The sequence below is a fragment of the Lutimonas sp. genome, from assembly GCF_051011215.1.
Lineage (GTDB): Bacteria > Bacteroidota > Bacteroidia > Flavobacteriales > Flavobacteriaceae > Lutimonas.
In genome coordinates this window covers 1-53881 of sequence record NZ_JBPCUJ010000033.1, presented here as the reverse complement: position 1 = coordinate 53881, position 53881 = coordinate 1, and the positions used below count along the sequence as shown (strand labels likewise).

The following is a 53881-nucleotide window of genomic DNA, read 5'->3' as shown; positions in this document are numbered from 1 at the left end:
ACCTTGGTTTTCGAGAAAGATAAAATGCGCAAATGGTGGAAGCAAGGCTATAGCTATGCCAGTCAAAAGGAAAACTAAATTATTTTGAATTTCTCTATTGAATTTTTAAAATATATGTTTACATTTGTGCCTGATTTTATTAAAATGAGAACAATTACTTTACATCGTCATCATATTCATACTTGCACTCAAGCGAGCTAAATATGTTGTGATTAAAGTCAAAATATTTAAAACCCGTTTGAGCATTCAAGCGGGTTTTTTTATGACTCATTTTGGTGCTCAGACATAATTAACAAAAATGGAAAGATTAAAAATAGCGATTCAAAAATCAGGGAGATTAAATGAAGACTCTCTTAAAATTCTTAAAGAATGCGGTATCTCGGTCAGTAATGGATTGGATCAGTTGCGGGCAACTGTTTCAAATTTCCCGATGGAAATACTGTATTTGAGAAACAGCGATATTCCCCAGTATTTATTGGATGGAGTCGTTGATATTGCCATCATTGGAGAGAATTTACTCGTTGAAAAAGATCAGGGACAAATTGATGTTTTAGAAAGATTGTCTTTTTCAAAATGCCGTGTTTCATTGGCAGTGCCTAAAACGTTTGATTATAGTTCAATCAAGGACCTGAATGGAAAGAAAATTGCCACTTCCTATCCGAATACCCTGCAAATGTATCTGAAAGAGCAAGGTGTTACTGCTGAACTGCACCAAATCTCTGGCTCTGTTGAAATTGCACCAAGCATAGGCCTGGCCGATGCAATTTGCGATATCGTAAGCAGTGGAAGTACACTTTTTAAAAATAACTTAAAAGAAGTGGAAGTGATTGCGAAATCAGAGGCGGTATTAGCCGTTTCTCCTCAAATCAGTGAGGCAAACAAGGCAACACTGTCAAAATTAAGGTTTAGACTTCAATCAGTATTAAAAGCCCGAAATTATAACTATATTTTAATGAACGTACCGAACCAGACCATAGATCAGGTAATTGATATATTGCCGGGTATGAGAAGCCCTACAGTTCTTCCGTTAGCAGAAAAAGGATGGAGTTCAATACACACGGTTATTGAAAAGAATAAATTCTGGGAAATTATTGATGAGTTGAAAGTATTGGGAGCGGAAGGTATTTTAGTCGCACCGATTGAAAAAATGGTTATTTAATTGAAGGAGATGAATAAGTTTTTTGATCCAGACAAGGCCACATGGCCCACTTTGTTGAAAAGACCGACACAAAGCTATAGTCAGATAGAGCCTCTTGTGTCTCAGATTTTTGATGATGTTTTAGCCGAAGGAGATACGGCAATAAAGAGGTATGTGGAGAAATTTGACCAGGCAAGTCTTGACAATCTGCAAGTGTCACAAAATGAAATTGAAGACGCGAAGGATCGTATTTCGGAAGCATTAAAAAATGCGATTTCTTTAGCGAAAGAAAATATTGAGATTTTTCACAAATCTCAGCAGGTGGCAATTAATAAGACAGAAACATCAAACGGTGTTGTCTGTTGGCAGGAAAAGCGTGCCATAGAAAAAGTGGGATTGTATATTCCTGGTGGGACAGCACCACTGTTTTCCACAATTCTCATGCTTGCGGTACCTGCTACCATTGCGGGATGTGAAGAAATTGTACTATGTACTCCAAGCGATAAGCAAGGAAATGTGCATCCGGCAGTGTTGTATACCGCAGCCTTGTGTGGTGTGAAAAAAATATATAAAATCGGAGGTATACAGGCGATTGCTGCACTGACCTTTGGAACTGCCACAGTTCCAAAGGTGTATAAGATTTTCGGACCTGGAAACCAGTATGTGACAGTGGCAAAACAAATGGCCTTGAAATATGATGTTGGAATTGATTTGCCAGCGGGACCAAGTGAATTACTTGTGTATGCTGATGAAAGTGCCACGGCAAGTTTTATGGCAGCTGATTTACTTTCTCAGGCTGAGCATGGTGCAGATAGTCAGGTGATTTTGGTATCTGATTCAAAATCCAAGATGGAAGAAATTGAAACAGAGGTATACAAACAACTTTCAAAGTTACCTCGGAAAGCCATTGCCGAAAAGGCGATCGAAAATTCAAAACTGATCTATTGTTCTGATCAAAAAGAGGCAATCGCTTTGATCAATGCCTATGCCCCTGAACATTTGATCATAAGCACAAAGGACGCCCATACCATTATGAAGGAGATCAAAAATGCCGGTTCTGTATTTGTTGGGGATTATACACCTGAAAGCGCCGGTGATTATGCATCTGGGACAAATCATACCTTGCCAACGAACGGTTATGCAAAAAACTACAGCGGTGTGAACCTGGACGCTTTCCAAAAAACAGTGAGTTTTCAGGAAATTACTGATAAGGGATTGTTGTCGATTGGCAATGCCATCGAAATAATGGCAGAAGCAGAGGGATTGATGGCCCATAAAAATGCCGTGACTGTAAGACTTGAGAAAATAAATAAGAATTGATTCTATAAAATTGAAAAATGCGATGTCAACAGACGTGATAGATATATTGAAAATGGCCAGGCCTTCTGTTAGAAATCTAAAACCGTATGCCTCAGCCAAGGATGAGTTTAAAGACTTTGATAAGGAGTTGATCTTTCTCGATGCCAATGAGAATCCTTATGAAACAGGACTGAACCGTTATCCGGATCCACATCAGAAAGAATTAAAAGAAAGAATAGCAGTCTTAAAACAAGTTTCAAGTGATCATATATTACTGGGCAATGGTAGTGATGAAATTTTGGATATGATTTTCAGGGTGTTTTTTGAACCGGAAAAAGATAATATCATCATTAACACACCTACTTTTGGAATGTTTAAGGTCTTATCTGATATCAATGCCATTTCATGCAGGGCGGTGCAAATGACAACAGACTTTCAGCTTGATGTAGCATCCATCAAAAAGAATATAGATGCACATACCAAGGCCATCTTTATTTGTTCTCCCAATAACCCTACAGGAAATGCAATGAATGAAGCTTCGATACTTGAATTACTCAAGTTGCCGGTTCTGGTGATAATTGACGAAGCATATATAGATTTTTCAGATACTGATAGTTGGTCTTCCCGACTTAAAGAGTTTAAAAATTTAATAGTTAGCCAAACGTTTTCCAAGGCCTTCGGGTTGGCTGGTATAAGATTAGGAGCTTGTTTTGCGCATGCTGAAGTCATTGACTTGCTGAAAAAGGTAAAGATGCCCTATAATGTCAATGTCTTGACACAACGAACCGCATTGGAATCTTTGGCAGACGAAAAATTAATAGCACAGCAGGTATTTGAAATCAAGGAAAACAGGAAAAAACTGGTAAAGAGCTTATCTAAAATTGGATTTGTAAAACATATCTATCCTTCCGACAGCAATTTTTTACTGGTCAAAGTAGATAATGCGAACAGAAGATATGATGAATTAGTTACAAAAGAATTGGTTGTTCGTAACAGAACGAAGGAACCTTTATGCAATAATTGCCTCCGAATTACAGTAGGTACGGAAGAAGAAAATAAATATTTATTGAAGCGAATGGCACAGTTAGATGCTATCAAAAACAGTGACAAATGAAAAGAGTTTTATTTATAGACAGGGATGGCACGATGATTAAAGAGCCTGCTGATGAGCAAATAGATAGTTTTGAAAAACTGGTATTCTATCCCAAGGCCTTATATTATTTATCAAAAATTGCAGCTGAACTGGATTTTGAATTAGTGATGATTACCAATCAGGATGGCCTTGGCACAGAATCTTTTCCTGAAGACACCTTTTATCCGGTACATCATTTTATCCTGGACACTTTTGCCAATGAAGGGGTTGTTTTTGACAAGGAATTTATAGATCGAAGTTTTCCTGCTGATAATTCTCCTGACAGAAAACCGGCTACAGGGCTGTTGACGGCTTATTTTGAAGATGATTATGATCTTGCGAATAGTTATGTGATCGGAGACAGGATGACCGATATGGAATTGGCGAAGAATTTAAAGTCCAAAGGGATATATATTAATAATGAATCGAATCTTGGTGAAGGAGAAACAACGGCATCAGAGGATGCTATCAGCTCTTTTATTGTTCTTGAAACAGCCGATTGGAAGGATATATATGAATTTTTGGTATTGAGTGAAAGAACTGCAGAGATTGCCAGAAAAACAAAAGAAACCGATATATATATCAAACTCAATTTAGACGGAACCGGACAAAGTAATATTGATACCGGTTTGGCATTTTTTGATCATATGTTGGATCAAATTGCACGTCATGGAAATATGGACCTTGAGATAAAAGTTTCGGGGGATCTTGACGTTGATGAGCACCATACCATGGAAGATACAGCGATTGTTTTAGGTGAAGCCTTTGCGCAGGCCTTGGCTGATAAAAGAGGGATGGAACGTTATGGATTTACCTTGCCAATGGATGATTGTCTGGCACAGGTGGCCATCGATTTTGGAGGCAGGAACTGGCTGGTCTGGGATGCAGCTTTTAAAAGAGAAAAGATTGGAGATATGCCGACTGAGATGTTTTTCCACTTTTTTAAATCATTTACCGATGGGGCTAAAGCCAATTTGAATATTAAGGCAGAAGGTGAAAATGAACATCACAAAATTGAAGCCATTTTTAAAGCCTTTGCCAAGGCAATTAAAGTAGCAGTGAAAAGAGATGCAGAAAAAATGATTTTGCCCAGTACCAAAGGTTTGTTATAGATGAAAATAGTTATTATAGATTACGGAGCAGGCAATGTGAAATCGGTGCAGTTTGCGCTGGAGCGATTAGGTTATGAGGCTGTATGCAGCAATGATGAGGCTGAAATAAAATCGGCTGATAAGGTTATTTTTCCTGGTGTTGGAGAGGCTCAAAGTGCTATGAAAGAGATTAAGAGATATGGCTTGGATCTCGTTATTCCTGCCTTAACACAGCCTGTATTAGGGATCTGTTTAGGGATGCAGTTAATGTGTACTTTTTCTGAAGAAAATCAGACTGAATGTTTGGATATTTTTCCCATTCAGGTGAAAAAGTTTGAAGAAAACTTTAAAGTACCTCATATTGGATGGAATCAGATCAGAGCGCTTAAAACACATCTTTTTGATCAGGTACCTGAGGATTCTTATATGTATTATGTACACAGCTATTATATTCCTGATAATGAGTTTAGTATCGCCACTACAGTTTATGATGTGACTTATTCAGGAGCGATTAAAAAAGATAATTTTTATGCCTGTCAGTTTCACCCTGAAAAAAGTGGTGGTTTGGGAGAACAGATTTTAAAAAATTTTATAAACATATAAGAAGATGAGAATAATTCCAGCTATTGATATTATCGATGGAAAATGTGTCAGGCTCTCAAAAGGAGATTACGCCACAAAGAAAATCTATAATGAAGATCCGATAGAGGTTGCTAAATCTTTTGAAGGTGCGGGCATTCAATACTTGCACTTGGTAGATTTGGATGGCGCGAAAAGTAAGCAGATCATCAATTATAAAATTTTGGAACAAATTGCGACCAAAACCAATTTGAAAATTGATTTTGGCGGCGGATTAAAATCTGACAAAGATTTGAATATCGCTTTTGATTGTGGAGCAAGTCAGGTAACAGGTGGAAGTATCGCCGTAAAGGAACCCAAAGTCTTTACATCATGGTTAGAGGAATACGGTGCAGACAAAATTATATTAGGAGCCGATGCCCAGGATGAAAAAGTAGCTATTTCAGGTTGGTTGGAAGCTTCAGACAATGAAGTCATTCCGTTTATTAAGTCCTATCAGACAAAGGGAGTACGTTATGTAATTTGCACGGATATTTCAAAAGACGGTATGTTACAGGGGCCTTCCTTTGAGCTATACAGTAGAATATTAAAAGAAATCCCAGAAATCTCTTTGATAGCTTCAGGCGGTATCTCTCATTATGATGAACTGTCGCAGTTAGCTGAATTGGGATGTGAAGGAACCATTATTGGAAAAGCAATTTACGAGAACAGAATCAGTTTGAAACAATTGGAAAATTTTGTTCTTGAAAATTAAATGTATTAAAATGAGCTGAACGCAGCATTGATTATGGTAAGTAAAAGAATAATTCCTTGTTTAGATATCAAAGACGGACGAACCGTGAAAGGTATCAATTTTGTGGGATTACAGGATGCCGGTGATCCGGTGGAATTAGCCGACAGGTATTCACGAGAAGGTGCCGATGAACTGGTCTTTCTGGATATAACAGCTACTAAGGAGAAACGAAAAACCTTGGTCAAACTTGTGGAAGAGGTGGCGCGCAAGGTGAATATTCCATTTACAGTTGGAGGGGGTATTTCCAGTGTGGAAGATGTGAACATGTTGCTTAGAGCGGGCGCAGATAAAGTTTCCATTAATTCTTCTGCTGTAAAAAATCCAAAATTGATCAGCGATTTGGCAAATAAATTTGGCAGTCAGTGTATCGTATTGGCTGTGGATGCCAAACTGATTGATGGAATTTGGAAAGTATTTCTCGTAGGAGGAAGGGTGGAAACAGAATTAGAGCTGTTTGATTGGATCAAACAAGGAGTGGCACTTGGGGCAGGAGAAATTCTTTTTACCTCCATGGATCATGACGGAACAAAAAATGGCTTTGCCAATGAAACCTTAAAGCGAATTTCTGAAATAGTCAATGTGCCTGTTATCGCCAGTGGTGGAGCAGGGACCATGAGCCATTTTTGTGATACCTTTGAACATGGCAATGCCGATGCGGCCTTAGCCGCCAGTGTATTTCATTATAAGGAAATAGAAATAGAGGATTTAAAAAAAGAATTAAAGAATCAGGGAATAAACGTACGGTTATGACAATAAAATTTGATGAAACATCAGGGTTGGTACCTGCTATAATTCAAGACGCTCAAACTAAGAATGTCTTGATGTTGGGTTATATGAATCAAGAGGCCTTTGATAAAACCATGGCAACAAATAAAGTTACTTTTTACAGCAGAAGTAAAAAACGACTTTGGATGAAAGGAGAAGAGATTGGTAATTTTTTGGAATTGGTATCCATAAAAAATGACTGTGACAATGACAGTCTTTTGATTTCAGCAATACCACAAGGACCTACCTGCCATAAAGGTACGGCAACCTGCTGGGGAGAGGGGAATGAAACGAGTTTTGGTTTTCTGACGCAACTTGAGGCAGTTATTAAAAGTAGAAAGGAGAACCCTTCTGAGGCATCTTATGTTGCTTCTTTGTTCAAAAAAGGAATTAATAAGATAGCTCAGAAAGTAGGGGAAGAAGCAGTTGAGGTAGTGATCGAGGCTAAAGATGATGATGAGAAATTATTTTTAGATGAATCTGCAGATCTTTTGTTTCATTATTTAATTTTGTTGCAAGCCAAAGGGTATACACTGAAAGATATAGAACAGGTTTTGAAAGACCGACATAAATAAGCCTATGGACACACCTAAAAATACGGTTTCTTATTCCTATGAGATCAAAGTAGAAGAGGATCACATTGATAATTTACGACATGTGAACAATGTGGTATACCTGCAATGGGTGAACGATATTTCTGAGAAACACTGGAATGTATTGGCTATAAACGGTTTAAAAGAAAAGTATTTTTGGGTTGTATTGAGACATGAATTAGATTATCATAATGAAGCTTTCCTTGGTGATACGCTGCGCCTAACTACCTGGGTAGGAATTTCCAAAGGCGTAAAATCTGTTCGCTATGTTGAAATTTTTAAAGAGGACAAACTGTTATTGAAAGCAGCATCTACCTGGTGCTTAATTGATGCCAAAACCTTAAGACCAACCCGAATTAAGAATGACATTTTAGAAGTACTGGAGTTCGAATAGTCAATTAGGAGTCCTTTTTTGATTCGATTAATTCCTTTAGAATTGATTCAACGCCCAGTTCATCATTGCTTTTTGTTTGGAACCTCGCAGCTTTTTTTACATTATCATGAGCATTTGACATGGCATAACTAAAATAAGCCTGTTCCAGCATTTCCAGGTCATTATTAAAATCGCCAAAAACCATGGTCTCCTCCTTGGAGATTCCAAATTGATCCTGTAGAATTTTAACAGCCCTTCCTTTGTTTGCAATCGGATTTGAAATATCCACCCAATTCGCTCCTGAAATCTTAATTTGATATTGATCCTCTAAATGCCGGACCACCGGGTAGATATATGATTCGGAACTTTCAAAATGATAAATCGCCACTTTAAAAATGTCATCTGCCGGAATTTGAGAAAAATCCTCAACAATCGTAAATTGGGTATAATATTCCTTCAGTATATTCACAAACCTTTCTTCATTTTGAGCTATATAAGCAGCATTCTTTCCGCAAAGAACGGTATATAATCCATCTGCTTTATTGATTACCGGCAACAAAGACTGGACCTTTTCATTAGAAAGATAGACAGCATCAAGTTCGTTTTCTCCCTGCATGATATAACCACCATTTTCTGCAACAATTGTTATTTCTTCAGAAATGATATTCAATTTGTCCTTTATACTGCTGTATTGTCTTCCACTGGCAGCAACAAACTTCACTTCCAGTTTTTTAAGAAGCTGAAACAAGTCGAAAAAAGAACTGCTGACTTCGCTTTTTGAATTGAGCAGGGTGCCGTCCATGTCTGTGACCACCATTCTAACCTTAGAAAGATTCATAATCAATGTTAAAAATTAAGATGTAAAAATAATGTTCTCCCATCTTATAGCGTCATTAAATTACTATTTATTGTAAAAGTTGTTAAAGAGCATTTGAAATAATGGCCTGAATTAATATTCCTTCAAAAGGCCTGACAATCAAAATAAAGGATTACTTTTGCACTTTCAAAAAAACAGATATGCAATCAATTAGAAATATAGCAATTATCGCCCACGTTGACCACGGAAAAACTACCCTTGTTGACAAGATCATTGATCAGGCAAAAATCCTTGACGACAGAAAGGAACGTACAGACCTTTTGTTAGACAACAATGATTTGGAAAGGGAACGAGGAATTACCATTCTTTCAAAGAATGTATCGGTGAATTACAAAGGTGTTAAGATCAATGTAATTGATACACCTGGTCACGCCGATTTTGGTGGTGAAGTAGAACGTGTTTTAAAAATGGCAGATGGTGTTTTGCTTTTAGTTGATGCTTTTGAAGGACCTATGCCTCAAACAAGATTTGTATTAAGCAAGGCGCTTGAGTTAGGCTTAATGCCGATTGTTGTAGTTAACAAGGTTGACAAAGAGAATTGTACACCAGATTTAGTTCATGAAAAGGTATTTGATCTGATGTTTGCGCTTGATGCAACTGAAGAGCAATTAGAATTTAATACCATCTATGGTTCAGCGAAAAATGGTTGGATGAATACAGATTGGAAAGAACAAACCGATAATATCATTCCTTTGCTAGATGCAATTATTGAAAATATTCCTGAAGCACCTTATAGAGAAGGAACGCCGCAAATGCAGATCACTTCTTTGGACTTTTCGTCCTTTACAGGTAGAATTGCCATCGGTAGGGTTTTTAGGGGTGACCTCGAGGAAGGAAAAGATTATATGCTGTGTAAGGCAGACGGTTCATCAAAAAAAGTACGCATCAAAGAGTTGCATACATTTGAAGGATTAGGGAAAGCCAAGGTGACTAAAGTGAGAAGTGGAGATATATGTGCAGTGACTGGTATTGAAGGTTTCGAAATTGGTGATACAATTGCAGATTTTGAAAACCCGGAAGCCATGCCAAGAATTGAGGTAGATAAACCAACCATGAGCATGTTATTTACCATTAACAACTCTCCCTTCTTCGGAAAAGAAGGAAAGTTTGTTACTTCACGTCACCTAAGAGACAGACTTTTCAAAGAGACTGAAAAGAATTTGGCATTGAGGGTTGAAGAGACAGATACGGAAGATAAGTTCATCGTTTATGGAAGAGGTATTCTTCACTTATCAGTGCTTATTGAAACGATGAGAAGAGAAGGTTACGAACTTCAGGTAGGTCGACCAAAAGTGATTCTAAAAGATATTGATGGTGTGAAAAGTGAACCTTTTGAAACAATGGTAATTGATGTTCCAGAAGAATTAGCTAGTAAGGCGGTTAATTTGGTGACGCTGAGAAAAGGTGATCTTCATGTAATGGAACCTAAAGGAGATTTACAACATCTTGAATTTGATATTCCTTCCAGAGGACTTATAGGTTTACGAAATAAAATTCTAACCGCTACTCAGGGGGAAGCCATTATCAATCATAGATTAAGAGGATATGATGCTTTTAAAGGAGAGTTTAGTGATGTCACAAATGGAGCGATTGTAGCTTCTGAGGCAGGAAAGGCTACTGCTTATGCGATTGACAGATTGCAGGACAGAGGGAAGTTTTTTATCGATCCTAATGATGAAATTTACAAAGGACAGGTTGTAGGTGAGAATAGCCGACAGGAAGATATGGGTGTAAACCTGATTAAGGGAAAGAAATTGACCAATGTTAGAAAATCGGGTACAGATGATAGTGCAAAGATTTTTCCAAAGGTTGATTTTTCATTAGAGGAATGCATGGAGTATATAAGAGATGACGAATATTTGGAAGTTACACCTTTGAATTTGAGAATGAGAAAAATTGAATTCAGATAAGCTTTTTATTAGATGCTAAAACCAAATGGTTATTTAATTGTTAAATAGAGAATGGTTTTTTTCTAAAAAAGTTTAAAATTGTAAATTGCCTCGCAAAATTATGAAAATGAAATTGAAATATTTATTGCTGTTATTCCTTGGAATCGTTGCGTTTGCTTGTAGTGATGACGATGATTCGGATACGGATGATCATGATCCGATAGCACAGGCTTTAATAGATGATGCGATCTTAGTTGAATTTTTACAAACGCATTATCTAACTCCAGAAAATGAAATTGATACCATTACTAACGGAGAAATTCCATTGTATGATATTGTCGAGGTAGATGATATTGAATTTGATGACATCGATTACAAGATGTATTATTATGTTGACAAGGAAGGTGTAGGAGACCAGCCTACAAAGAATGATTCAGTACAATTATTATACAGAGGCTTTTTGTTAGATTCTATTAAGTTTGACCAGAATACGAGTTATACTTCGTCAAAATCATGGTTTCACTTACCTCAGACCATTCCTGGTTTTAGGTATGGAATTACCTATTACAAGGGTGGAGATAAAGTGATTTACCCTGATGAATCTTTTGGTTACGAAAATGCAGGAAGTGGCGTGTTTTTTATGCCTTCAGGATTGGCTTATGGACAATTTGCAACGCCTACGATTCCTTCAAATAGTTGTCTTTATTACTTTACAGAAGTAGGTGCCGTAATTGAGGCTGATGCCGATGGTGATCTGGTTGTAAATAATGATGAGGATATTGATGGAGATGGAGATGTGTATAACGACGACACTGATGGAGATGAAATTGCTGATTTTAACGATCCTGATGATGATGGAGACGGTATTCTTACAAGAGATGAAGATGCTGATGGAGATGGAGATCCTAGAAATGATGATTCAGACGGAGATGGAATACCCGACTATCTTGATGCTGATAGTTGATCCTATTATAGAGAAATAAAAAAAGGTTGTGATTTTCACAACCTTTTTTTATTTAAAAATATGCATCAGTTCCAGAATCACTTGATCGATCTCCTCTTTGGTGTTAAACCTGCTAAAAGAGAAGCGAACTGAGGTTTGTTTGGCCTCTTTTTCAGTTAAAATGGCTGAAAGTACATGTGACCCTTTGCTGCTTCCGCTCTGGCAGGCAGATCCTCCCGAAGCAGCGATCCCTTTTAAATCAAGATTGAAGAGAAGCATTGGTTTTTCTGTGGGAAACCGCACACTGAGTATGTGAGGTGCGCTATTTTTTATATCTGCTGAGCGGCCGTTAAATGCAATGCCAGGAATATGACTGCTTATTTGTTCTATAAAATATTCTTTCAGTTGTATAAGATGTATTTTATCCGCATCATAATTTTCCATGGCCAATGAAAGAGCTTTATTCATTCCGGCAATGCTATGGGTATTTTCGGTGCCTGCTCTTGATCCCATTTCCTGCTCACCACCATGTAAGATGGGTTTGATAACGAGCCCTTTTTTAACAACGGCAAAGCCTACACCTTTGGGGCCGTGAAATTTATGGGCACTGGCAGCAACAAAATCAATAGGTGTTTTTTTAAGATCTAAGGGTACATGTCCAATGGCTTGTACCGTATCTGAATGAAACAAGGCATTGGATTCTTTACAGAGAGACGAAACGCGCTCCATATCAAGAATATTTCCCAGTTCGTTGTTCACATGCATTAAACTGACCAGTGTCTTCAGATTTGAAGATTTTAATTTTTCTTCCAAGTCATTATAATCAACTTCACCATCACTGGTAACCTTCACAAATACTGTTTCAATTCCATTGTCCTTGTGCAGTACTTTTATAGTATGCAGGACAGCATGATGTTCAATGGCTGAACTAATAATACGCTGAACGCCTAAATTTTTAACCGCATTGAATAAAACCAGGTTGTCAGCTTCACTGCCACCTGCCGTAAAAATTACTTCCGAAGCCAAACAATTCAAATATTTGGCAACGTTTTTTCGTGTCAATTCGACAATTGCTTTTGCTTTTCTGCCAAAATCATGTGATGAAGAAGGGTTTCCAAAGTTACTTTTCATATGATCCGTCATCACATCAATGACCTGAGGGTCTAATGGGGTAGTAGCGGCATTGTCCAAATATATTTTTTGCATCTTACAAAAGTAATTATTTTCTTAGTTCTAATGTTTTATAATGGGAACAAATCGATTACTTTTGCACTTGATTTATAATTTGTTGGTATTAAATAAATTGGAATTAGTATGATGAAGAAAGTTTTTTTATTGATGGTATTGCTACTGACTTTTTCGTGTAATGACGGGGATTTGGATATTTCCAGTTTTGAATTTGAAGAGGAGGTCAATATATGTGGGACACAGAATTATACGCTTTACCGTTTAAGCACTAATGAGCAGCGGGAAGCGCTGATTGTAACTTTAACAGATCAGCAAATTAGAAAAGACGAAGACATTGTTACACCGGTTAGTGTCAGTGTGAATGGAGATTATACCGTAACCTACAGACTTTTTGATGATCAACTCACAGATAACTATTTTTGTGCTTCAGTACCGCCTGTCGAACCTGTTGTGCTTAAAGACTGGAGGGGCGTTTCAGGAACAATTTTTGTTGAAAACGAACCTAAGTATGATACAGATGGTGAGACGATTATTGGTTGGAAACATTATGTAATTCTAATAGACGTTGTATTGCAAGTGGATGATCAGGAACTTAAATTGGATGAAACCTTCGTTTACGGAACTGCTGAGACCGGTCCGGCTTCCTAAACTTTACTTGGTGTTTTGATAGATAATTACTTCTGTGGCGCCTTGTCCATATTCTAGATAGGAGGCATCATGAAAGGCGACGTTGTAATTTTTCAGTAGAGTTTTCAATTCATTCTTTAAAACACCCTCTCCGCGTCCATGAATAAATATAATTTTAGGATGTTTCTTGCTAATAGCCTGTTCCAGTTCTTTTTTGGCGACATTTAATTGCAGTGATAACTTATCAAAGTTGCTCATTCCTTTTTCATGATCTATGAGCTCATGAATATGAAGATCTACTTCTTTGACAAAACTTCCTTTTTTAACTTTAAAACTGGTTTTGGAGGTTTGTTTGGTATCAATTTCTTTGGTTTCCGCATGACTTACTTCGGGATTCCACTCCTTGTTGATGAGCAATTCCAATGGAGCAAACGAATATTCAAAGCCATCTTCACAGGAAATGGTAACGAAGCCTTTTTCAATTTTGACTACCTCTCCTTGCAAGGTATCATTGATGACCCTTACATGATCTCCAATTTCAAAGTCTTTTTTCGCATTCATAGACGCAAATATATATTGAAAATTATTGTAATTTTAATTCCTTGATCAATTTAATCAAACATGGGCTTTATATCTTTTTTGGAGAACAATATGTTGTCATGTCAATGGCAGAATCTCGGAATGGAATGCATGGGCTGTGGTTTCCAAAGATCTGTAATTTTTCTTTTGAAGGGGGATTTTTTTAAAGCATTTATTACCTATCCTGCCATTTATTCCTTGCTTGCCATGGGCTTGATCTTGGGCTTGCATTTAAAATTCAATTTTTCTGCCGGGCACAAAATTCTTCAATGGCTTTTTGTTTTAAATGTGATCATTATTGTTGGAAACTATATTTTAAAACTAATCTAATAAAATTGTATGTATAAAGAAAAGTTACCCTATTCTCAAAGCGCCTTAATACTTGGAATTTCATCCATTGTTACTGCTTGCTGTTGTTGGGGCGTTATTGGAATAATTTTGGGAATTATTGGTCTTAATAATGCAAATAAAGCCATTAGGATGCATGAACAGGATCCCAATAGTTTTGATGGAGTTAATAATGCTCAAACCGGAAGAACAACAGCTATTATCGGAATAGTAATAGGTGTGATTTCGATGATTTGGCATATTTATATTTTATCAACCGGTGATTATCAGGTTTTTATTGAGGAATTTAGTAATATGTCAGAAGAGTATTGATACCTGCTTAAGTCTCCCTGGCTTCAAAATCCATCAAGGTGTAACCTGACATTCAAGGATGTATATGGACTGCTCAAAGTTTCCTTAAAAAAAGAAAGGGACGCTTATTTAGAGTTAATTATTTCTCTATTTTTACCCTATGATAATAAATGATTCGAACAGACATAAAGGCCTTAGAAACCAATTGGTCAAAGTGATTAAAGAGAAAGGTATAAAGGACAGAAAGGTGTTGGATGCCATATCAAAAATCCCCAGACATTTGTTTATGGATTCTGGTTTTGTTGACTTTGCTTATCAGGACAAACCATTTCCAATAGGTGCGGAACAAACCATTTCTCAACCCTATACAGTGGCCTTTCAATCTGAATTGTTACAAGTCGAACCAGGGCATAAAATATTGGAAATTGGAACTGGATCCGGATATCAGACAGCTGTTTTAATTGAATTGAAAGCTGAGGTTTACAGTATTGAAAGACAAAAGGAATTGTACACTAAAGTCAGAAAGTTCCTGCCTAAAGTAGGGTATGTTCCTAAAAAACTTGAATATGGTGACGGATATAAAGGAATGCCTGAATACGCACCGTTCGACAGCATTATAGTAACCGCAGGAGCTCCTTATTTACCCAAGACCTTGTTAGGTCAGTTGAAAGTAGGAGGTAAGTTGGTGATCCCAATTGGAGAGGATGTTCAGGTGATGACTGTGTTTACCCGTGCCTCAGAGAAAAAATTTGAGAAATTAGAATATGGTGATTTTAGATTTGTCCCCATGCTAAAGGAAAAAAATAATTCTTGATTGTAACTTCATGAAGGCTTCAGATATAGATATTCCACTGGTTTCTGTTGAATGGCTTGCAGATAATATTCGCAAGCAGCAGTTGATTGTTTTGAATGCCACCTTGCCAAAAGCGACTGCGGCAAATAATCAGGGAGGTGTATCGGAAGATAGAATCCCAGGTGCCAGATTTTTTGATATAAAAAATACGTTTAGCATTTCGGATGCGCCGTTTCCAAATACGAGGGTTGACGAACCTACTTTTAATAAAAGTGCACAGGCTCTGGGTATTAATCAGGATAGTTGGATCATCGTCTATGATGATCACGGCATTTATTCAAGTGCCAGGGCCTGGTGGATGTTTAAAGCGATGGGTCATATAAAAGTGGCTGTATTAGATGGAGGCCTGCCCGCATGGAAGCGTTCAGGGTTGTCGACAGAAAAAAAGACAATTGAAACATATCCAACAGGAAACTTCAATGGGCAATATCAGGTCAGCTATTTTAAAGATAGTGAGGATGTCTTAAAGGATCTTGACAATGACAATGAGTTAGTCCTTGATGCAAGAGCAGAGGATCGATTTGCAGGATTGGTTGAAGAGCCGAGAAAAGGATTGAGAAGCGGTCATATACCTCATTCCAGCAATATTCCATACACAGATTTATTGAATAACGGTAAAATGAAAAGTGTCAGTGAGTTGCGCATTTTGATGGAAAAAGCCTTGTTAAAAGATAAAAATATTACCTTTTCCTGTGGCTCTGGAATTACCGCCTGTGTGCTTGCTTTAGGTGCTACCCTTGTTGGAAAAAGCGAATTGTCTGTTTACGACGGTTCATGGACAGAATGGGGCAGTGTTATGAGTCTTCCTATCGAAAAAGAATAAAAAGTCTAAATGGCTTTCAGGCTCAAATCCATATTGCTCACCGAATGTGTTAATGCACCGGATGAAATATAATCAACGCCACAGGCTGCATAGTTCTTAGCAGTTTGCAAGGTAATACCTCCCGAAGATTCAGATTCGCATTGTCCGGCAATCATTTGAACGGCTTTTTCGGTGTTCTCATAATCAAAATTATCTATGAGTATTCTGTGAATTCCTTGATGATCAAGAATTTGTTTTATTTCATCTAAACTTCGGGCCTCTACAATTATTTTAAGGTCGAGATTCTTCTGGGCTAAATAATCCTTGGTCTTTTTAATCGCCAAATCGATACCCCCGGCAAAGTCAATATGATTGTCTTTTAGCATGATCATATCATAGAGCGCAAATCTATGATTCACCCCTCCACCAATTTTTACGGCCCATTTTTCAATGGCTCGAATACCTGGAGTTGTTTTTCTTGTATCGAGAATTTGAGTATTGGTTCCTTTTAATTCATCCACAAATTTTTTCGTTTTCGATGCAATGGCACTCATTCGCTGCATGGCATTTAAGACCAATCTTTCAGCCTTTAAAATTGATTGCGATTTTCCGGTAACATAGAATACGATATCACCTATTTTAACTGATTCTCCATCCACTATAAAAGTTTCTATATCCAAACTTTCATCAACTTCTTTGAAGATCATTTTAGCGAATTCAACTCCTGCGATAATACCATCTTCCTTTACTAACAATTTTGCTTTACCCATGGCATCTGCAGGTATACAAGCCAATGAACTGTGATCACCTTCTCCGATGTCTTCTCGAATACCATTTTTAATGATTCCTTTGAGTTCATTTTCAAATTGAATTTTACTTATCATTATTTGCGGATTTTATAAGAACAAAAATAAGTCTTTATATTTACCGAAACAATCAGTTTTATGAAAATCAAATTGCTGGCCATTGGCAAAACAGATGATAAAAATCTCCAGGTATTAATTGAAAATTATGAGAAACGTTTAAAGCATTATATAAAATTTGAACTGGAACTTATTCCAGATTTGAAAAATGTAAAAAATCTTTCAGAATCAGAACAAAAGGAAAAAGAAGGATCCTTGATTCTAAAAAAACTGAACCCGGCAGATCAATTAATCCTTCTCGATGAAAAAGGAATCATGCACACATCTAAGGAGTTTTCAACATTTATGCAGAAGAAGATGAATTCGGGCATCAAACAGCTGGTATTGGTCATCGGAGGTCCCTATGGATTTTCAGAGGAAGTTTATAAAAAGGCACAAGGAAAAATATCATTGTCAAAAATGACCTTTTCACATCAAATGATTCGGCTGTTTATAGTAGAACAAATATACCGAGCGTTTACAATTCTTAAGAATGAACCATATCATCATGAGTAGCTTTGTAAAAATTAAACTGTTTTTGTATCAAATTTGGTGAGGACTACTTCGATGCCGGAAATTCAGTGTCAGAAAAGTGAATTCAGGAAGTTCTGTTTATATAAGACCTGTGTATTGTTTTTCCAGGCTTAATAATTTTGGCTATTTTTACTGTTAACATATTTATTCGTAGCTGTGATGATATTATCCGATGGACAAGGCTTTTGTTTATCAGTCAAGGAAAGAGAATTAACTACTGGAAATAGTAGCCAATATATCTCGGATGCGTGTTGATGATTTTTGCCCTACAAACGTTGCCATGAATGGTAAACTTTAATAAAGTGATATAAAAAATTATGATAACTGATCTTTTCGTCTATGACTGAGCTTATTTCAACATTTATTTTTCTCTTTGCCGTTATCGACCCAATAGGATCCGTCCCGGTTTTTATAGCAGTAACTGATGGTTTAAGTGAAAAAGAGAAAAGAATCACGGCCTTTAAGGCGGTTCTGGTTTCATTCGGAGTACTCCAATTCTTTATCATTGCAGGAGAACTCATACTTGATGCGATTGAGGTGCCGCTTCCTGCTTTTCAAATAGCAGGAGGGATCGTACTGTTTCTTTTTGCACTTACCATGATTTTTGGTGATAGTAAACCTGATGAGGAGATCAAATCAGTTAAAGATCCTTCAGAAATAGCCATTTATCCAATGGCGATGCCTTCAATTGCGAGTCCTGGAGCCATGCTGGCAGTTGTATTACTTACAAAAAATTCAGAATACAGTATTTTTGAACAAGTACAGTCGAGCTTGGTTATGGTTAGTGTTCTTGCTGTTGTTTTACTTTTATTATTGCTATCGACTAAAGTGCAGAAGTTAATTGGTTCAGCTGGCGCCAGTATTATTAGTAGGGTGATGGGGCTGATTTTGACTGCTGTAGCTGCTGATAATATTATTACGGGTATCAAGGAATCTTTCGGGTTTATAATATAATAGTTTTTAATTGAATAAATAGAGTGATTACTTCTCATATAATACTGATGTCTAAAGGATTGATTAATTTGTCAAAACGGATAATATACGCGCTTGTGCTTCTTCTTTCTGTCTATGGAATGAATGCTCAGGTTAAGGATACGATAGAGATGTCAATTGATTCAGTTGATACCTTGTTGGATAGTATAGAGGAGGTGGTACTTGAGAACCCATTGGAAAAGACAAATAGATCAAGTCCACGGGCAGTAATAGTAAATTTCATCGAAAACATGAATAATTCTTATGGCTTTTTGATGAAAGCAAATGAAAGAAATCTAAAAATCCCTGGATATTTTATTGCAGATGAAGTGAAGGATGATGTCCGTCAAGGTGAATTGTATTTTGAAAAAGCTACTTATTGTTTGGATTTAAGTGCTTTTCCTCCCTCGCTTCAAAAAGACTTAGGCTATGGAAGGGCCATCATGCTCAAGGAAATTTTAGATAGGATACCATTACCTCCGCTTGAAGAAATTCCTGATTATCAGGCGGTGGAGCTAGACGAAGAAACAAAAAAACATCCCAAATTAAACTATTGGAGAATTCCAGAAACGCAAATCATATTGGTGAAGACTGAAGAAGGAGTATTTCAAGGTGAATACATGTTTTCATCAGAAACAATAGAAAAATTGCCTGATTTTTATAAGCAGGTCAAACTTCTTCCTTTTAAGCCGGAACGGGATGTATCAAAGGGGTTTTATGATTTTTATATCAGTACACCAGGTTTATTAATGCCTCCAAGATGGAGTATGTATTTACCGGAATGGTCGACCCAGATGTATTATTCTCAAACCATATGGCAATGGTTAGCAATGTTAGGGGCTTTACTTATAGCGCTCATTGTCATCAGGATTTTGAATAAAATCTTAATTCATGGAAATCATAGGTTTTCCCTGCTTATTAAGAAATGGAGCAAGGCTATTTTTTATGCTTGTTTAATTGCGATCACCCTTTTTCTCAATAGTTTTCTTAATGAACAGGTTAACATTACAGGGATAACGCTCGCAGTGTCTAAAATTCTTTTAGAATCTGTTTTTTGGTTTTTTGTGTCTTTACTGGCCTATAATGTTTTACTGGCTATGGCTGAAGTCATCATCAATGCCCCTAAAGTGGCAAAGATTGGGATTGAAGCGACCTATACAAGAGCAACCTTTATGGTTATTGCGATTTTTGTATCTGTTTCTATCATAGTCATTGGTCTTTCTCAGATAGGTGTTTCAATCGTTCCCTTATTAACCGGAGTTGGTATTGGGGGACTTGCCATTGCTTTGGCGGCTCGATCAACGTTGGAAAATGTTATTGGAAGTTTTACCATTTTTGCCGACAAGCCATACCGTGTAAACGACAGGGTGAAAGTTCTTAATTATAATGGCACTATTGAGTCGATCGGAATACGATCAACTCAAATCAGATTGTTAACGGGGCCATTGGTTTCTATTCCAAATGAAAAAATGGCATCGGTTGAGATTGAAAATATTCAGGCCAGACCTTATATCAGAAGAGATTTTGATATACGAATAAAGCATGGTTCCTCCTATACAGAGGTTGAGAAAATAGTTCGTATGATACGGAATATTGTTGCTATTCCGGAAGGAGAGGACGATCACCCAAATCAAGTTATAAATCATGTAGACTATCCACCCAGGGTGTTTTTTAATACGATTGCTGCTGATTCTTTTAATATTTCAGTTGTTTATTGGCATTTCCCTCCTGTTCATTGGGATTTTATGGAGCATGCTGAAGGTATTAATATTCAAATAATCAGAGAATTAAATGAATCGGGAATCGATTTTGCATTTCCGACTCAGATCGTGCATGTGTTAGACGGGAATGAAAAAAATAATAGTTTTGAGAATGGAACTGAGAACTCTGAAGAAAACAATGAATTATAAATTATATAGAATAAATCAATGACAGGTTTTTTTGCAATTTTAGATGATATCGCCGCTTTGATGGATGACGTTGCCGTAATGGCAAAATTTGCTACTAAAAAAACCGCCGGCGTATTGGGGGATGACCTGGCAGTTGGAGCGGAGAAAGCATCAAGTTTTAGGGCATCGAGAGAATTACCGGTACTTTGGAAAATCACCAAGGGTTCTTTTATTAACAAATTAATTATACTTCCCTTTGCATTTTTACTTAGTGCATACGCTCCCCAATTAATTGTCCCCATTTTATTAATTGGAGGTGTTTATTTGAGTTTTGAAGGAGTTGAGAAAATCATTCATACTTTTTTTCATAAAAAGCATGTAGATCATCAAGAGATAAAGGTTGTTTCGGAGGAAGAATTGTTGGAAATTGAAAAGGCAAAGATCAAAAACACCATCATTACTGACTTTATATTGTCGTTAGAGATCATCATGATCGCTTTAGGAACCGTAACCAGTCAGCCCCTTATTGAACAAATACTTGTGGTATCTATAGTGGCGATTATTGCTACTATCGGAGTATATGGTATTGTAGCTTTGATGGTGCGTATGGATGATGCAGGAATGAAATTGATACATTCGGCCAGAGGTAAAAGTCAATTTGTAAAATCTTCTTTTGTTGTAATTGGAAAGGGTCTGGTATATTCCTTGCCAAAATTAATCAAATTACTGGCAGTAGTTGGAACAATAGCCATGCTATTGGTGGGAGGAGGCATGTTTGTGCATAATATTCCTGAGGTACATGATTTTTTACATGCCTTGCCAATGATTCTTGCAGAAATGCTAACAGGCATCGTTGTGGGTCTCATTGCTGTTGCGATCATCGAAGGATTTAAAAAGATCAAGAACCTTTTAGTTAAGAAATAAAAAGAAAATAAAAGAAGTTTTCAAGGTTTTGAGCTACAGTCATTAGGAGCTCAATGTTTCATAAAACCTTTTTTTGCACCGCGTTTGGCTGTTGAGCCATGAATGTTTCCGCCGCCCCAAGTCAGCCCACTTTTTTTATTTCTGAATGTTGGATAGGGAGTATCAGTTTTTTTGTCCCTCAAGGCCTCTTTTTTAATATCTTTCTTATTTTTATACCTCTTAAGAATATCGTCTTTGCGCTTATTATATTGGAAATGCTCTATCAAATACAGCGGAAAAGCTGCCAGGAAAAACAAACTGAAAGAGAGTATAAAATATAAATTATAATTGCTGAGATCAATAAGATATCCGATACAGGCTATCGTAAAAAACACGAGACCCAATATTCCTGATATGTAGATTGCTGCTCTCATAATTAAACCATTGAAGAACCAAAGCAATCTTAAAGTTATAAAACTCTGCTTGATTTTAAAAGCAATTTTTAAGGAATTTTCCAAAAAGCCACAACTCTTTCAATCATCCAAAATGCTGCAATGGAGCCAATTGCATAAGCTGGAATCTTCGCTACATAGCTTGGCCATTTTTTATACAAAGACAACAGTTTTAAACATACCAAAATGACCAGTACAAACAGGAGTTGCCCTATTTCTACTCCTACATTAAAAAAAGCGAGTGCCAAGGGTATGTCTTGTTGAGGGAGGCCAATATCAGCAAGTGCTCCGGCAAAACCAAAACCATGTAATAGTCCAAAACTAAACGCGACAATCCAGGGTTTTTTACTGGTCAAGGTTTGTCTTCCATTCAGATTGTTTATCAGTTCCACGGCAAGAAATACAATGCTGAGTGCAATGACGGCTTCTACCGGTGCTCCGGGAAAATTTACATAGCCCAAAGCGGCAAGACTTAAGGTAATACTATGGGCAATGGTAAAGGCTGTAATCGTTTTAACGATCTTCCATCGACCTTTTGTAATTAATATGAGCGCCAGAACAAATAACAAATGATCTATTCCCAACAGAATGTGTTCAACACCAAGCACAGTATATGTTTTTATGACATCCAAAGATGAAGTTTCTCCAGGAATGAGCTGGCTGTCTTTGTCAGCCTGAAGCATGAATGTTGCAGTTTCTCCATTGAGATATTTTATATTCACTAGTACATCGATGAGAGTTTTGTTAAGTCCTTGTATATAAAGTTCATGACCTCTGATAGATTCATTCCCACTTAAACCATAATAATAGATGACTGATCCTGGTATTTGATTCGGGTTTTTAAGTATTTCAATGCTAAATGATTTCGGAAAAACCGGTTGAATTCGAGGAACAGCATCTCCCATGCTCGGTACCTTCCAAAAAATTTCATATTGGTGATCAGCAATCTCTATGATCTGTAAATAGGCGGGCCTGATTTCATGCGCAGTCAATGAAACAGGAAAAATCAATAGCGATAAAACGAAAATAGTTACGAGCTTATTTTTCATTATAATTACAAATCCAATTAGATTTCTCCATCGTTTAAATAGTCAATAAAACTCTGATCAAACTGATCAGGATCCAACTCATATTGAATCTGATAATTCTTTCGATACTCATTAAAAATTTCTTCTTCTAGAAGTCGCTGTTTTTCATATTCATAATCTCTTAGTACCTCTTTTTTTATGAATTCGAATGCTATAGGTAAAGGTGCTTCTTTCTCTACAATATATACGAGATGGTATCCATAACCAGATTTAATCGGCCCGGTCCAGGATAAAGAATCAATACTTCTTAATGATTCAGAAAAGTTCATACCCAGCTCTCTGCTTAAATCACTTTCTTCAACTTTGCTGTACTGATAAGGAAACGGCATGTTATCCCCTAAGGATTTTACTTTTTCCGGGCTAACACCTGCTATTTGTGTTAATGTGTTTTCAGCATCTGTCTTGGGATTATTTCTATAGTCAGGGCTAAATATAATTTGATACAACGAATAGGTGTAAGGACTTTTATAGTTCTCAAGGTTTTCTTGATAATACGCTTTAAGATCTTCGTCTGTTGGCTCATTTAAACTCGCTATATCGCTCGCTAAAAATTGCATTTTTTGCGACAGCCGCCGTTTAATAATTTCATCATTGTGATCCAGATTGATCTTTAGCGCCTCCTGGTAAAAAATTTCTTGCCTAATATTTTGAAGAATCAAACTTTTCAGTTCTTCATCTGTGGGTAACCTTTTCCATTGCATTTCCCAACTTGCGATGATATTTTTCATATCATAATCATCAATAATGATGGTCTCTGCGTCATCAGTGTCTTTGTTCACCAGACCATAGAGGATAAATAGACTGAGTCCGATTAGCAAAAAGTGAACCAATGGTTCTTTTAAAATTTTCTTCATGTAAGCAATTATTAATGCTCTTAAAAATAATATTTTATGCTGAAATTACACAATCTATTTCAATGAGTTTTACAGCCGTTAAAACAATGTAGCATTGGTTGTTTGGTATACCAGACTTTAGGGCTAGAGCCTCTTTCATCTATTGCAGCAGGAAACTCAGTAGTAGGTTTAATTCTTCATAAGAATCATTCATAGGTTGAGTCATTCAAGAATTATAATAATAAGATCTCAATTGACCATTAAAATTACTCATTAAACCCAAAACCTGAAGAACAAGAAGGGCAACTTTAGTTTTTTGAGCTTGCCAAATTATTCAACTCATAAAAAAATGAAGAAATAAATTTTCATGAATCTAAACACCTGGGATGAGTTTTGTTTGTTTTTAAAGAGATCTGTTTTCTGATCTTTTTATTTTGGACTATACCAGATAGGACTTGACCAAGCTCTTTCGATGAGGGTTTTTGGAACTGATTTTGGAAATGTAACGCCTTCTCTTATTTCATCATAGAGATTCCATCGAGCAGCAGGTAATTGCAAAACTCTCACATAATAAAAGGCTTTGTGTCTTGGATCAAAATCGGGATCTATCCAAACAGTCATCAGTTGGCTACTTCCTTTATTAGTTGTGAATTGGCCCGTAGTGAGGTCTACAGGTGCCTCTATTGGTTCAACGGAACCATCTGAATGAATCGTTCTATTGTCAGAAACAGCAACATTATAAATTTTTTCTTGCATCTGTCCATTTTGCATCCATCCCTTGATAATCTGAATTCGATCCAACCCAGGACCAATAGGGTCTTTTGCAGCCCATACTATAAATTGAGGCTTGCTACCATTTGCCTGTGGAAGATCACCTCCCATGGGAACTCCTTTTTTATATCCATCTTCAATAAAAGACTGGTTCTTGTAAGATTTTTTAAAGTCATAACCTCCAAAGAACCTGACCTTTATTCTAGGCCCGCTTGTGGCATACGTTTCTTTATGATATAATGCGTCCCAAATCGCCTCTCTTGTATTGCTTTCGGCCCATACTCCTGTCAGTGAACCCGGGCTAATATCGTAAGCGGTAGCCCAACCATCGATCACCTGTTTTGTTCTGTTGTCTGCCGAGCGGTCCGCATAGCCATGACTTCCCACCGAATAGTTGTCTTCTTCCACATTTCCTGGTGTTCCATTATGATTATCAGTTCCTCCTACAAATCCATACTTAAAAGGATTTACGCCAAGATCTTTTTCATATTTAAGACCTCTTTCCAGTCCATAACGTACATAATTCCTCTTTTCGAATGTTCGACCACTGTAGTCTTGAATGGAGTAAGCCATCTCAAAATCAGCAAATTCATCATTCGCCCAGAATTGTGGATGAACTTCAGAATTCCCTTTGATCTGCATCATTTCAATCAAAGGTTCCATTTTTTGACGAGTTTCGGCATATGATTTATCAAGGGGATCACCATCAATATCTACTTCTGGAAACATCATTCCTTTACTCCCATTCGAATTGTGAGGAATAGCCAAAAGGGTAGATCCGTTATCTATTTGTTCTTGCATCCATAGCCAAAGCTTCTGTGGATCCCTGCTATCATTGGAGCTAAATGGAATTTTTGGTACTATAGAGTCTCTGAAAATTACATTTCGATGTAAATTCCCGGCATTTGGGGCAGAAGACCATTCGAAGGCGTGAAGGGTCGTGAATTTCCCTGGTTGATTATATTTTTCTGTTGCCTGAAAGTTTTTTCTCCATCCAGACATTGTTGATGCTTCTCCCTGATAAAAATCTGGATGTGAAGACCCACCGGTTCTGGCAGGAGTCACAACATACTTGACAAATAAAGCGATGGCATCTTCATAGTTGTCAGCTTCTCTCATTTGTTTTGCTACTGGGTCATTATAACCAGGAGTTCCTTTATTCATAAGGGTATACGTTTCTCCAAGATACTCAGCGTGATCAGAGATAGCACAAAAATCAAGGGGTCTTTTAAGTTTGTGTGGACTACCATTAGCTGTTACCTCTTCACCTTTGGCAAACCTGTAAGCTTCCTCCGGAGTCAATCTGTTTCCTCCGATAAATGCATCCATGGAAGAACTGGTGTGAACATGTGTTTCACCAAAATAGGCATTCTTAAGTGGATTTGTTTTTATGTTTCCCGATGTCTTGGACGTAGAGGAGGGGGGGACATCCTCTTTTTTTAATGGTTTTTTATCACAACTCATTAAAATGACCAAGATCAATATCAGGGGGAAAAGTTTCATTGTCTGCTATTTGAATAAAACTCTATTAGTCTATTAATTCAATAGGAAAGCAATATAAGTAATTTCCTATGTAAAAAAGTTATCATTTGTTAAGATAGTTTTTTATTTAATTTTTTTTTAATTCTGGAGAATGATACTGCTGTAATACCCAGGTAGTTGGCCACATATTTGTCGTAAGCTCCTTTTAGGAAGTCTGGATTCATTTCCAGTAAATCGAGGTACCTTTGTTCAGAATTCATGGTGATCATACTATTCACTCTATAGGTTAACCTGAGTATAGCTTCCTTTAAGCTACTCATATAAAGTCTTTGTATGCCCTCATATTGGAAAGCAAGCGCCTCAAATGAATTAATCGAAAACATAAGGACCTTGGTACTATCTATGCTCATGATGGTTAATTTTTGTGGTGCATCTGAAAAAAGAGCATCCGCATCTCCGACAAAAATTCCTTTTGAACGCAGCAAGATGTTTTTTTCTTCTCCATTTTCATCAGTTACAAACCCTCTAACACTTCCTTCCAGGACCAGAAAGGCGTTTTTCGATCGATTTCCGGCTTTCAATATGATCGATTTGGTATCATAGGATTTAAATTCACATATAGCTAAAAGCCGATGAAGCTCCTTTTCTGATAAATCTGAAAAATAGGGTTTGATCAAGGCGCGTAAATCCGAAGGCTGCATGTGTCATTGTTTACATCTAAAAATAAAAAAAAGATCTCTAATAGAGACCTTTTTATTCACAAGTATTTTCTTTCAATCAGGGAGTGTACCAAATAGGTGAGGTATACGCTCTTTCTGTGGTTGTCATTGGTGATTCTTTGGGCATTTCCACACCAAATCTCTTGGCATCGTATGCCGTCCATCTGGGGGTAGGAATCTCTAGTACCCTGGCATAATAGAAACTTCTTAATTTTGGGTCAAAGTCAGGATCTTTCCATATTCCAATCAACTCTGCTCTTCCGATTGAATTTGACCATGTGGCGTTTTTGATATCTACAGTATTCCCTACGTCAGGTACTTTCCCGTTTTTAAGCTTACGTTGCTCCATGTCACTCCATACGACGTCATATACTTTTTCATGTGTTTTCCCGGATGAATCAAGCCATCCTTTTACAATCTGTATACGATCTAAATTACCACTGTAGGGGTCTTTAAGAGCTCCAACTAAAAACGAAGGTGATTTTCCCGAAGGGGCCAATCTTAAATCTCCTCCCATAGGTACTCCTTTGGAATAACCAATTTCTGCAGGTAATCTGTTTAAGGCATCTTCTTCTGAAAATTCCCATCCACCAAAAAATCGAACGATAATTCGGGGACCGGTTGTAGCATAAACCTCTTTACGAGCCATGGCATCAAACAGGGCCTCACGTGTGTTTTCTGTTGCCCAAACTCCGGCATAACCAGACGCTACTAATTCCCAATCAAAAATTTTATTTCCTTCAAATTCTCCAACAATTCCTGTGGATCGATGTGCACTAGGTTCGTTTCCTGAGTGTTTGCCAAAAAAGTTTTCTTCCTCTGCTGTGGCTAAACTAGTGTGTGAATCCGTTGATCCTACTACGCCAAACTTATAGGGGTTTGTTCCTAGCTTTTCTTCTAATTTCAAGCCGTTTTTAAGCGCTTCTCTGCCATATTCGTATTGAAGCATATCATCAGTTTTGGCCGCACTCAAATTCAAATTACCCTTTTCCCAATTTTCATAATCAGCAAATTCATCATTTGGTGATAATAAAGGATGGGCTTCTCCATCCCCTTTGATTTGAGTGATCTCATAAAGGGGTTCCCATTTGATTCTGTTTTTGGCATAATTTCCATCTAATGCTTTTCCTGTAGCAGGATTGACTTCAACCGGGAACATAATGCCATTACTCAAATTTCCATTATGGGCCAAGGCCAATACGTTTCCATTCGTCTGGACCTCATAGCGCTCCATCCACTTCCAGAGATCTTCAGGATTGAAACTTTCACTAGTGGTGTAGGGGAGCATTTTTTTTGCTCGTTCACCATTATCACGGTACAAAACATTTCTGTGTAAATTGTTACCATTTTCGGTCGATGTCCATTCATAACCAATGATGGTGGTGAAGGTACCAGGGTCATTATACTTTTCAGCGATATCAATATAACGATCCCATACGGTCTGACTAAAGTCATCATCAAGTAAAATAGGTGGGATTTTACCCAAAGCAAAACTATTGATGACGTCCATTGTGGCCATTAATGCAGTTTTACCCCCTTCATTGATGCGTTTGTGCCAATCTTTTACTGTAGCGTCTGACATCAAATTGGGGTTTCCTTTAATAATTTCGTTCATCGCGCCCATTCCGTCAGAATGATCGGCTACGACCAGCCAATCCAAGGGTCTTGACAATTTTACTTTTTCACCATGAGTTGCTGTGATTTCTTCGCCACGAGCCAATTTATAAGCTTCTTCAGGCCCTAAAACAGTTCCAAATGCTCTGGCATCCAAAGAGTTGCTTGTGTGAAGATGTGTGTCTCCCCAATAGACCTGAGTAGGGAAGTACCTTCCTCCATAAGGTGAATATCCTTTTTTTTGATGGATACTTTCACCTTCTTTCATATCCATGGTCATCTCGCCAACTTGTTGTGCAAATAGGCTTATTGTAATTAAAAATAGTCCGAATGTAGCAAGTAATTTTTTCATATTGGATTTAGTTAGGTGAATACCAGATAGGAGAGGTGTAGGCTCTTTCTTCGCTGAACAATGGTACTTCTTCAGAAAGTTCAGTTCCAAAATTTACTTTATCAAAAAGAGTCCATCTTGGCGTTGGGATCTCTAATACTCTTACATAGTAAAAAGCTTCCAATTTTGGGTCGAAATCAGGATCGATCCATACCGATTTCAATTCGGTGGAACCTATTGAATTGTCCCAGGTCGCATCATTGAGGTTTACTGAGTTACCAACTGAAGGAAGTTTTCCATCTGCGCCAATAGTCCTTTCTCCACTCCAAACCACATCATACACTTTTTCATCCAGACTTCCGTCCTCATTCAACCAACCCTTAATTATTTGTATTCTGTCGAGACTTCCTCCCTCAGGGTCCATCATTGCATATACCAAAAATGTAGGTGCTTTTTCATTCCCTTCTTTGATGTCACCGCCCATGGGAACACCTTTTTCATATCCTGACTGCACAAAATTTTCTCCAAGATCATTATCTGTAAAATTCCAGCCACCAAAAAAACGAACTTTCATTCTGGAGCCGGTGGTAGCGTAAGTCTCTTTTCTTTTCATGGCATCCCAAATCGATGTTCGTGTGTTTTCATGAGCCCATACTGCGGCATATCCAGATGCCAATGTTTCCCAAGTGTAAATGGTTCCTTTGTCAGAGGTTACAAAAGGGTGCTCTGATCTATCTTTAGAAGGTTCGACATTGGATGCCTTTCCAAAGAAATTGTTTTCATCAGCTGTAGCCAGGGAGGTGTGAGAATCTGTACTACCGATCAATCCGAATTTATAAGGATTGGTGCCAAGTTCTTTTTTAAACTTAAGACCCAGTTTTAAACCAGACCTGGTATATTCATACTGCAGCATATCATTGGTCTTTTTGGCGCTTAAATCTAAATTACCCTTATCCCAATTTTCATAATCTGCAAATTCATCGTTGGGCGATAAAAAAGGATGGGTTTCACCATCTCCTTTAATTTGAGTGGCTTCATACAAAGGTTCCCATTGAGCCCGGCGGTCCACATACGCTTTATCATAGGCTTTCCCGGACACAGTAGTTTCAGCAAACATCATTCCGTTGCTCAGGTTTCCGTTATGAGGAATCGCTAACACTTTTCCTCCTGTATTTTTTTCATAAGTTTCGAGATTATCCCATAATCGTTCCGGATCAGAACTGTCTTCGTTGGTGAAGGGTAATTGCTGTATGGCCTTATCGCCATTATCTCTATAAATAACCACCCTGTGCAGATTGTTTCCCTTGATTAAAGAGGTCCATTCATAGCCTATAAAAGCTGTAAAATTTCCTGGATCATTATATTTTTCCGCTGCATCCACTACGTTTTTCCATACAGGTGTCATCATGCTAACATCATTTGTCTTAAAGGGCATTTCACCCTGAGAAAAGGTTTTGATAATGCTGAGTGCCGCTTCTCCACCTTTTCCATCATCAATCATTTTCTTCCATTCTACCGATTCTTCATATTTCATCACATGCTCTTTTTCTGCCATTAAATCAGGAAAGAAACCCATTCCATCAGAGTGGTCTGCAACTACCAAGAAGTCCAAAGGTCTGGAAAGTTTTGTTTTAATACCTGTGGAGGACGTAACTTCGTCCCCTCGTGCAAACTGGTATGCTTCATCCATTCCAATTCTGTTTCCGAAGGCACCGGCATCCATTGAAAGATCGGTATGAAGGTGGGTATCTCCAAAAAACACTTGTTCCGGGAACCCGTTGTTCACAGCCTCCGTTTCTTGTGCAGGATCTGCATCTTTATTATTGATTTCTGATTTTTTTGATTCTTTGTTGCAAGACAGCAACATGAGTACGAAAAGTGTACAGGCGAGGGTAAGAGAACGCATTTTTAGAAGCTTTAGGTTAAGTACTATAAATTTAATTAAAAATAATTAGAAACTCTTGATTATTACTACTTTTGAAATAAATTATGCCAATGAAAATTGTTTTTGCAACCAATAACAAACATAAGGTTCAGGAAATTGTCGATTTACTTCCGGCAACTATAAAAGTGTTCACCTTGATGGATATCGGATGTTTTGATGAAATTGAAGAAACTGAAGATTCACTTGAAGGCAATGCCAAAATAAAATCAGATCATATAAAAATGAATTATGACTATGATTGTTTTGCAGATGATACTGGATTGGAAGTAGATGCTTTGGATGGCAAACCAGGAGTTTATTCGGCACGATATGCTGGTGAAAATGCCAGCTTTGAAGATAATGTGAATAAAATGCTGCATGAGCTGACAGGGGTCGAAAATCGACAAGCAAGATTTAGAACTGTCATATCCTTATTTATTGATGGAAAGCAATACTTTTTTGAAGGTGTCTGTGAAGGAGAAATCCTCACCAAAAGAAAAGGAGAAAAGGGTTTTGGTTACGATCCGATTTTTAAACCAAAAGGCTATGACCAAACATTTGCTGAAATGGACTTACAGACAAAAGGCCGCATATCTCATCGCGGACTGGCTGTTCAGAAGCTGATAAAATTTTTAAAGACCCTTGATTAAAATAAAGTGATCTGAGCCTGGTCATCATCCTCATTTTTTTCATCAGAATTATTGGGTAAATCCTCTTTTTTCGGTTTCTCAGGTACCTCTATTATCTGTTCTTCTACGAGTTCCACTTCTTCTAAAACTGGTTCTTCGTAGGGCAAAGGGTCCATTAGATTTATGTCTTTTATCTTTTCTGTAGTAAGCTGATTACCTAGTGCTTTAATCCCTTTTACTGCAATAAATTCTTCAAAATTTAAGGTTTCGTTTTCGAGACTTCTTTTTGAGTAAACAATCTCAGCCATTGGTCTGAAATCCAAGGCAACAATCATAAGTTTGGAGGAAGGATGTTCAGTGATAAATTTCTCTTCTCTATCCGGATGTTCGATCATAAATCGCTTCACGTAATACCGTTCTCTTTCACCATCAAAATAAACGACAGATATAGGTTTGTTCGGCTTCCATTTTTCCAGCACGATCATATCGTTTTCAAAATGGGTATTAAGATTTGGAATAATGGTTTTTAACTCTCCCTTTTGATTGATGATAAGCAGCCTGTCATCAGCTGTAAACTCTCCAATTAAATCACCTCTGTCATCTACATTAAGTCTTTGAACTGTTTCGTCGAACCATATTTTACGCGGTTTTAAAGTAGAGACACCTTTTTCCTTGAATTCTATTTTTCTAATCGGATATTTGGAAACCATATTGCCCTTACTGCCTCGTCCCTTAATGCTTAAATCAGCCAGATCAATGTCCCATTTTAGTTTTTTAATAAGACCTACCGCTCTCAGGTTAACCGTTACAACTTCTGCTTCACCATTAGGATTCGCGGTAAAATACAACACCTTGGAACCTTTCGCACCTGTAGTGAGATCGTATTCTTTATCTCTGGTAATTGAAGTGACAGAAAAACGTTTCATGTATGAAACACCCGTTTTTCCATCCTTATAGATCATATTATAAATCGTTCTTTTGTCATTCTTTTTAAAGACTGCAGCATGTATGATATTTTTACCCACAAAAGTTTTGCTTTCTACCTTTGTTATAAGCATTTTCCCATCATTCCGAAACACGATTACATTGTCAATATCTGCACAGTCTGCGACAAATTCATCCTTTCTGAGAGTAGTTCCTATGAAACCTTCAGCCCGATTCATGTATAATTTAGAATTTCGCATCACCACCTTAGTTGCTACGATATCTTCAAAAATTCTTATATCTGTTTTGCGCTCCTTTCCTTTGCCGAACTTATCCTTTAAGTCTTTGAAGTAGGCGATGGCATAGTCAACAATGTTTGCAAGATGGTTTTTAACAGCTGCAATTTTCTCTTCCAGCCCTTCGATAAACTGTTTTGCTTTGTCAATATCAAATTTGGATATTTTTTTAATCCGAATTTCCGTTAGTCTGACAATATCCTCTTCGGTAACTGCTCGTTTAAGATGTTTTATATGAGGTTTTAAGCCTTTATCTATCGCCTGTATAACTCCTTCCCAAGTTTCTTCTTCTTCAATATCTCTGTAGATACGATTTTCAATAAATATTCTCTCCAAAGAAGAAAAATGCCATTGTTCTTCTAATTCTGCCAATTGAATTTCCAATTCTTTGGTGAGCAGTTCTACCGTATGATTCGTTGAGTATTTTAGGGCATCTCTGACTCCGATAAAAACCGGTTTATTTTCTTCAATGATGCAGCATAAGGGGGAAATGGAAACTTCACAATTTGTAAAAGCATATAAGGCATCAATTGTTTTATCCGGACTAACACCCGCTGGCAAGTGAATTAAGATCTCTACTTCTCGGGCCGTATTATCTTCAATTCTTTTGATTTTGATCTTACCCTTGTCATTGGCTTTTAAAATGGACTCGATTAAAGATGACGTGGTGGTTGAATAAGGTATTTCAGTAATAACGAGTGACGATTTGTCTTTCTGTGAAATTTTAGCACGCACCCGCACTTTGCCACCTCTTTTTCCATCATTATAATTACTTACATCTGCAATTCCTCCAGTAAGAAAATCAGGAAATATGGAAAAACTCTGCCCTTTTAAAATTTTAATAGAGGCCTGTATCAGTTCGTTACAATTATGAGGTAATATTTTAGTAGATAAACCAACTGCAATACCTTCAGCGCCTTGAGCCAGTAGCATTGGAAATTTAACAGGTAAATCAATAGGTTCCTTGCGTCGTCCATCATAAGATGCCTGCCATTTGGTTGTTTTGGGATTAAAAACAACGGCTAAGGCAAATTTTGAGAGTCTTGCTTCAATGTACCTCGATGCCGCAGCACGATCACCGGTGAAAATATTTCCCCAGTTCCCCTGCATATCAATCAACAGTTCTTTTTGACCCAATTGCACCAAAGCATCTGCAATACTTGCATCTCCATGAGGGTGGTATTGCATGGTATGTCCAACAAGATTCGCCACTTTGTTATAACGACCATCATCCAGATCTTTCATCGATTGCATGATCCTTCTCTGAACGGGTTTAAACCCGTCATTGATACCAGGTACAGCCCTTTCCAAAATCACATAGGAAGCATAATCCAGAAACCATTCTTCATACATCCCACCAATTTTGGTGATGGTTTCTTCATTTTGATTGTTATTCTCTTCTATTTCTTCGTATTCAGACATAGATAATTAAGTTGCTTTAAATCTTTAGGACTCTTCTATAAGGTCCAACTCAACTTTGAGGTTGTTAATGATGAATTTCTGTCTTTCAGGAGTGTTTTTACCCATATAAAATTGCAGTAGCTGCTCAATGGAAGTGTCTTTATTGAGCATTACCGGGTCCAGGCGAATATCCTTTCCAATAAAATGGACGAATTCATTTGGTGAAATTTCTCCAAGACCTTTAAACCTGGTTACTTCCGGTTTTCCTCTTAACTTTTTGATCGCTTCCTTTTTCTCATTTTCAGAATAACAATAGTGAGTATCTTTCTTATCTCTTACTCGGAATAAGGGCGTCTCCAAAATATATAAATGACCTTCTTTGATTACTTCCGGAAAGAACTGTAGAAAAAAGGTGATTAAAAGGAGGCGAATATGCATCCCGTCTACGTCAGCATCTGTAGCGATCACAATATTATTATACCTGAGATTTTCGATGCCATCTTCTATATTGAGTGCCGCTTGTAATAAATTAAACTCTTCGTTTTCATACACAATTTTCTTACTGAGCCCGAAGGAGTTCAGCGGTTTTCCTTTTAAGCTAAAAACAGCCTGAGTATTTACATCTCTGGATTTGGTGATTGAACCACTCGCAGAATCTCCCTCCGTAATAAATAAACTGCTTTCTAAACGATCATTCTTTTTCATGTCGTTTAAATGAATTCTGCAATCACGTAATTTTTTATTGTGAAGACTGGCTTTTTTGGCTCTTTCCCGGGCAATTTTTCTTATTCCTGATAATTCTTTTCGTTCCTTTTCAGCCTGAATAATTTTCTTTTGAATATTCTCAGCTGTTTCAGGATTTCTGTGTAAGTAATTATCGAGCCTTCTTTTTACAAAATCATGGATAAAAGTTCTCACAGTCGGCAAGCCTCCTCCCATTTCTGTCGATCCGAGTTTGGTTTTGGTCTGACTCTCAAAGACGGGTTCCATCACTTTTATGCTTATAGCACAAACAACAGATTTTCGAATATCAGACGCGTCAAAATTCTTTCCAAAAAAATCTCGTATTGTTTTAACGATCGATTCTCTAAAAGCGTTCTGATGTGTTCCTCCCTGGGTTGTATGCTGACCATTTACAAATGAGTGGTATTCTTCACTATATTGAGATTTGCTATAGGTTAAGGCTATTTCAATATCATCTTCCATCAAATGGATAATGGGAAATAATTTAGAATCTTCAGCTATATTTTCGTTTAACAGATCTTTTAACCCGTGTTCTGATCTGTATTTTTCTCCATTAAAAACAATTGTTAACCCTGTATTGAGATATACATAGTTTTTAATCATTTTTATGATGTATTCATTTCTGAACTTATAGTGAGGAAAAATGTCGAGATCTGGAACAAAGGATACTTTGGTTCCTTTTCGCAATGTTGAAGCTTCCTGAGGTAAGTCATTGAGGAGATTCCCTTTTTCGAATTCTGCTACCTTACTTAAGTTATCTCTTACTGAAAGTACTTTAAAGTAAGAGGAAAGTGCATTTACCGCTTTGGTACCTACACCATTCAGACCTACGGATTTCTTAAAAGCCTTGGAATCGTACTTTCCACCGGTATTCATTTTGGAAACAACATCCACCACTTTTCCCAGGGGTATTCCACGTCCGTAATCTCTCACAGATACCTGGTTGTTTTTCACAGAAATCTCAATAGTTTTACCCGAGCCCATGACGTATTCATCAATTGAATTATCAAGTACTTCTTTAATAAGGATATAGATCCCGTCATCAGGAGCGGATCCGTCTCCTAATTTTCCAATATACATTCCGGGACGCATACGAATATGCTCCTTCCAATCTAGTGAACGAATATTATCTTCTGTATATGAAGTTTGGCCTGACATTAAGATTCTTTGGATTAACTAGCATCGCTAATGTAGTAATTAAGGCCTAAAAATAAAATACTAGGCGAAATTTTTATTAACACAGTAATTAAAAGTTTCTTTGACATTTTATTTGCTATTTTTACTGAGATTAATCCATACTTACTGATGAAAAAGCACATCCCTAATTTATTTACTTTATTAAACCTGTTTTCGGGTATGATTGCAGTGATCATGGCGGCAACGGATGAGCTTTTATTGGCGGCATTCTTTGTTTTTCTTGGCATATTTTTTGATTTTTTTGATGGTTTTTTTGCCAGGAAGTTAAAAGTAGAAGGGGAGCTGGGTAAACAATTGGATTCTCTGGCAGATATGGTAACATCAGGTGTGGTACCTGGGATCATCATGTTTCAATTGATGCTTTATGCCAGTAAAGGCATGTGGTTTATGGAATTAAGCTGTGAGACCGGAAACTGGCAGGAATATCAGGATACGTATTTTTATTTTATTCCTTTTTCAGCCTTTATAATCACATTAGCTGCTGCCTACAGATTGGCTAATTTTAATATTGACACCAGACAGTCTACATCTTTTATCGGACTGCCGACACCTGCATTTTCTATTTTTATCATGTCACTTCCATTGATCTTGTTTTATGCGGACAATATGTTGGTCATTGAACTACTTCAAAACATCTATGTACTTCTTGCAATTACCTTATTGGGTAGTTATTTGATGAATGCTGAAATTCCACTTTTTTCGCTAAAATTCAAAAACTATAAATGGGAAGGCAATCAAATAAAATATATATTTTTAATACTCACCTTATTTTTGTTAATAGGGTTAAGAACAGTGGCAATTCCTTTGGTCATCATCTTATATGTATTGCTTTCCATTGTTGATAATAGCATGCATAAAAAAAGAGATTAACTAATTGTTAACCTCTTTGTATAAAATAGTTTATAACTATTTACTTATTCTTTTGGTTTAAATGAAAAATGCTGCCCTCCGATGGAAGCTTCATACATTAAACCACCTCGAGTCTGTGTGAAAATAGCCATGCCATCTTTCCATGCCACGTCCACAGATGCACCCGCTGTAATAGCAACTGCTGATGCCTGACCATCAAATTTCACTTTTTTATTGGTAAACCTGTCATAGGCCTCTTTATTTTCAAAAAAGATAACCTCCTTATACTGTTGTCCACCTAATTGAAATCCAATTGTTGCCTGACTCAAAGAAGATTGACCTGTTGGAACATGCCCTTTATATACGATTCCTTTTCCTCCAGCCCCGCCGATTCCTATCGCTCCTTTGGTAACTCTGGGAAACACTGCATAACCATAAGACTTGTCTTTAAAAGATTGAAGCTTTGGTTGTTTTTCGATCATTTCTACCAATGCAGTATCTGCATCTTTTATTAGATCAGCCTTCCAGCCACCAACCTGAGCCTGAACTCCTAGGGCAGCTGTAATTAAAAAAGTAAGCAATAATGCCTGAATTTTTTTCATAAAATATTGTTATTGATTAATGTAACAAATTTAAGATTTTAAGCGTAAGGTTATGGTGTATTTAAGGTATTTTTTTCTAGCACTATACTTTCCTGATAATTTAAACAATTTCATCTGAGATTTTTAGGTGAATACTAATTCATAGAGAATGAAAATTCCAATCTGTGTCTAAAGAATATGTTAAAAAATCTACAGTCGTATACAATTCATTGGACTTTTATCCGTTATTCTGTTTGTTATAATGATATAAATCTTCTCCCTGTTTAGTCATTTTATTTGCAACGTTATCGTTTAATTAAATAAATGCTATGAAAACAGAATATCAAACCAAAACGCTTAGGCTTTTATTTTTTGTTCTCTTCCTGACGTCCTTTATAGGGCAATCACAAACTACAGTTCCATTTGCCAAAAGGTATGAAACCCAAGGTATCAATGGAGATCTAACCATTATTGGTAATTCAATATTAGGAGAAACTTCAGATACGCCATACAACGGAGATACACAGAACAATTATATAGACATGGTGTTTATAGATATTGACAATGATGCATCCACCTTCAATTCGAGCAGTGCTACGTTTACTACCAATAGATGTAATCGAGTAGTTTATGCGGGTTTGTATTGGGGAGCCATTGCTTCACCTGCAACTCCTTTACCTGAAGAAGTTAAATTTAAGATTCCTGGAGGATCATACCAGGATCTTACTGCAGATGTCAACATTGACAGAATCTATTACAAAGATGTAACTTCTTTGCTTAGTGGTATGAACAATCCATCAGGAGAGTATTTTGTAGCTAATGTTAGTACAACAGAAGGTGCTAACTCCTCTGCAGGTTGGTCTTTGGTAATTGTATATGAAGATCCCACTGAATCCAGAAAATATATTTCAACGTTTGATGGCTTCTCAGCCGTAAGAAATGATCCTAATAATCAAGTAGATTTTGCATATTCAGGCTTTACGACACCACCTTCTGGTGCTGTTGAAGGTCGTGTTGGAGTTGCCGCCTTGGAAGGAGATCTGGGTTGGTTTGGAGATCAAATGTTATTTAAGGCAGACGGAAATGCGAATTTTACAGCCTTGTATGATGCCGAAAACAATGTAGATAATTTCTTTAATAGTAAAATTACCAGAGACGGGGCTCAGGTTACAGATAGAAATCTGAACAGTACCAACACCTTAGGATGGGATCAAAAATTATTGAATTTAACAGATTTAAATCCAGGCAATACACTTATTGGGAATGGTGAAACAGGAGCGACTGTTAGAGTCACGAATAACGTTGGAGGAGACCATATATATACCTTCCTGAATACCTTTGCTATCAACATTATAGAACCAAATTTACAGGTAATTACGAGTGTTGAAGATACATCAAATAACCTTATTACGCATCAATCTCCAGTTCCACTGGGATCAACGGTTTGGTATAACATTGCATTTCAAAACATCGGTACTGATAATGCACAGAATACGTATATTCTGAATAGTTTACCAATCAATGTAACTCTGGATGAAGATTCTATGGTCTTGCCGGCAGGTGTGAGTTATACCTTTAATCAAGCTTCAAGAGAACTACGATTTGATATAGACGATTCATTGGTGGAGAGAGAATCTCTTTCAGCTTCACATAGTATTCGTTATCAGGTGACGGCTTCAAATGAATGTTTTGACTATTCTGATGCCTGTACAAATTTGTTAGAAAACAATATTAGTTCATTTTACGATGGAGAAACATCCGGACAGAATGTGTCAGATCAGCCAGGGTTGAACGGCATCAACGGATGTGGCCTCGGAAGTGTCGGATCGATGGATCTGTTTGTAGATACAAGTTCTTGTTCCTTCGATAGTGAATTATTCTTTTGTAATAATACATTGACATTTTCTGGAGATGATGGCTATGATACCTATATCTGGACTGATGAAGATGGAAATGTTATTGGAAATGCTAAAGAGGTGACTGTAACCGGAGCAGGTGTTTATACGGCCACTCAGAGAAGAACAGGTTGTACTGAAACGATTAGAATTGTAAATGTACTGGGCTTGGATGTAACAGTAACACCGGCGGATGCGCTTTGTAAAGACAGCAATGGTAGTGTAGATATTAAGATCAATGAGGCATCTACTTCATACACTTTTGAATTATTGAGAAATGGCAGTGTTATTAACTCCATTGTAAAAACAAACGACAATCATGTGTTTAGCAATCTCGATATCGGGAACTACGAAGTGAGATCAACGAATGCTGATGGTTGTTTTGATGTTTCTTCTTTTTCTATCAGTGAACCAACATTACTTACTTCAAGTTCAAATAAACTCTATAACATTACGGTTTGTAATGGTGAGGTCATGAATGGTAGTCTTGAGACCAATGCAGCAGGTGGAACACCTCCTTATGAGTATAGCATTGATAATGGAACTACGTATCAGGTCGAAAATTTCTTTTCTGTAGCTACAGAAAGAAATTACGATGTCACTGTCAGAGATGCGAACGGATGTACTTCAGTATCAACTGTAGCCGTAGGTTTTGATGCTGAAATTGAATACAGTGTCAACAAGGAAGATGTCATTTGTGTAGGAGAAAAGGACGGAAGAGTAAATATAGATTTGACGAATGATCAAGGATATGATGTGAGCTATAGTATGGACGGAACTAACTTCAAGGCTGCGCCTAATTTCAGTGGTCTGGCCAAAGGAACGTATGACATATATATTAAAAAAGAAAATGCCTTCCACAGCTGTGTATCGCAAAAATCCGTAGAGGTAGAACAATTAGTTTATTTAGAGCTTACAGCTGATACTGATTTTTCTTGTCAGGGAGCCAGCAACATGATAATTGCTTCTGTTGATCCAATTTATCAGGATGATGTTACCTATACATTGGATGGAAGTTTAACGCAAGAGTCAGGAATATTTGAAAACGTTTCGAAAGGAAAACATACTGTATCAGTTTCTCATAAAGAGTTTGGATGTACGGATGCTCCAATTGAAGTAACCATTGAAGAATATGTTCCAATCACTTTTAATGTGGTGATGACAAACTTAAATGAATACACGGTAGTTGCCAGTGGCGGAAGACCTGCGTATGAATTCAGTTTGGATAGCGATAATGATTTTGGAACTAATAATATATTGGATCTCAACAGCACCCGTGAGACAAGAGATTACACCTTTTATGTAAGAGATGAAAGAGGTTGTGTGCTTGAAAAGACAGTCTTTTTAGAATTCCTGGATATTGAAATTCCTGATTTTTTCACACCTCAAGGTGATGGTATCAATGATACCTGGTATCCGATCAATATTGAGATATATCCACAGATAACTGTAAAGATATTTGACAGGTACCAAAGATTGATTGCGAGTTATGAAGGCAATAAAAGAAGTTGGGATGGAAGTTATAAGAGCAAGCCGCTTCCAAGTGGTGACTACTGGTATATCGTTCGTTTAAACGAAGCATCAGACAACAGAGAATTTAAAGGGAATTTCAGTTTAGTTAGATAGTAGTTATGAAAAAAGCAATCATTATAATCATATTGTTCGTTTCGGGTTGGTCATATGCTCAGGAATTTAAACTGACACCTTACACCCAATATTTGGTAGAAAATCCATTTTTGATTTCACCGGCGTATGCAGGTGATAGTGAAATGAATCGTTTAAGGCTTACCAGTGCTTTTCAATGGGTTGGATTAAGTAATGCACCCAGCACCCAGACATTGTCTTATGACGCACATATCTTAGAGAAATCAGGAATTGGTGGTGTTTTATTTTTAGATAAAAATGGTAATACATCACAAATCGGTGGGCAACTATCGTTTGCACATCACCTAACAATCAATTCGGCGAATTTGCAATATATTTCGTTTGGGCTTTCCTATAAGTTTACACAGTTTAAAATTGATGTGTCTGATTTTGATAATCCAAATGATGATCCCAATATTGGCGCAGATATTTCATCGCATAATTCAAATTTTGATGCAGCTGTTTTGTATAAAATCGAAGGTTTTTATTTTAGTTTTAATGCAGCCAATATTCTCAACAAAAGTGTCAAGGCATTTGATGAATCTGAACCTCAAAAAATTCGTAACTATTATATTTATACCGGATACGTTTTTGAGTTGAATCAGAGCGATTGGGAGATAGAACCATCCTTGTTTTTCAAATATTTTGAAAGTGATGCCAGATCCATCTCTGATGTGAATGTAAAAGCCAAGAAAAACACTGATGATGGCTATTATTGGGCAGGATTGAGTACACGATTTTTAAACGACCAAAGCTTTGAACCTCTGGCAGTTGTGCCTCTTTTGGGCTTGAAAAAGAAAGATTTTTACGTTGGATATGCATTTCAATACAATATTAATGAAGCAAATGAGTTAAATCATGGAGGGACGCACATGTTGACACTTGGATATGATTTTGAATCTCGAAGAGGAAGTCCCAGATGGTAATGCTAGAAAAAGAAAATTGTTTAAGAGAATATAAATTTAGGAGCTATGAAAAAGATCAAAATAGTCTTGTTTTTAATGTTGTTTGTTATTTTAAGTTTTTCGACGTTTGGATAATTTCCAATTAGAAGGTAAAAGATCAACTCCCCAGTAAAATATTTGTATAACATTTAAAGAAACCACGAACCATGAAAGCCATTAGAATTATTATGATGTTTTTTGTCTTCACGCTGATTAGTGTGCAGGGTAGTTTCGCTCAGGAGGGTAAAACAGCAGCAAAAGAAGTTCACAAGACAACAAAAGAAAAGACACCTTTAAAGGTAAAAGAATCATTAAAAGATTATTCAAATTATAAGATATCCAATGAAGTGACTTATGTGAGAAAAAAGGATATCAATGTCTATAAATTCAAAGTAGAAAAAGGAACATGGTCTCATTATCTATTGATCAATGAGAGCGGTAAAATCATAGGAATAGAAACAGGTGAACATTAAAGCTTAAAGTCATCTGGAAAAATTTTTAATAAATTTTTCAGATTTGTTTGTATGTATGCCCTATCACCAGCAGGTGGTAGGGTTTTTTTTACAAATTAAGTTTCTTCTTATGTTCTTTTAATTCAAAGCTTTCGCCCAAATATACCTTTCTAACCAATTCATCATCTGCCAGTTCTTTAGGCGTACCTTCTCTTAAAATCCCTCCTTCAAACATTAAATAGGTTTTGTCTGTAATGGCCAAGGTGGCATGTACATCGTGATCCGTAATGAGAATACCGATATTTCTATCTTTTAAATGCGCTACAATACTTTGAATATCTTCCACAGCAATTGGGTCAACCCCGGCAAAAGGTTCATCCAATAGTATAAAATTAGGGTCTGAGGCAAGGGCCCTGGCAATTTCAGTTCTTCTTCTTTCCCCACCAGACAATAGATCTCCCCTGTTTTTTCGTACATGGCCCAAACTAAACTCTTCGATGAGTAATTCTAACTTCTTTTTCTGTTCTGACTTACTGAGTTTTGTGAACTGCAACACCGACATGATATTATCTTCAACAGATAATTTTCTAAAAACAGAAGCTTCCTGAGCCAGGTATCCGATTCCTTTTTGAGCACGTTTATACATAGAATCATTCGTGATTTCTTCATCATCCAGGTAAATTTTACCTTCATTGGGTTTGATCATTCCTACAATCATGTAAAAAGAAGTGGTCTTTCCTGCTCCGTTAGGCCCCAAAAGTCCAATTATTTCACCCTGTTTTACTTGAAGAGAAATGCTTTTAACAACTTTTCTATTCCCGTACATTTTCATGATATTGTCGGCTCTTAAAATCATAATCAACTATTGGATTTATATTTGTCATTTAACCCATGACCAGCTATGATCATCGGTCTTATTTTTTCTAAGCGCACTTTCTTCGTCTGATCTCTTTTGGCACTTGAAATATATTCTGCGTATTCCCGTTGTTTTCCGGGTGTCAATTTTTTAAAACATTCTTTTAATGTATCATCAGCGCTAAATTCGACTTCCAATTCATCAGGGATAGATACTTTTTTTGAAGGCTTACTGATGGCTATCTCTAACCCTTTTTTTTGATTCGCTATGGTTTCTTCAAGATAGGCATCCAGGACGGACTCATTTATTTCATGTAATTCTTTAAAATGGATCTGTCTCATTCCCTTGGTTTTCCCTTCCTGGGCATTGTGCAAAATAGTTGCCGAATCTTTTAGGAAAGCACCCTGAAAAAACCATAAACCAACATGGTTTTTAAAAGCTCCAATTCCAACCAGATTTTTATGTTGAAAGACATACGTAGGAATTCCCCATTTAACCGTTTCTTCGAAATTATGTTTCGTGACAATTCTTCTCAATTCCAAAAGAATGTCTTTGAACTTGTCGTGTTGCTCAATATATGAAAGTATTTGATTATCGACGCTCATTCATTATTTCTTTGCTAAGGCTTTTTCGGCTTCCTTTTCCTGTTTCTTGACTATAAATTTAGATATTTTAATACTTACCTCATATAAAATAATCATCGGGATAGCAACAATTACCTGACTGATAATGTCTGGAGGCGTTATAACAGCGGCCAGAACGAGCACCAGTACCAGAGCATACTTTCTATAAGTTTTTAAAAATTCAGGTGTGACAAGTCCCATTTTGGTGAGGAAATAAATAATAATCGGAAGTTCGAAAATAAACCCTGCAGAAAGGCATGAGGCCTTTAAAAGACCCGTATATGAACTTAAATCAAAATTGTTTCTGACTTCATCGGCTACACGGTAGCTACCCAAAAAATTGATGGATAAGGGTGTTATCACATAATACCCAAACAGGATACCAAGGAAGAACAAAAATGAGGTGATGATAATAAAACTACGGGCATTTTTTTTCTCATTCTCGTATAAAGCAGGTTTTATAAATTTCCATACTTCCCATATGATGTATGGAAAGGCCATCACAAATCCAAAAGCAATTGAAGTCCAGATGTGAGCAGAAAACTGACCGGCCATTGTTCTACTTTGAACAATAAAAGGAATTTCATCTATGCACAGTCCGTCCGTTCCAAAGATTTTTGAAACTGAACATAAAAATCTATAGGTAAAAAAAGACGGATCTTTGGGAGCTAAAAGTATCGAGTTAAAGATGAAGTCTTTCATCACAAAGGCAATCATACCAAACGCCAAAATAGATAAAGAAGATCTCACAAGGGTCCATCTCAATACTTCAAGATGGCCTAAAAAAGACATTTCTTCTGTTTGTTCACTCATAATTTATTTTTTTGAATAGCAATCGAGGTTTCTAAAATAGTACATTTCGCAATCTTCATTAGATGATTCCTTCTTTTAATAAATCATGAAAGTGAACAACACCCGTATATTTCTTGTCTTTTGTAACCAAAATCTGGGTTATGTTGTTTTTCTGCATGATATCCAATGCGTTTACAGCCATCGTATCCGAACTAACTGTAACCGGATTGCTACTCATAATATCTTTCGCTTTTAACTCTTTCAAGTCTACGGAATTCTCTAGCATTCTTCGTATGTCTCCATCGGTGATGATCCCTACAATGTAGCCATCGCTTACCACGGCTGTACTTCCTAATCTTTTCTTGGATATTTCATTGATGACATCTTTGATCGGGGTGTGCTCTTCAACTTGAGGAACTTCATTTTTTTCCGCCAGTTCATTGACTCTTAAATACAATTTTCTTCCAAGCGTTCCTCCTGGGTGGTATTTTGCAAAATCACTGCTTGAAAAATCTTTTAGATTTAAAAGACAAATAGCCAGTGCATCGCCAATCACTAATTGAGCTGTGGTGCTTGTGGTCGGTGCCAGATTATTCGGACAGGCTTCTTTTTCAACAAAAGAACTCAAGGTGTGATCTGCATGCTCTCCTAAAAATGAAGATTCATTTCCCGTAATGGCGATGATTTTATTGCCATAGTTTTTGATCAAAGGAAGCAAAACTTTAATTTCAGGTGTGTTGCCACTTTTAGAAATACAAATGACAACATCATCTTTCTGAATGTTTCCTAAATCTCCATGAATGGCATCTGCCGCATGCATAAAAACAGCTGGAGTTCCCGTAGAATTCATGGTGGCAACAATTTTTGAGGCGATATTAGCACTTTTGCCAATTCCGGTAACTATCACCCGTCCTTCGGAATTGAGAATGGTCATAACAGCCTTTTCAAAGTCTTCATTTACCAGCTCGGCGAGTTGTTTTATGGCATCAGCTTCAATGAGAATTGTCTCCTTTGCTGTTTCAATTATGTTTTTATTCTTATTCAATACTTTGTATTTATTTTATCAAAATAATATGTTATATTTATACTATGGTTGATTTTAATTAAACAATTGTTAAATTCAATTGACCATATCCCCCTCATTAATTTTGGCACTAAAGTTGCAAAAATATTCAAAAATAGATTAACACGAGGATGAAAGTAACAAAAATTAACTTACACGAATATTTGAAGAAATATTTTGGTTTCAGTAAGTTTAAAGGTTTACAGGAGGATGCGATTGAAAGTTTAATAGAAGGAAACAACACCTTTGTTGTGATGCCTACAGGTGGAGGGAAATCCTTAATTTATCAATTACCTGCGCTGATTCTTGATGGTACGGCCATTGTAGTATCTCCCTTAATAGCTTTAATGAAAAATCAGGTGGATGCCATACGAGGCATTTCGTCCCAACATGGAATAGCCCATGTGTTGAATTCATCCTTGAACAAGGGTGAGGTAGCCAGGGTGAAAAGTGATATTGAGAGTGGTATTACGAAATTATTATATGTTGCCCCGGAATCATTGACAAAGGAAGAAAATATTGAATTTTTAAAAAAACAAAAAATTACTTTTTTTGCCATTGATGAGGCACATTGTATTTCGGAATGGGGTCATGATTTCAGACCTGAATATCGCAATCTGAAGAATATTATTTATAAAATTGGAAGGTTTCCGATCATAGGTTTAACGGCCACTGCCACGCAGAAAGTACAGGATGATATTTTAAAGAATTTAGGGATCAGTGATGCCAGGACTTTTAAGGCCTCATTTAATCGGGCTAATTTATTTTATGAGATCAAGGCAAAAACCCAGGAAGTTGAAAAAGATATTATTCGTTTCATACGAAATTATAAAGGGAAATCAGGTATTATATATTGTCTGAGCCGAAAAAAGGTAGAAGAAATTGCTCAGGTCCTGCAAGTAAATGGTATTAAAGCAGTGCCATATCATGCAGGTCTTGATGCCAAGACACGAGCCAAACATCAGGACATGTTTTTAATGGAAGACATTGACGTGGTTGTGGCGACCATTGCCTTTGGAATGGGAATTGACAAACCAGATGTCAGATTTGTAATTCATCACGATATACCGAAGAGTTTGGAGAGTTATTACCAGGAAACAGGACGTGCCGGAAGAGATGGAGGTGAAGGATACTGCCTGGCCTATTATTCATACAAGGATATTGAAAAGCTGGAAAAGTTTTTATCTGGCAAACCAGTGGCTGAACAGGAAATTGGAAATGCACTACTTCAAGAGGTTGTTGCATATGCAGAAACATCCATGTCACGAAGAAAATTTTTACTTCATTATTTTGGTGAAGAATTTGATGAAGTGAATGGGGAAGGTGCGGATATGGATGATAATGTTAGAAATCCTAAGAAAACTTCTGAAGCCATGAGTGAAGTGGTTACTTTATTAGAGGTGGTGAAGAAAACCAAAGAAGAATACAGATCTAAGGAAATAATAAATACGCTGATAGGTAAAGAGAATGCTTTGCTTATTTCTCACAAAACACATTTACAGGCTATTTTTGGTGTCGGAAAGGCAAAAGAAGATAAGCATTGGATGGCCTTGATCAGACAGGTGTTAGTAGCTGGGTTCCTAAAAAAAGAGATCGAGCAGTACGGTGTGTTGAAATTAACTAAGAAAGGCGAAGATTTTATTGGAGCACCGCACTCTTTTATGATGACAGAGGATCATGTTTACAGTGCTGAGAACGATGCAAGTATTATCACGAATGCAAAAAGCTCAGGAGGCAGTGTTGATGAACAGTTAATGGGCTTGTTAAAAGATTTGAGGAAAAAAGTGGCGAAAAAACAAGGAGTACCTCCTTTTGTGGTTTTTCAGGACCCTTCCCTGGAAGATATGACCTTAAAATATCCCACAGATATCAAAGAACTTGGGAATGTGCATGGCGTTGGAGATGGAAAGGCTAAAAAATTTGGTAAGGACTTTGTGGATTTAATTGCCAATTATGTCAAGGAAAATGATATTGTAAGACCGGATGACCTGATAGTAAAAAGTACCGGTGTTAATTCTGGTTTGAAACTATACATTATTCAGAATACTGATAAAAAAATTCCTTTGTCTGATATTGCTCATTCAAAAGGTCTTGATATGGCAGAATTGGTAAAAGTTATGGAACAAATAGTGTATTCAGGCACAAAAATTAATATTGATTATTGCATTAATGACTTGGTGGATGAGGATCAGCAGGAAGAAATACTAGAGTACTTTATGGAAGCAGAAAGTGACAGAATTCAGCTTGCTCTTGATGAATTTGATGGTGATTATGACGATGAGGAACTGAGATTGATGCGGATTAAATTTATAAGTGAAGTTGCTAATTAAGTAAAAAAATAAATAATAAGCTATGGAAGATGGCGCATCAAACAAGGATTCTTTAAAAGCTAAAAAAAAGAATCTCAGTACAAAGGTGTATGAAAAAGAACTGGAAAAACTGCAAATAGAACTTGTTAAACTTCAGAATTGGATCCAGAAGAAAGAATTAAAGGTAGTTGTGATTTTTGAAGGTAGGGATGCGGCCGGAAAAGGAGGCGTCATCAAAAGGATTTCTCAAAGTTTAAATCCACGGGTCTGTAAAATTGTAGCTTTAGGTACCCCATCCAGCCGAGAAAAAAGTCAATGGTATTTTCAACGATATGTACCTCATTTACCTAGTGCAGGAGAGATGATTCTATTTGATAGAAGCTGGTATAACAGGGCAGGCGTGGAACATGTCATGGATTTTTGTACGCAGGATGAATACAACGAATTTATGCGCTCTTGTCCGGAATTTGAAAGAATGCTCATTCGTTCAGGAATTATATTGCTAAAATACTGGTTCTCTGTTTCAGATTTGGAACAGGAGCGAAGGTTTAAATCGAGAATTAATGACCCTATGAAGGGATGGAAGTTGAGTCCTATGGACCTGAAGTCCCGAGAGCACTGGGTTGAATATAGCATGGCGAAAGACGAAATGTTCAAATATACAGACACGAAACAATCACCCTGGTATGTAGTGCCTGCGGATAACAAGAAAAAAGCACGATTAAATTGCATCAGTCATTTATTGGGGAGCATAAACTATGAAGAAATCGAAAGAGAAAAGATTGTTTTACCTCCAAGAAAAGATGATAAGGGCTATGTTCGAACTCCTTTTTCTAACCAGTCTATTGTGCCGCAAAAATACTAGAACGCTACAGGCTAAGAAAAGCCACGGCAAAACCGATTAATATCGCTGCGAACTTCTGAAGATTGAATTTATGATTTTCTGAGCTTTCAAACAATATCGCTGTAGAAATATGTAGGAAAACACCGATAATGAGGGCATTTATCTGATCTTCATAGGCATGGATCATTGAGAAATTTCCTGAAACCCAACTACCCAGGGGGCTCATAATTGCAAATAGAAATAAAAATAAAAAAACCAACCCTTTTGACAGGGAAGAATTCTTCAGGAATACAGCCAGTATGATGGTGATGGGTAGTTTGTGAATTACAATAGCAAATAATAAGTTGTTATTTTCTTCAATTCCGAGAGGCATTCCTTCAAGAAAAGCATGAAGGCATAAACTCCCTAATAACAGCCAGGGGATATTCTGCTCAAAATCATGAGAATGAATATGTCCGTGTTCCGCCCCTTTGGATAAATACTCCAAGCCGGTTTGAAGTACTATCCCAATTAAAATAAAGGCACCTATATGTTCCTTTTGTCCGCTAAAAACCTCAGGAATTAAATGTAAAACAGTTACGGATAATAAGTAAGCTCCACTAAAGGACAAGAATAATTGAAGTTGTTTTTTATTAGGTTTGGTCAACTGAACCAATAAAAAACCGGCAATTACGGGAATAACAAGGGCAAGATATATCATTGCATTATAAGGATTAACCTATCTGAATTCTCAGCATTGAATGGATTTAATTCATAATCACCAAATACATGCTGAATCGTAAGACCTGCACTTTTAGCAAAATTCTGCATTTTATCCAGATCCAGCGCTTGTACTTTTTCTTGAAAATGATGCACTTCGTTTTGATCGGTAAGCTCGATTTCTTTGATGATAAAATTTTCAGTTACTCTTTTTCTAATTAGAAAATCAATACCTTTTTTACTGATTTCCTGTTCAGGGATCAGGCTTGATTTCACCTTGTTTAAATTTAAAAAATCAATAACGATGTGGCCATCAGTGCGCAGGGCCGCTTTAAAGTTTTTAAGTACTTGAATATTGGTTGTTTCCTGATTAAAATAACCAAAACTGGTAAAAAGGTTAAAGATGGAATCATAGATCCCTTGCAAAGGGTCCCGCATATCATGAATTTCGAATGACAATCCTTCCTTTTGAAATTGCTTGGCATGCTCGATACTATTGGCCGATAAATCCGCTCCGGTAGTAGTAAAGCCCTGTGAATGTAAAAAACGAGCGTGCCTCCCTTTACCACAGGGTAGGTCCAGAATACTATCTCCTTTGGAGAGATGTAGAAAATCAATTAAATTGGACATAAACAACTTTGCCTCATCATCATTTCTGTAATCGTACAGAATATGATAGAAGCTTGTATCAAACCAATTCTCGAACCATTCTTTTTCTTTTTGCATAATTTTAAAAATCAAACAAAAATAGAAAATATTACTAAGAGAGAAGTAAAGTTTTAGTTTTTGTAAGAATTGTTTACTGACTGATATCTTTGCTGTATTTTTGTGGCATGAATGAAAATTACGATATGCTGGCCAAATGCTTGTTTGGCTTTGAAGATGTTCTCGCCAGAGAACTAAGAAATTTAGGGGCTCAAAATGTGAAAGAAGGGGTTCGAAATGTCCGTTTTAAAGGAGATAAGGGCTTTATGTATAAGGCAAACCTGGCCCTGCGTACGGCCATTAGAATACTGGTGCCCATAGAAACCTTTATGATTAGTAATGAAGATGATTTATATAAAAATCTGTCTAGAATTTCTTGGGAGAAATATTTGGACGCCAGTGACACTTTAGCGATTCATTCTTCAGTTCATTCTGAAATATTCTCCAATTCGCATTATGTTTCGCTGAGAAGCAAGGATGCCATTGTGGATTATTTCCGTAAAAAATTTCAGAAAAGACCTAGTATTGATACCAAACATCCTGATGTGCAATTTGACGTGCATCTTCAAAACAATACTTGCACTGTTTCTTTAGATAGTTCCGGAGATTCACTGCATAAAAGAGGGTATCGAAGTGATACCAATATCGCTCCGATTAATGAAGTCCTGGCAGCAGGCCTGGTTCTTATGACAGGGTATGACGGGACTCAAAATTTTGTCGACCCCATGTGCGGAAGTGGTACGATTCTGATCGAGGCAGCAATGATAGCAAATAACATTCCTGCCAATATAAATCGTCCTGAGTTTTCTTTTGAAAAATGGAAGGATTTTGATCAGGAATTGTTTGATGTCATTCATGATTCTCTTTTAAAGAAAATAAGAAGTTCAGATAAAAAAATAGTAGGTTTTGACAAGGCTCCATCGGCAGTTAGAAAGGCACAGAACAATATTGAAAATGCTTCACTAGAAGAGTTTGTTAAGATTGAACGAAAGAACTTCTTTGAAGAGTTTAGTCCCGTTCAAGGCAATACGATTGTGGTTTTCAATCCACCTTATGGAGAAAGGTTGCAAGTAAACGTTCCTGTTTTTTATCGACAAATAGGTGATACATTAAAACAACATTACCCAGACACTTCTGCCTGGCTGATTACATCAGATTTTGAATCTGGTTTGAAAAATGTAGGTTTGAGAACATCTAGGAAAATTAAGGTGTACAACGGTAAACTTGAATGCCGTTTTGTGAAGTATGAAATGTATTCGGGAAGTAGAAAGGCAAAGAAACAAGCATGATCTTTGTTAAAGAAATAGAGGCAGTAGATACCTATGCTATTAGAAAAGATGTTTTACGGGAAGGGATGACATTGTCGCATAAAATGGCGGGTGATGAAGAAGATTCTACCCTACACCTTGGTCTGTTTGAATCAGATCAACTTGTTTGCATTGGCAGTTTTATGAAAGCTTCAAAAGCTGAATTTGATGGAATTCAATACCAGCTACGTGGAATGGCCTCAACAAAAAAAACACAGGGGAAAGGCTACGGAAGGCAATTGCTGCAGACTGCAGAACAAAAACTTAGAGATGGTGGCGTAGATATGGTATGGTGCAATGCCAGAACTATTGCTGTCAATTTTTATAAAAAACTGGGATATAAAACAGCAGGAGAGGTCTTTGAGGTAGAACAAGTTGGTCCTCATTACCTGATGTTTAAAAATTTGACTTAAATTAGTTTCAATATTCCGGTTTGAATAAATTGAAACTACATCTTTGTCTGGTATTGATGCTCTATGTGGGTGTTCACAAGTCCATGGGTGCTGATAAGATGAGATCTGACACCTTGCCCAAAATATCCAACTTGATCGATTCCCTCATATTAAGCGAAAAATTAGATTGGTCCGTGCGATTGGTTTCAAATTTCAAACAGCAACAATTCAGATTGAGCAATGAAGACAGTAAACTAATTTATCGCCCAAATAACCCATTTGGAGTAGGTTTTGGTGTGGCAAATCAAAAAATGGTCATTGATGTCTTATTCAATATTAAAGGTGATAGTGAAGAAGTCACCGACAAATTTGCAGCAGAGGGAGCGATTATTATCAATAGGAACATGTTTGGTTTTACCCTAGAGAATGTTCACGGCTATAATGTGACCAGCAAGCAGACTGATGAGCAAGAATTCAGAGATGATATTTCTGTTTTTTCTTTGGGCTTGGAATACTTACGAATTTTAAGTGATAACAATATAACGGTTCGTGGAATGAAAGCAGGGATATCTGATCAGAGAAAAACGATTTTATCCTATGGTGTGGGAGGTTTTATGATTGTGAAGGATTTAAGAGCCGATGCATCGATCATCCCGGAGGCTGACCGTGAATTCTTTAATGAGCAGGCCCGAATTTATGAAACCTCAAGTTTTGGAGGAGGTGTATTGGCTGGTGTTTCCTCTTATTTTAATCTTCCCAGTCATTTTTTTGCTACTGTTTTCGTGGCGTCAGGACTTGGACTGGAGTATAAGTATCTGAAATCTGAAGGTGGTAATTATGTGGTGTCAAATCCCTGGATCTTTAAAACAGATCTTTTTGGATCCCTTGGCTATAACCGGAAGAAGTTCTATGTTCATTTTACTTTCGGAACTGACTGGTATCTGAGTAATATAGATTTCCAAAATCAATTGTTCCTGAGTGTTACCAAATCTAAATTTATTGTGGGATTCAATCTGGAGAACATCAATAAAAAGAAAAAATCAAATTGATAGGGCGTGGCATAAAAAAAACCGAGAACAAATGTTTCGGTTTTTTCAAAATTCTATGTAGCGAGGAGCAGAATCGAACTGCCGACCTCCGGGTTATGAATCCGACGCTCTAACCATCTGAGCTACCTCGCCGTTTAATTTTTTAAAATACCATAAATGGCCTTCTAAAATTGAGTTTGCAAATATAAAAACAAATTCATTTACGGCAAGTAAAGAGCTTAAAAATATTTAAATAAAATATTTTTTTTAGAAATAGATATTCTATATATTGCTTGAATCTAAATAAATCAAGAATGTCAAGTAAAGTAAGAATAGACTTGGAATTTCCGATCCATGCTTCTCCTAGTTTTTTATATCAGTATATATCTACACCTGATAGTATGGGAGAGTGGTTTGCAGATAATGTGAATTCGAGAGGGAAGAAGTATATCTTTATATGGGATGGTGCTGAGGAAGTTGCTGAACGAATTGCTCAGAAGAACGATACTTATATCAGGTTTAAATGGGAAGAAGATGATGATGATGATTCTTATTTCGAGTTGCGAATTGAGGTGGATGACCTTACCAAAGATGTATCTCTTTTGGTAGTGGATTTTGCTGATGATGATGAGGTTGAAGAATCAAAAATGTTTTGGGAAAATCAGATCGCTGAACTCAAACATGTTATTGGAGGATAATTATAATTATAGATACTGGAAAAGCCTTGATTTATCAAGGCTTTTTTTATTTTTGCCTTTTAAAACAAGGATGATTTATGGTTAATCAGAATGGCAATATTATTAAATCGGACGAAATACGTTTAGATCAGCAAAACAGGGCCTTTAAATATGGTGATGGTATTTTTGATACGCTCAAGTTTGAAAATGGGAGTATCAATTTTATTGAAGATCATTATTTTAGATTGATGTCTTCTATGAGGATGTTGAGAATGAAAATTCCTATGGATTTTACGCTTGAGTATTATATCAAACAGATCAAGTTGACTTTAATGGCAAATGATCTAAATGATTCAGGAAGAATTCGTGTCGATGTTTTCAGAAAAAGTGGTGGTTTATATACACCTGAGACCAATGAAATTGAATACGTGATTCAGGTCGGTGAGATTCGAGACC

The 53881-nt window shown here is 36.9% G+C and carries 52 protein-coding genes and 1 tRNA gene; 32 read left to right on the top strand and 21 right to left on the bottom strand.

Features of this window, described 5'->3' with window-relative positions; all coding sequences use genetic code 11:
• The first annotated feature begins 298 nt into the window (after nucleotides 1–298).
• Genes hisG through ACR2MV_RS03765 form a run of 9 tightly spaced genes read left to right on the top strand, consistent with a single transcriptional unit; the run spans nucleotide 299 to nucleotide 7784 of the window.
• A complete protein-coding gene (hisG, locus tag ACR2MV_RS03805; RefSeq protein ID WP_434020572.1) occupies nucleotides 299–1159 on the top strand; it encodes an ATP phosphoribosyltransferase in 861 nt (286 codons plus the stop codon).
• A gap of 9 nt (nucleotides 1160–1168) precedes the next feature.
• The gene (hisD, locus tag ACR2MV_RS03800) at nucleotides 1169–2458 is read left to right on the top strand and encodes a histidinol dehydrogenase (RefSeq protein ID WP_434020571.1); all 1290 of its coding nucleotides are present in this window, start codon (nucleotides 1169–1171) and stop codon (nucleotides 2456–2458) included.
• 22 nt (nucleotides 2459–2480) lie between these two features.
• A complete protein-coding gene (gene hisC, locus ACR2MV_RS03795) occupies nucleotides 2481–3551 on the top strand; it encodes a histidinol-phosphate transaminase (protein WP_434020570.1) in 1071 nt (356 codons plus the stop codon).
• Entirely contained in the window at nucleotides 3548–4681 is a 1134-nt protein-coding gene (hisB, locus tag ACR2MV_RS03790; protein ID WP_434020569.1) for a bifunctional histidinol-phosphatase/imidazoleglycerol-phosphate dehydratase HisB, read from the top strand. Before hisC ends, hisB begins: the two co-directional genes overlap by 4 nt.
• Nucleotides 4682–5263: an imidazole glycerol phosphate synthase subunit HisH gene (gene hisH / locus ACR2MV_RS03785; protein WP_434020568.1), complete on the top strand. Its 582-nt coding sequence runs from the start codon at nucleotides 4682–4684 to the stop codon at nucleotides 5261–5263.
• 4 nt (nucleotides 5264–5267) lie between these two features.
• Nucleotides 5268–5993 carry a 1-(5-phosphoribosyl)-5-[(5-phosphoribosylamino)methylideneamino]imidazole-4-carboxamide isomerase gene (gene hisA / locus ACR2MV_RS03780; RefSeq protein WP_434020567.1) on the top strand — a complete coding sequence of 242 codons (726 nt, stop codon included), beginning with the start codon at nucleotides 5268–5270 and terminating at the stop codon, nucleotides 5991–5993.
• A 33-nt stretch (nucleotides 5994–6026) separates the two neighbouring features.
• Complete coding sequence (gene hisF / locus ACR2MV_RS03775; protein WP_434020566.1) at nucleotides 6027–6782, top strand: imidazole glycerol phosphate synthase subunit HisF; 756 nt, start codon at nucleotides 6027–6029, stop codon at nucleotides 6780–6782.
• A complete protein-coding gene (gene hisIE, locus ACR2MV_RS03770) occupies nucleotides 6779–7372 on the top strand; it encodes a bifunctional phosphoribosyl-AMP cyclohydrolase/phosphoribosyl-ATP diphosphatase HisIE (protein WP_434020565.1) in 594 nt (197 codons plus the stop codon). Before hisF ends, hisIE begins: the two co-directional genes overlap by 4 nt.
• A gap of 4 nt (nucleotides 7373–7376) precedes the next feature.
• Nucleotides 7377–7784, top strand: a complete 408-nt coding sequence (locus tag ACR2MV_RS03765) for an acyl-CoA thioesterase (RefSeq protein WP_434020564.1) — start codon at nucleotides 7377–7379, stop codon at nucleotides 7782–7784.
• A gap of 4 nt (nucleotides 7785–7788) precedes the next feature.
• Here the strand turns inward: ACR2MV_RS03765 and ACR2MV_RS03760 are convergent, their stop codons facing one another.
• Complete coding sequence (locus tag ACR2MV_RS03760; RefSeq protein ID WP_434020563.1) at nucleotides 7789–8601, bottom strand: HAD family hydrolase; 813 nt, start codon at nucleotides 8599–8601, stop codon at nucleotides 7789–7791.
• Nucleotides 8602–8780: 179 nt separating this feature from the next.
• Here ACR2MV_RS03760 and typA point away from each other — a divergent pair, with 179 nt between their 5' ends.
• Nucleotides 8781–10550, top strand: a complete 1770-nt coding sequence (typA, locus tag ACR2MV_RS03755; RefSeq protein ID WP_434020562.1) for a translational GTPase TypA — start codon at nucleotides 8781–8783, stop codon at nucleotides 10548–10550.
• A gap of 106 nt (nucleotides 10551–10656) precedes the next feature.
• Nucleotides 10657–11493 carry an FKBP-type peptidyl-prolyl cis-trans isomerase gene (locus tag ACR2MV_RS03750; protein ID WP_434020561.1) on the top strand — a complete coding sequence of 279 codons (837 nt, stop codon included), beginning with the start codon at nucleotides 10657–10659 and terminating at the stop codon, nucleotides 11491–11493.
• Nucleotides 11494–11541: 48 nt separating this feature from the next.
• Here the strand turns inward: ACR2MV_RS03750 and ACR2MV_RS03745 are convergent, their stop codons facing one another.
• The gene (locus ACR2MV_RS03745) at nucleotides 11542–12678 is read right to left on the bottom strand and encodes a cysteine desulfurase family protein (protein WP_434020560.1); all 1137 of its coding nucleotides are present in this window, start codon (nucleotides 12676–12678) and stop codon (nucleotides 11542–11544) included.
• Between the two features lie 108 nt (nucleotides 12679–12786).
• Between ACR2MV_RS03745 and ACR2MV_RS03740 the strand changes: the two genes are divergently transcribed.
• Entirely contained in the window at nucleotides 12787–13308 is a 522-nt protein-coding gene (locus ACR2MV_RS03740; RefSeq protein ID WP_434020559.1) for a hypothetical protein, read from the top strand.
• Between the two features lie 3 nt (nucleotides 13309–13311).
• Here ACR2MV_RS03740 and ACR2MV_RS03735 read toward each other — a convergent pair whose 3' ends face one another.
• Nucleotides 13312–13848: a Smr/MutS family protein gene (locus ACR2MV_RS03735; RefSeq protein ID WP_434020558.1), complete on the bottom strand. Its 537-nt coding sequence runs from the start codon at nucleotides 13846–13848 to the stop codon at nucleotides 13312–13314.
• Nucleotides 13849–13908: 60 nt separating this feature from the next.
• Between ACR2MV_RS03735 and ACR2MV_RS03730 the strand changes: the two genes are divergently transcribed.
• From ACR2MV_RS03730 to ACR2MV_RS03715, 4 genes are all read left to right on the top strand, one after another.
• Complete coding sequence (locus ACR2MV_RS03730; protein ID WP_434020557.1) at nucleotides 13909–14196, top strand: DUF2752 domain-containing protein; 288 nt, start codon at nucleotides 13909–13911, stop codon at nucleotides 14194–14196.
• A gap of 9 nt (nucleotides 14197–14205) precedes the next feature.
• On the top strand, nucleotides 14206–14526 hold the full coding sequence (locus ACR2MV_RS03725; RefSeq protein ID WP_434020556.1) for a CCC motif membrane protein: 321 nt from the start codon (nucleotides 14206–14208) through the stop codon (nucleotides 14524–14526).
• Nucleotides 14527–14665: 139 nt separating this feature from the next.
• Entirely contained in the window at nucleotides 14666–15319 is a 654-nt protein-coding gene (locus tag ACR2MV_RS03720; protein ID WP_434020555.1) for a protein-L-isoaspartate(D-aspartate) O-methyltransferase, read from the top strand.
• 10 nt (nucleotides 15320–15329) lie between these two features.
• Nucleotides 15330–16181 carry a sulfurtransferase gene (locus ACR2MV_RS03715; RefSeq protein WP_434020554.1) on the top strand — a complete coding sequence of 284 codons (852 nt, stop codon included), beginning with the start codon at nucleotides 15330–15332 and terminating at the stop codon, nucleotides 16179–16181.
• 5 nt (nucleotides 16182–16186) lie between these two features.
• On the opposite strand, the gene nadC is transcribed toward ACR2MV_RS03715, so the two are convergent.
• Nucleotides 16187–17044: a carboxylating nicotinate-nucleotide diphosphorylase gene (nadC, locus tag ACR2MV_RS03710; RefSeq protein WP_434020553.1), complete on the bottom strand. Its 858-nt coding sequence runs from the start codon at nucleotides 17042–17044 to the stop codon at nucleotides 16187–16189.
• A gap of 60 nt (nucleotides 17045–17104) precedes the next feature.
• Between nadC and rlmH the strand changes: the two genes are divergently transcribed.
• From rlmH to ACR2MV_RS03690, 4 genes are all read left to right on the top strand, one after another.
• Nucleotides 17105–17578 (top strand): 23S rRNA (pseudouridine(1915)-N(3))-methyltransferase RlmH, encoded by a 474-nt coding sequence (rlmH, locus tag ACR2MV_RS03705; protein ID WP_434020552.1) that lies wholly within the window; start codon nucleotides 17105–17107, stop codon nucleotides 17576–17578.
• A 357-nt stretch (nucleotides 17579–17935) separates the two neighbouring features.
• Nucleotides 17936–18550, top strand: a complete 615-nt coding sequence (locus tag ACR2MV_RS03700) for a MarC family protein (RefSeq protein WP_434020551.1) — start codon at nucleotides 17936–17938, stop codon at nucleotides 18548–18550.
• A gap of 47 nt (nucleotides 18551–18597) precedes the next feature.
• The gene (locus tag ACR2MV_RS03695; RefSeq protein ID WP_434020550.1) at nucleotides 18598–20478 is read left to right on the top strand and encodes a mechanosensitive ion channel family protein; all 1881 of its coding nucleotides are present in this window, start codon (nucleotides 18598–18600) and stop codon (nucleotides 20476–20478) included.
• Nucleotides 20479–20496: 18 nt separating this feature from the next.
• Complete coding sequence (locus tag ACR2MV_RS03690; RefSeq protein ID WP_434020549.1) at nucleotides 20497–21381, top strand: DUF808 domain-containing protein; 885 nt, start codon at nucleotides 20497–20499, stop codon at nucleotides 21379–21381.
• Nucleotides 21382–21431: 50 nt separating this feature from the next.
• Here the strand turns inward: ACR2MV_RS03690 and ACR2MV_RS03685 are convergent, their stop codons facing one another.
• The 7 genes from ACR2MV_RS03685 to ACR2MV_RS03655 form a co-directional block, all read right to left on the bottom strand.
• Nucleotides 21432–21794, bottom strand: coding sequence for a hypothetical protein (locus ACR2MV_RS03685; protein WP_434020548.1), 363 nt, complete (start codon nucleotides 21792–21794; stop codon nucleotides 21432–21434).
• 68 nt (nucleotides 21795–21862) lie between these two features.
• Complete coding sequence (locus tag ACR2MV_RS03680) at nucleotides 21863–22861, bottom strand: HupE/UreJ family protein (RefSeq protein WP_434020547.1); 999 nt, start codon at nucleotides 22859–22861, stop codon at nucleotides 21863–21865.
• A 17-nt stretch (nucleotides 22862–22878) separates the two neighbouring features.
• On the bottom strand, nucleotides 22879–23754 hold the full coding sequence (locus ACR2MV_RS03675) for a peptidyl-prolyl cis-trans isomerase (RefSeq protein ID WP_434020546.1): 876 nt from the start codon (nucleotides 23752–23754) through the stop codon (nucleotides 22879–22881).
• Nucleotides 23755–24162: 408 nt separating this feature from the next.
• Nucleotides 24163–26007, bottom strand: a complete 1845-nt coding sequence (locus tag ACR2MV_RS03670) for a DUF3604 domain-containing protein (protein ID WP_434020545.1) — start codon at nucleotides 26005–26007, stop codon at nucleotides 24163–24165.
• An 89-nt stretch (nucleotides 26008–26096) separates the two neighbouring features.
• Complete coding sequence (locus ACR2MV_RS03665) at nucleotides 26097–26687, bottom strand: Crp/Fnr family transcriptional regulator (protein WP_434020544.1); 591 nt, start codon at nucleotides 26685–26687, stop codon at nucleotides 26097–26099.
• Nucleotides 26688–26763: 76 nt separating this feature from the next.
• On the bottom strand, nucleotides 26764–28671 hold the full coding sequence (locus tag ACR2MV_RS03660; RefSeq protein WP_434020543.1) for a DUF3604 domain-containing protein: 1908 nt from the start codon (nucleotides 28669–28671) through the stop codon (nucleotides 26764–26766).
• 7 nt (nucleotides 28672–28678) lie between these two features.
• The gene (locus ACR2MV_RS03655) at nucleotides 28679–30556 is read right to left on the bottom strand and encodes a DUF3604 domain-containing protein (RefSeq protein ID WP_434020542.1); all 1878 of its coding nucleotides are present in this window, start codon (nucleotides 30554–30556) and stop codon (nucleotides 28679–28681) included.
• 89 nt (nucleotides 30557–30645) lie between these two features.
• On the opposite strand from ACR2MV_RS03655, the gene ACR2MV_RS03650 reads away from it, so the two are divergent.
• On the top strand, nucleotides 30646–31224 hold the full coding sequence (locus tag ACR2MV_RS03650; RefSeq protein ID WP_434020541.1) for a non-canonical purine NTP diphosphatase: 579 nt from the start codon (nucleotides 30646–30648) through the stop codon (nucleotides 31222–31224).
• Here ACR2MV_RS03650 and ACR2MV_RS03645 read toward each other — a convergent pair.
• A complete protein-coding gene (locus ACR2MV_RS03645; protein WP_434020540.1) occupies nucleotides 31221–33845 on the bottom strand; it encodes a DNA gyrase/topoisomerase IV subunit A in 2625 nt (874 codons plus the stop codon). The two genes, ACR2MV_RS03650 and ACR2MV_RS03645, sit on opposite strands and share 4 nt — an antisense overlap.
• Before the next feature lie 24 nt (nucleotides 33846–33869).
• Entirely contained in the window at nucleotides 33870–35726 is a 1857-nt protein-coding gene (locus ACR2MV_RS03640) for a DNA topoisomerase IV subunit B (protein WP_434020539.1), read from the bottom strand.
• A 147-nt stretch (nucleotides 35727–35873) separates the two neighbouring features.
• Between ACR2MV_RS03640 and ACR2MV_RS03635 the strand changes: the two genes are divergently transcribed.
• Nucleotides 35874–36635: a CDP-alcohol phosphatidyltransferase family protein gene (locus ACR2MV_RS03635; protein WP_434020538.1), complete on the top strand. Its 762-nt coding sequence runs from the start codon at nucleotides 35874–35876 to the stop codon at nucleotides 36633–36635.
• 44 nt (nucleotides 36636–36679) lie between these two features.
• Here the strand turns inward: ACR2MV_RS03635 and ACR2MV_RS03630 are convergent, their stop codons facing one another.
• Nucleotides 36680–37216, bottom strand: a complete 537-nt coding sequence (locus ACR2MV_RS03630; RefSeq protein ID WP_434020537.1) for a YSC84-related protein — start codon at nucleotides 37214–37216, stop codon at nucleotides 36680–36682.
• Nucleotides 37217–37524: 308 nt separating this feature from the next.
• On the opposite strand from ACR2MV_RS03630, the gene ACR2MV_RS03625 reads away from it, so the two are divergent.
• The 3 genes from ACR2MV_RS03625 to ACR2MV_RS03615 all read left to right on the top strand — a co-directional run bounded on the left by ACR2MV_RS03625 (nucleotide 37525) and on the right by ACR2MV_RS03615 (nucleotide 42151).
• A complete protein-coding gene (locus ACR2MV_RS03625; protein ID WP_434020536.1) occupies nucleotides 37525–40716 on the top strand; it encodes a T9SS type B sorting domain-containing protein in 3192 nt (1063 codons plus the stop codon).
• A 5-nt stretch (nucleotides 40717–40721) separates the two neighbouring features.
• The gene (locus ACR2MV_RS03620; RefSeq protein ID WP_434020535.1) at nucleotides 40722–41660 is read left to right on the top strand and encodes a PorP/SprF family type IX secretion system membrane protein; all 939 of its coding nucleotides are present in this window, start codon (nucleotides 40722–40724) and stop codon (nucleotides 41658–41660) included.
• A gap of 185 nt (nucleotides 41661–41845) precedes the next feature.
• The gene (locus tag ACR2MV_RS03615) at nucleotides 41846–42151 is read left to right on the top strand and encodes a hypothetical protein (protein WP_434020534.1); all 306 of its coding nucleotides are present in this window, start codon (nucleotides 41846–41848) and stop codon (nucleotides 42149–42151) included.
• 88 nt (nucleotides 42152–42239) lie between these two features.
• Here the strand turns inward: ACR2MV_RS03615 and lptB are convergent, their stop codons facing one another.
• Genes lptB through ACR2MV_RS03595 form a run of 4 tightly spaced genes read right to left on the bottom strand, consistent with a single transcriptional unit; the run spans nucleotide 42240 to nucleotide 45446 of the window.
• Nucleotides 42240–42986 carry an LPS export ABC transporter ATP-binding protein gene (gene lptB, locus ACR2MV_RS03610; protein WP_434020533.1) on the bottom strand — a complete coding sequence of 249 codons (747 nt, stop codon included), beginning with the start codon at nucleotides 42984–42986 and terminating at the stop codon, nucleotides 42240–42242.
• 2 nt (nucleotides 42987–42988) lie between these two features.
• The gene (locus ACR2MV_RS03605) at nucleotides 42989–43591 is read right to left on the bottom strand and encodes a YdeI/OmpD-associated family protein (RefSeq protein WP_434020532.1); all 603 of its coding nucleotides are present in this window, start codon (nucleotides 43589–43591) and stop codon (nucleotides 42989–42991) included.
• A gap of 3 nt (nucleotides 43592–43594) precedes the next feature.
• Nucleotides 43595–44422 (bottom strand): twin-arginine translocase subunit TatC, encoded by an 828-nt coding sequence (gene tatC / locus ACR2MV_RS03600; RefSeq protein WP_434020531.1) that lies wholly within the window; start codon nucleotides 44420–44422, stop codon nucleotides 43595–43597.
• Between the two features lie 58 nt (nucleotides 44423–44480).
• On the bottom strand, nucleotides 44481–45446 hold the full coding sequence (locus tag ACR2MV_RS03595; protein WP_434020530.1) for a KpsF/GutQ family sugar-phosphate isomerase: 966 nt from the start codon (nucleotides 45444–45446) through the stop codon (nucleotides 44481–44483).
• 149 nt (nucleotides 45447–45595) lie between these two features.
• Between ACR2MV_RS03595 and ACR2MV_RS03590 the strand changes: the two genes are divergently transcribed.
• Nucleotides 45596–47794 (top strand): RecQ family ATP-dependent DNA helicase, encoded by a 2199-nt coding sequence (locus tag ACR2MV_RS03590; RefSeq protein ID WP_434020529.1) that lies wholly within the window; start codon nucleotides 45596–45598, stop codon nucleotides 47792–47794.
• A gap of 22 nt (nucleotides 47795–47816) precedes the next feature.
• The gene (gene ppk2 / locus ACR2MV_RS03585; protein ID WP_434020528.1) at nucleotides 47817–48638 is read left to right on the top strand and encodes a polyphosphate kinase 2; all 822 of its coding nucleotides are present in this window, start codon (nucleotides 47817–47819) and stop codon (nucleotides 48636–48638) included.
• 4 nt (nucleotides 48639–48642) lie between these two features.
• Here ppk2 and ACR2MV_RS03580 read toward each other — a convergent pair whose 3' ends face one another.
• Nucleotides 48643–49317 (bottom strand): ZIP family metal transporter, encoded by a 675-nt coding sequence (locus tag ACR2MV_RS03580; RefSeq protein WP_434020527.1) that lies wholly within the window; start codon nucleotides 49315–49317, stop codon nucleotides 48643–48645.
• Nucleotides 49314–50042 (bottom strand): SAM-dependent methyltransferase, encoded by a 729-nt coding sequence (locus tag ACR2MV_RS03575; protein WP_434020526.1) that lies wholly within the window; start codon nucleotides 50040–50042, stop codon nucleotides 49314–49316. Before ACR2MV_RS03575 ends, ACR2MV_RS03580 begins: the two co-directional genes overlap by 4 nt.
• Nucleotides 50043–50149: 107 nt before the next feature.
• On the opposite strand from ACR2MV_RS03575, the gene ACR2MV_RS03570 reads away from it, so the two are divergent.
• Genes ACR2MV_RS03570 through ACR2MV_RS03560 form a run of 3 tightly spaced genes read left to right on the top strand, consistent with a single transcriptional unit; the run spans nucleotide 50150 to nucleotide 52769 of the window.
• Complete coding sequence (locus ACR2MV_RS03570) at nucleotides 50150–51310, top strand: THUMP domain-containing class I SAM-dependent RNA methyltransferase (RefSeq protein ID WP_434020525.1); 1161 nt, start codon at nucleotides 50150–50152, stop codon at nucleotides 51308–51310.
• Nucleotides 51307–51741 carry a GNAT family N-acetyltransferase gene (locus ACR2MV_RS03565; RefSeq protein WP_434020524.1) on the top strand — a complete coding sequence of 145 codons (435 nt, stop codon included), beginning with the start codon at nucleotides 51307–51309 and terminating at the stop codon, nucleotides 51739–51741. Before ACR2MV_RS03570 ends, ACR2MV_RS03565 begins: the two co-directional genes overlap by 4 nt.
• A gap of 20 nt (nucleotides 51742–51761) precedes the next feature.
• The gene (locus ACR2MV_RS03560; RefSeq protein WP_434020523.1) at nucleotides 51762–52769 is read left to right on the top strand and encodes a DUF4421 family protein; all 1008 of its coding nucleotides are present in this window, start codon (nucleotides 51762–51764) and stop codon (nucleotides 52767–52769) included.
• Nucleotides 52770–52827: 58 nt separating this feature from the next.
• Here the strand turns inward: ACR2MV_RS03560 and ACR2MV_RS03555 are convergent.
• Nucleotides 52828–52901, bottom strand: a tRNA-Met gene (locus tag ACR2MV_RS03555).
• Nucleotides 52902–53062: 161 nt separating this feature from the next.
• Between ACR2MV_RS03555 and ACR2MV_RS03550 the strand changes: the two genes are divergently transcribed.
• Nucleotides 53063–53446: an START-like domain-containing protein gene (locus tag ACR2MV_RS03550; RefSeq protein WP_434020522.1), complete on the top strand. Its 384-nt coding sequence runs from the start codon at nucleotides 53063–53065 to the stop codon at nucleotides 53444–53446.
• Between the two features lie 77 nt (nucleotides 53447–53523).
• The coding region (locus tag ACR2MV_RS03545) for an aminotransferase class IV (RefSeq protein ID WP_434020521.1) at nucleotides 53524–53881 on the top strand (358 nt) is incomplete at its 3' end.

Bases quoted from the DNA above. Each gene is read 5' to 3' on its own strand.
- hisG (WP_434020572.1), top strand. From the start codon at position 299: ATGGAAAGATTAAAAATAGCGATTCAAAAATCAGGGAGATTAAATGAA.
- hisD (WP_434020571.1), top strand. From the start codon at position 1,169: ATGAATAAGTTTTTTGATCCAGACAAGGCCACATGGCCCACTTTGTTG.
- hisC (WP_434020570.1), top strand. From the start codon at position 2,481: ATGTCAACAGACGTGATAGATATATTGAAAATGGCCAGGCCTTCTGTT.
- hisB (WP_434020569.1), top strand. From the start codon at position 3,548: ATGAAAAGAGTTTTATTTATAGACAGGGATGGCACGATGATTAAAGAG.
- hisH (WP_434020568.1), top strand. From the start codon at position 4,682: ATGAAAATAGTTATTATAGATTACGGAGCAGGCAATGTGAAATCGGTG.
- hisA (WP_434020567.1), top strand. From the start codon at position 5,268: ATGAGAATAATTCCAGCTATTGATATTATCGATGGAAAATGTGTCAGG.
- hisF (WP_434020566.1), top strand. From the start codon at position 6,027: ATGGTAAGTAAAAGAATAATTCCTTGTTTAGATATCAAAGACGGACGA.
- hisIE (WP_434020565.1), top strand. From the start codon at position 6,779: ATGACAATAAAATTTGATGAAACATCAGGGTTGGTACCTGCTATAATT.
- ACR2MV_RS03765 (WP_434020564.1), top strand. From the start codon at position 7,377: ATGGACACACCTAAAAATACGGTTTCTTATTCCTATGAGATCAAAGTA.
- ACR2MV_RS03760 (WP_434020563.1), bottom strand. From the start codon at position 8,601: ATGAATCTTTCTAAGGTTAGAATGGTGGTCACAGACATGGACGGCACC.
- typA (WP_434020562.1), top strand. From the start codon at position 8,781: ATGCAATCAATTAGAAATATAGCAATTATCGCCCACGTTGACCACGGA.
- ACR2MV_RS03750 (WP_434020561.1), top strand. From the start codon at position 10,657: ATGAAATTGAAATATTTATTGCTGTTATTCCTTGGAATCGTTGCGTTT.
- ACR2MV_RS03745 (WP_434020560.1), bottom strand. From the start codon at position 12,678: ATGCAAAAAATATATTTGGACAATGCCGCTACTACCCCATTAGACCCT.
- ACR2MV_RS03740 (WP_434020559.1), top strand. From the start codon at position 12,787: ATGATGAAGAAAGTTTTTTTATTGATGGTATTGCTACTGACTTTTTCG.
- ACR2MV_RS03735 (WP_434020558.1), bottom strand. From the start codon at position 13,848: ATGAATGCGAAAAAAGACTTTGAAATTGGAGATCATGTAAGGGTCATC.
- ACR2MV_RS03730 (WP_434020557.1), top strand. From the start codon at position 13,909: ATGGGCTTTATATCTTTTTTGGAGAACAATATGTTGTCATGTCAATGG.
- ACR2MV_RS03725 (WP_434020556.1), top strand. From the start codon at position 14,206: ATGTATAAAGAAAAGTTACCCTATTCTCAAAGCGCCTTAATACTTGGA.
- ACR2MV_RS03720 (WP_434020555.1), top strand. From the start codon at position 14,666: ATGATAATAAATGATTCGAACAGACATAAAGGCCTTAGAAACCAATTG.
- ACR2MV_RS03715 (WP_434020554.1), top strand. From the start codon at position 15,330: ATGAAGGCTTCAGATATAGATATTCCACTGGTTTCTGTTGAATGGCTT.
- nadC (WP_434020553.1), bottom strand. From the start codon at position 17,044: ATGATAAGTAAAATTCAATTTGAAAATGAACTCAAAGGAATCATTAAA.
- rlmH (WP_434020552.1), top strand. From the start codon at position 17,105: ATGAAAATCAAATTGCTGGCCATTGGCAAAACAGATGATAAAAATCTC.
- ACR2MV_RS03700 (WP_434020551.1), top strand. From the start codon at position 17,936: ATGACTGAGCTTATTTCAACATTTATTTTTCTCTTTGCCGTTATCGAC.
- ACR2MV_RS03695 (WP_434020550.1), top strand. From the start codon at position 18,598: ATGTCTAAAGGATTGATTAATTTGTCAAAACGGATAATATACGCGCTT.
- ACR2MV_RS03690 (WP_434020549.1), top strand. From the start codon at position 20,497: ATGACAGGTTTTTTTGCAATTTTAGATGATATCGCCGCTTTGATGGAT.
- ACR2MV_RS03685 (WP_434020548.1), bottom strand. From the start codon at position 21,794: ATGAGAGCAGCAATCTACATATCAGGAATATTGGGTCTCGTGTTTTTT.
- ACR2MV_RS03680 (WP_434020547.1), bottom strand. From the start codon at position 22,861: ATGAAAAATAAGCTCGTAACTATTTTCGTTTTATCGCTATTGATTTTT.
- ACR2MV_RS03675 (WP_434020546.1), bottom strand. From the start codon at position 23,754: ATGAAGAAAATTTTAAAAGAACCATTGGTTCACTTTTTGCTAATCGGA.
- ACR2MV_RS03670 (WP_434020545.1), bottom strand. From the start codon at position 26,007: ATGAAACTTTTCCCCCTGATATTGATCTTGGTCATTTTAATGAGTTGT.
- ACR2MV_RS03665 (WP_434020544.1), bottom strand. From the start codon at position 26,687: ATGCAGCCTTCGGATTTACGCGCCTTGATCAAACCCTATTTTTCAGAT.
- ACR2MV_RS03660 (WP_434020543.1), bottom strand. From the start codon at position 28,671: ATGAAAAAATTACTTGCTACATTCGGACTATTTTTAATTACAATAAGC.
- ACR2MV_RS03655 (WP_434020542.1), bottom strand. From the start codon at position 30,556: ATGCGTTCTCTTACCCTCGCCTGTACACTTTTCGTACTCATGTTGCTG.
- ACR2MV_RS03650 (WP_434020541.1), top strand. From the start codon at position 30,646: ATGAAAATTGTTTTTGCAACCAATAACAAACATAAGGTTCAGGAAATT.
- ACR2MV_RS03645 (WP_434020540.1), bottom strand. From the start codon at position 33,845: ATGTCTGAATACGAAGAAATAGAAGAGAATAACAATCAAAATGAAGAA.
- ACR2MV_RS03640 (WP_434020539.1), bottom strand. From the start codon at position 35,726: ATGTCAGGCCAAACTTCATATACAGAAGATAATATTCGTTCACTAGAT.
- ACR2MV_RS03635 (WP_434020538.1), top strand. From the start codon at position 35,874: ATGAAAAAGCACATCCCTAATTTATTTACTTTATTAAACCTGTTTTCG.
- ACR2MV_RS03630 (WP_434020537.1), bottom strand. From the start codon at position 37,216: ATGAAAAAAATTCAGGCATTATTGCTTACTTTTTTAATTACAGCTGCC.
- ACR2MV_RS03625 (WP_434020536.1), top strand. From the start codon at position 37,525: ATGAAAACAGAATATCAAACCAAAACGCTTAGGCTTTTATTTTTTGTT.
- ACR2MV_RS03620 (WP_434020535.1), top strand. From the start codon at position 40,722: ATGAAAAAAGCAATCATTATAATCATATTGTTCGTTTCGGGTTGGTCA.
- ACR2MV_RS03615 (WP_434020534.1), top strand. From the start codon at position 41,846: ATGAAAGCCATTAGAATTATTATGATGTTTTTTGTCTTCACGCTGATT.
- lptB (WP_434020533.1), bottom strand. From the start codon at position 42,986: ATGATTTTAAGAGCCGACAATATCATGAAAATGTACGGGAATAGAAAA.
- ACR2MV_RS03605 (WP_434020532.1), bottom strand. From the start codon at position 43,591: ATGAGCGTCGATAATCAAATACTTTCATATATTGAGCAACACGACAAG.
- tatC (WP_434020531.1), bottom strand. From the start codon at position 44,422: ATGAGTGAACAAACAGAAGAAATGTCTTTTTTAGGCCATCTTGAAGTA.
- ACR2MV_RS03590 (WP_434020529.1), top strand. From the start codon at position 45,596: ATGAAAGTAACAAAAATTAACTTACACGAATATTTGAAGAAATATTTT.
- ppk2 (WP_434020528.1), top strand. From the start codon at position 47,817: ATGGAAGATGGCGCATCAAACAAGGATTCTTTAAAAGCTAAAAAAAAG.
- ACR2MV_RS03580 (WP_434020527.1), bottom strand. From the start codon at position 49,317: ATGATATATCTTGCCCTTGTTATTCCCGTAATTGCCGGTTTTTTATTG.
- ACR2MV_RS03575 (WP_434020526.1), bottom strand. From the start codon at position 50,042: ATGCAAAAAGAAAAAGAATGGTTCGAGAATTGGTTTGATACAAGCTTC.
- ACR2MV_RS03570 (WP_434020525.1), top strand. From the start codon at position 50,150: ATGAATGAAAATTACGATATGCTGGCCAAATGCTTGTTTGGCTTTGAA.
- ACR2MV_RS03565 (WP_434020524.1), top strand. From the start codon at position 51,307: ATGATCTTTGTTAAAGAAATAGAGGCAGTAGATACCTATGCTATTAGA.
- ACR2MV_RS03550 (WP_434020522.1), top strand. From the start codon at position 53,063: ATGTCAAGTAAAGTAAGAATAGACTTGGAATTTCCGATCCATGCTTCT.